Below are 55,873 nucleotides of genomic sequence, written 5' to 3'. Positions count from 1 at the left end.
CATGATCAGCATTCCCAGAAATCTACCGAGGCCGGTAAAGCCAAAGGTTCGCAGGACAAGCAGGGTCAGGGGATGAACCATGAAGGCATGGACCATGGGTCCATGGAAAGTATGGACCACGGCTCGATGAAGGGGATGGACCATGGCTCGATGGAAGGCATGGACCACGACAAAATGATGGAATCGCATGGCAGCGACAAAGCTAAGGCAGGGAAAGATGGTCAATAGCCTTGGGCGGCCTTCGCTGCTGGCCCTGACTGTTTCAATCGGCATGCTGGGCGTAACGCCCAGCTTCGCCGCTGAAGAAATGGATCACTCGGGCATGGATCATTCGAAAATGGGGCACGGTTCCATGCAAATGGATGCTGTTCCGTCCGAATCGATGCCGGCGATGGATCACAGCAAGATGGGGGTGAGCAAACAGCAGAAACAGCCTGCCCCTGTTGATCACAGCCAGATGGAGCATGCTCAAAGCCAGAGCAAATCCAGCCCGGTGGACCATAGCAAGATGGACCACAGCAAAATGGGCCATGGAAACATGAAGGGCATGGATCACGGTTCGATGAAGGGCATGGACCATTCCCAGATGAATCATGGTTCAGCGATTTCTCCGACCACAACGAGTCGCACGCCGATTCCAGTGCTCACTGATGCCGACCGCGAGGCAGCCTTTCCGCCTTTGGGTGGCCACCAGGTGCACGACAGCGGAATCAACAGCTTCTTCCTGTTGGACCAGCTCGAATACCAAGACGCCGATGAGGGCAGCACCCTGGCCTGGGACGCATCAGGCTGGGTAGGCGGCGACATCAATCGACTCTGGGTTCGCTCGGAAGGCGAGCGCACCAATGGGGTAACCGAAGACGCTGAGCTGCAACTGCTATACGGGCGCTCGGTCAGTCCTTGGTGGGACGTGGTCGCCGGAGTCCGTCAGGATTTCAAACCGGAATCACCGCAGACCTGGGCAGCCTTTGGTATTCAGGGCATGGCCTTGTATGACTTCGAGGCCGAAGCTACGGCGTTCATCGGCGAGAACGGCCAGACTGCTGCGCGTCTTGAAGGCGAATACGACATCCTGCTGACCAATCGCTTGATTTTGCAGCCCACGGCCGAGGCGAACTTCTATGGCAAGAACGATCCTGAGCGCGGTGTTGGATCGGGTCTGGCCAATACCGAAGTCGGGCTGCGTCTACGGTATGAAATCGTCCGCCAGTTTGCCCCGTACATAGGCGTTACCTGGAGCCGCTCCTACGGCAACACCGCTGACTTCATCCGAGACGAGGGTGGAGATGTTGATGAGGCACGCTTCGTTGCCGGTATCAGGATGTGGTTCTGAGAATTCCAACATGAAAAGAACAATTACAACGCTGCTTGTGGCCGGTGCTGTCGGAAGTGCTGCGGTATTGGGCACCGCGTATTTCGGCTTGGTGAATGTCGGCGCCGATGATCCTCACTTCCCGGCTGTCCATTCGTTTCTCGCCATGGCTCGCGACCGGTCGATTGAGGTTCGAGCGCGAGACATTGAAGTGCCTGACCTGAAGAACGCTGCGTTGATCAAGGCAGGCGCAGGCAACTACAACGCCATGTGCATTGGGTGCCACCTCGCCCCTGGCGTTGGAAAGACAGAACTTAGCCAAGCGCTATACCCGTCGCCACCTGACCTCACCAAGGTGGGTGTCGGAGGCGAACCGGCTGCCGCATTCTGGACGATCAAGCACGGCATCAAAGCCACCGGCATGCCCGCTTGGGGCAAGAGCATGGGTGATGAGTACATCTGGGGAATAGTCGCGTTCCTGGATCAACTTCCCGAAATGAATCCCGAGCAGTACAAGGCTTTGGTGGCCACGAGCGGTGGCCATCAGCACGGCGGCGGCGAAAGCGATATGCATAACCATGAGGGCCAGCACGGCGGGAGCGGGCATGCCGAGCATGGCGATCACGACGAAGCGGCAGACAACGATCATGCCCAGGCAGCTCACGACCATGGAGCTCCACCCGCAGGCGCCACCCAAGCGGCAGATCATCACGGTGACCACAATGCGGCCGAAGCCCATTCGGACGCCCACCCGAAATCGTCGACAAAGACGCATGTTCACAAAGACGGTAAGGAGCACACTCATGCCAACTAACCGGATACTCGTTCGTCTAGCCGCTATCGCTGGGCTGCTGGTGACCTCAGCGGCCTACGCTGCCGAGCCTTTGTCCATCGACGTTCACCGAGACGCGAACTGCGGTTGCTGCAAGAAATGGATCGCGCACTTGGAAGCCAATAGTTTCAAAGTGACCGACCATATTGAGACGGACATGAGCGCAGTGAAACAGAAGCTGGGCGTAGCGCCACGGTTAGCGTCCTGCCACACAGCCGTGATTGATGGAAAGTTTGTTGAAGGTCACGTGCCAGCTGAGCAGATTCGAGAACTCAAGGAGCGGAACGATCTGGTCGGGATCGCCGTGCCAGGAATGCCAGCTGGATCCCCAGGCATGGAGGTTGATGGCGTAAGCCATGCCTACCAAGTCATTGGGTTAACCAAAAGCGGCGCGGACCTAGTAGTCGCCAACTATCCAGCCAAATAACGCACCGACCAGAAGGACGGCAGTAGGCTGACTGCCGTCCCATGTATCCCCGCTAGAAAGCTTCATCAGCTCAACACGACGACACAGAGGGCCTGCAACGCGTAGCTAATCAGATTCGCGGCGCTCGCGGACTGGCTTGAGTACGATATCGCCGTTGATGAGCTCTATGGAGAGTCTGTCGCCCGTCGTGACCCCGAGCTCGCGCAGAATGTCGTCAGGTAATTCCACAATCACATCGCCGGAGCCGTCGCCGGGATCCAGGCACTTTACCGTGGTGCGCGCTGATTCAGTCATTGGGCTCTCCTGCCAGAGCTACCAGTCCCCATCATACTCCAGCAGCCATGCAAGCGGTGATTTGCTCAAGCAGCTTTGCAAATGCCATTTTGTTGGAGTGTTCAGTACGCCGGAAGCCCCTTGCGACTGAGCTAGATCCCATCGACGAACATCGAAAGGGGCCGCAACCCCAAACGGTGCGTAGCTCGTCCGCTTCAATCGGACGGCAAGTTCGTGCCGAAGCTGCGTTCAATCTTTCTGCGGTGCAGCCCGGTTAGGCAATCCCTAGCAGCAGCTATGCCTGAATTGCTCGCTCTTGGTGATGACGCTCAGTGGCAGCCGCACATGGATGAGGTTTGTCGGGACAGGGCGATATCATATGGCCAGTTTACGCTCTGGTCGCTACAGTATCAGCAGTACAATAAGGACGTGCCTGTATGAGAAGGAAAGCTCGCATACTAATCCTATGCAAAACATACCCGTCACCCAGCGCTGCCTATACAGAGACTTCGTGCGTTGCGGGGATGGACGAGGCAGGCAATCTGATCCGTCTTTACCCTGTACCGTTCCGCCTGGTCACTGATGATCAACGATTTTCAAAGTGGCAGTGGATCGAAGCCTCCATCGAAAAAAGCTCCAACGATCACCGACCTGAAAGCCATAAGATTGGCGTGGATACGATTCAGCCCCAAGACATTATTCCAACCTCGAAAGCGTGGATTCGAAGGAGGGAAATGCTTAGCAAGCTGCCCATCTACGACAGTTTTGAGGCTCTGGAGCAGGCTCGACAGAATTCCAATGTCACGCTCGGCTTGATCAAGCCTGAGCGAATTATTGGATTAGAGATCCGTAAAGCCGCGTCAGAAAGCTGGACTGATGAGGAGCTTGAAAAACTGGAGAGACTGCAGCGCCAGCCCGGTTTATTCGATCAGGACGATGTCAAAGCCAGCATCAAGCGCCTAGAGAAGGTGCCCTTCGATTTCTACTACAGCTATGAGTCAGTACTTGATGGTGAGGTAAAGATTTATAAGCACAAGATCGTAGACTGGGAGGCAAGCCAGCTGTACAGAAACATGCGCCGAGCTCATGGGCCTAACGGCTGGGAAGCGCCGTTTCGACAGAAGCTGGAGGTCGAGTTACCAGGAAAAGATCTTATGCTTCTAATGGGAACGATTCATCGATTTCCGCAACAGTGGCTTATCATCAGTCTCATCTATCCACCTAAGCAACCGCCCGAAGCAAATCAGCAAATTTCTCTATTTTGAGAGGCAGATGCCGCGTATCCAGGGATGAATCCAATTCACTCGCAGCCTCGGCGATAAGGCTGCGGTGACAAAAATTCGCGTCAGCTTCGTAGCAAACCATACAAATGCGCTGGCTTGAGGCATCAGCTGTCAGGTTCTCCAGAAGGTCCATCCGGGTACGGATGTAAGCCCTGAAGTCGCGCGCATAGACCCCCCAATCGCCATCGACCTTATAGCGGTTTCGAATCGGTTTTGGGCAACCCAAGGGAGGGGAATGCTCGTAGGCAATTCCTGCATCCGCCAAGCACTGGGCGAAAGCCTTCTTGGAGAAACCAGGCTTTCTGGACAGAGGGTACTCGCGAACGTCCAGAACCTTGTCGATCTGAGCTTGCTTAAGACGAGCGATGAAGGCGTCGATAGACAACCCTTCATAGCCTGCGGTGTAGATCGCCATGTGAAATCTCCCAGCGGCTTCCTGCGGCTGTTCTGCAAATAAATGAGAGACTATACCATTCTAGCCATGCTGTACCCCATGGGCATTGGATGGATGGCCATCTCCAAGAGGTAGCGACGAGCGGATGGTAGGGGCCAGAAATCATCTCGGTCCGCGTTAGGTGGAAGCGCCTTCGCCGAGAGGCTATTGAGGTTTAGGACTTCGAATAGAGCATCGCAGCAGCCAAACCAGTGCATTCCTCAAGAAGCGCCGCTATCACGGATCGGAGCTTACTCGCGTCATACACACCTGATTCAACATCCTCCTGAGTGGTTTCATAAAACGCCTTTGCGTAGCTATCTTTGAAATCGAGGGCGCCCTGATAAATACCTAACGACTCCTTGTAATTCGTCCAGGTCACCTGCGCTGGGGGTCGCCCCTTAAGATTGAGATCGAGATAGCACTCGATAGCGGCCGCGCAGCCGTTGATGTCAGCGTTGGCAACACCACACGGGCCTTTCGCCGGAAACTCGCGCAGCTCGTCCAAGTCAGGAAGAACCATAGCTTTCATGTTCACTGGGAATTGAAAGCGTTTGAGTAGATTTTTATAGGTATCCACTCCTTCGGCGTCGTTATCGAACAGGAAGACCACGCGATTGTGAACATCAATTTTGACCAGTCCCTCGGCGAACTTGGACAGATTACCTGTACCGGAAAATGGGTGACGCTCCTCGATGTCAATGAATCGAAAAAAATCCTCGATGTCCGGGCGGAGCAGCGCCAGACCCCGCTTCAGAATGTGGGTATCAGAAGTGCCTTCAGTCGCTATCAAATAGGTCTGGGTCCGACGTGCGTTCCCAATGAAATCCTCATTTTTAGCCCATCCTGCATCCACAAAATTGCCGTAATCCCAGACGACATCTTCACCTAGATTAGCGGGGTTTTCGGCAAGGATTCGCAGAGTTGCATATGGGCTCAGAAATCCTAACATTGAGCCGAAATGGCTGCGCTCGGAGTAGCCTCCGATGTCTCGATCAAACACTCCCGTCGGGAGTAGAGATGCCGCTGGATCAGCCGCAAAGCGGCCCCGGCCCTGTGCATGATCGGAATCGTAGCTGGCGACATAGTCGCTTTTTAGGTCTCGCAATGCGTACGCTTTGATGAAGTCGATAAATTGATCGAAAGTCAAACGGTCGGATCGACGCTCACCTGGCAGGTATTCCTCGAACTGGTCTCTGTCGAGCACGACCTGATTTTCGTATTCCGACCTCACCGCCGCCAATGTGTATCCGAGCAGCTCCAACCGTGACACCATCGAACCAAGTGTCCGGCAAAAACACAGCTCCATTTGCTCCAGACTTTCAGGGCTATGAGCGTAGTCGTAGTCGATGCCCTCGTGCCGACGGTACTGGCGGTCGGACTCTTGATAGAGCATCCCGTGATCCATGCCCATATAGCCAGTGTTGTATGTGAGATCGAGGCTACCCACAGACAGCGTAATTGGTGTGCTCATAAGATCTTTGTACCTGGAGTTAACTGTCTAACGCCAATGCATGACGCGAATCTGGACATGCTTGTACTGGCACGTGATAGCACATTTCAGCGGCGTCGGAGATGCATCCGAGCTCAGGTGCTCTATCCTGGTGTACCTGCCCCTCGCTAACTCAGGCGTGTAAACCTGTTTTTTTCACTGTAAACCACTCTGGTTAACAGTGAAAAAAATAGGTTTACACGCCAGCAATCATAGGGCCCGCGAACGGAATTCTTCGCCACACCATCACTTGGGTTTGGGGTCCTTGTCGTCCTCCATCAAGGCAAAGAAAGCTTTGGCCTGCTCTTCCTCGGAGAGCTCCTCAACCGGAGTCCGCCGCGGGCGCGCAGTCGGCTTCTGCAGAGCATTCGCTGAGGCATCAAGTTGCTTTTTTACAGATCGTTCCGACGCAGTGAGCGATGAGTCGAAAACCTTCTGGGTGACTCGGTCCTGCCGTTCAGCTCGCGCAAATTTCACTACGTTGGACGTGAACGCGGCTGGCAGGTCAAACGGACACCGCAGGTCTGGATGCTGTTTGGACACCCGACCACCCAGAGCCAATTTTTGAAGGTGTTCGACCTGTTTGGCACTGGACGTGTAAGCCGCTGAGCGGTAAGCATGGCCGATGTCTTGAAGGGAGGCCGCATGACGGCCTGCACTGCGGCACTCAATGTACGCCTGCTTCAACAACTCCACCGCCAGGCGCTTGATACCGAAGGTGCAACGGTAAATTTCCCTTGCCAATTCACCCTGATTACCGCGAATCGCGCCATTGCCCACGCGAACACATTCATCAATGAAAGCTTTCCAGTCGGAACTGCCAGGCTCATCGGGAAGCATGATTCTTGGGTCCGTCAGCAAGCGCTGCTGATCCTCATTGTTTCTCTCAAACAACTTGTGACCCAAGCTGTAATTGCACACGTAGACCATTGGCGGACCGATACCAGCCATGTTCAAGAGGATATCGGTAACCTTCGCTGCACCAAGCCCCTTTTGGATGTACTGCATTTCATCCAGGATGACTAACGATACCCCATCACGATTCGCCCTACGCCGGCATTCACTCAGCAGCTCAGCAACGGTCAGTCGCGACAGAGGCAACTCAACGAACTCTCGAAGAAGGGCCTTAGCATTGGTGGTACCTCGGGCGCTTGCATACCAATGCGACCGCAACGGTAGCTCACCCTGGAAGTGATCGCAGGACAGATCAACGGGGCCAGGCAGAACCTTGCGCAGCGCAGCAATGGTCTGGCTCTTCCCAACCCCTGCAAGCCCTGTAAAACACACCGGCACAGCATCGACTGCAGGTGCTTCATAGAGCCCTCGGGCGTACTCGCGCTCAGAAGAGAACAATGCTCGCGCATGCAGCGCTGCGCGCCCCACCATCTCCTGGATGAACTCAATCGTAAATGCGTTGGGAATGAACGATTCACGCAATGCTTGAGACAGCACCTCTGCCGCCAACCGAGGTTCAATTTCGTACAGACTTTCCAATGGCTCAGGTCGACGCGTGATGATCTGGCGGACCTGATCAGCCGTTTGGCAGCCGTCGAACCAACTCGCAATGGCCTCATTCATTTGGCTTTACCTCGGAATCGATCATAGTCATCTGTATCTCGCTGCGCAGATGCCGATTTAGGTGGTCGACCAATTCTTCTCACGCCACCTTTACACTCTTCACCGGTATCTTCTTTGAATCTATCATCGTGAAATTGATGAATTGCCGGCATCTCATTACGAAGCAAAGTTTGAGATTTTCGCCTTAAGGCATCTAGTGACTGAAGATCACGTAATGATATGTCCCGATCACCGTCAACGGTCCTTTGCGTCGTTACAAAGTCCAGTTCGAACAGTGTGCCTCCTACCTCAATCCATATATGCCGAACGCACATAGTCAGTACATATACATCAACTTCAATAACGCTGCTCCTAGCAACTCGATCAAATATCCCGGTATTGATCAAATCAACAGACCTATACTTGCGCCCGTACAGATAGACTGCGTCTTGACGTACAACGGCCGGGTGCACAGACAGGAAGCTCTTTATGGCAACCTCTTGCTGCATCCCGATTGCAGAATTACGGAAGCGGCTGTCCCAGTAATTCCAGATACCCAGCGGGGTGGGCTTTATTCCGCACCAATACATTTCGGTTTCCATGCGGCCACTTGCGTCAGACGACCGGTTGTCTTTCAGGACTTGGTGAATCTCCCTGCGGGCCATTTGGACAAAATTCAGTGTGCTATGAACATAGGTGGGTTGATCGAGGTCGGATTTTGCTCGCGGGTGCGATGACTCAACCGTAGCTTTAGACTGGCCAGAAAAAACTGGCGTATTTTCAAGTGTGCCTAGCCAGTGGATCTCAGGCTCCGTGTCCAGGGCTGCTGCAGGACCTCGATCAAACACCAGCCCACCTGCCAAGCCTTCGCAGGGCCACCAGTCCGGTTTGATGGTTACTCCGAAAAGCCCACAAAACCATACTTTGTCGACAGCCATGGAAAACAGACACATCCGATAAGCTTCTTTGGTTTCTTTACCTTCGGCAAATCCAATGCCAACCACCATTCCGGACAATCCACACACGGCACGAACGACGCAAAATCCGTCAACGGGGCTACCCTCTGTCAGGCCCGAAAGTTTTTCAACTATGTAGTAACCATCAAACTCGACCTGCTGATTTAGATTCGTCAAGCGTTCTGAGAAACTGCCCAAACTGCCGCTCTGGTCGCGGGTCTTTTGTTTACCTCTTACGCCAATAGATTTCTCTTTAGCGCTAACTTGTTGTTCGATGCAGTAACGCACTTGGTCAATAGTTGGAAATGGGTGCCCTTTACGATTGATGAAAAATGCTACTCCATTTCGTTCAACGGAAACGCAACCAAATTCCTCTGTAAGGATTTTTCGGTAAACTTGACTATATGTTTTGTCAGCGGAACGGAACCTAAGATACGCAGAAAGGATTCTTTCCCTCATGGCGCTATCGGCCCGGTAACCCCACTCTTTGCCATTGGGTGATGGCCGGCCCAGCCTGCGTAATTTCCCCGGCCCCTCCCTGTCCCACCTCCCGATGCGGTGCAGGGGAGGCATGAGAGCCCACTTGTTTTGTCCAAAAGTAATGTAAGTGTAGAACCACAACCTCAAGCGAGCTGCATTTTGCTGAGGCGACTGGCTTTTGGCATGAGCGTTAATTACAGCGTCCGGATCGTCACTGGCTAGAACCTCCTGGAGACGAACCATCAGGCCTGAGATAGCCAGAAAACGGCGGTTGACCTTTTGGTCGTAGGTTTCCTTAGCAGAAACCCGCTTCGTTTCACGATCTGAAATTGCGATCCCCTTAATCGGTTCCAGCCATGGCGGAAATTTGTCCGTCTCCCCTGACGCCAGCAGCGCACCCGCTTCGAGCGCTTCTTCGAACTCGAACCTTGTGAGGGTGATCAAGGTGGTGCGCACGTCTTTCGCTAGATCACTGAACTCCACCAAGCGCACCCGGTTGTGGACCGCATCACTGTTCAGGAAATGGTAATAGTGGCCTTTGACAAGGCTCCGATAACCTTCAGGCGCAAATAACCTAGCGCCCGTGATCACGGCTCAATCTCCAAGAAAAATTTGCCGTAGGCTGCCAGCAGATCACCACCGTCGGTATCGAGAGGATGGTCGATCAGAATCGGCTTGAAGAAATTTACTGGCAGCTTTCGGTCCCAGATGTCTTGGTAGACCTTCGCAATAAACTGGTCACGCTTACCCCATCGGGCTGCATACCGGTAAATGATGGGGTGGATCAAGGCCCCAGCATGCACAGCGCCCTCAATCTCAGCGCTAAACTCCCTGAGCAGCTCGGGGTCGTGGGTCAGCGGCAAGCCATGCATCGGAAATAGCAGATCGAGATTGCCCATGACGATCGGGTCCAGACGATCCAAAGACATTTGCACGGTCCTGATACCGCCGCTTGCGTAATGCAGTTGCTCTAGGGCTGTGCGTAGCTCAGCATGATCACGGTCCTTTTTTTGCTGATTAGGGGTCTTGGCTGCTGAGTAGCGCCTCTCGCTGAAGGCATGAGCTTGATCCTTCACCGTCCAATTGACCGCGTAGGGTTTCCCATCTGAACCCATCAAATACAGTAAAAGGTCCCCCTGATAGGGAAAGGGCATTCTCTGTCGGCTACCAGCTTTAGTGGTAATCACCACCTGGTGATGCTTGAAGCCAATTTGCTTGGCAATTTCCATCGTCCCAGTGACAGGATGAGAAAAATGTCCTTTGGTGAGTGGATGCCCGTGCAATGGATGCGGGGCGTGATATGGCCACAGCATCTTCTGCTCGTGAATATCGAGCAGCTGAGGATGGAAGAGCGCGAGCTGTGCGAACACCGCTTCTGGGGTGGACAGCGAGTGAATCGCACGGCCGAGCTTCCGGCTATTCATTCTGCTGATACGAGAGCCCTTAGGGGCTTCTCGTGGAACCGCTAAAATCGAAGGCGTGTAGATATCGCCCCACGCGAAGTGAGCTTGTCGGCTCCTGATGAGGGCAAATCTCTCCTGCAAAGTCATCAATACAGTCCAATGTCTACGGACCTAGGATCGTCATCCAGCCTGGGGATAATTTGCTGGATGCCCCTATAGCCCTTGCCTCCCGGGCGTACCCAAGAGTGCGGGTTGTGGATAACGCTCACCTTCTTGTGGATGAACGAAGCCCTGCAGGACTTGACGTCCCGCATGTTCGGAATAGACAATGGAAAGGTCAGGTCGCTAAATTCTGACTTATCCACAGAGGCCCAAGGTCGCACTTGGGCCTTTGTCTATCTGAATTCTAGCGCTAATTAACTAGTCAGATTTCATTCAATACTTCCTTATTATTCATACGTGTTAAGAATCTAGGACATAGTTAGCAGCTATCTGCAATGGATTCGCTGGGTGTACACGTATCTGTGTGCACATTTTAAAGCGCTTCGCTTAGCAGGGTATGTTACCGCCGTGGTTAACAGGGTGACAACTGAAAAGTCATCCCTCTCTGGGTCGCGACTGGATTCAAAATTGTCCAGCTTGGGTCATTATCTAGATCAACCGTGCGCCTCACACCCATCGGATATATATCTTCACCCCCTTATCTCAACTGATAATTTAAGGGTTTAGCCCCAATCAAATAAAATGTTGAAAACGACAAGCGTTTGGTGAGGGAAATGGCTGATTCTGCAAATGCATCTGTCCCTGTCGTTCGATGGCTACCGGATGAGACCTTTTTCAGTATTTGTTGTCGTCAGCATCGTTTTATGTGCCACGTTACTAAGGCTAGCACCACTGCATGGCTATTTGGTGAGGGATCAAGTAGTGTGCAGCATGACTTTCCTAGCAGACTAAACTCTTTGCCCCAAAAAGCCAAAGAAGTATGGGGAAGCCCATTCAACATCATTACAGAACATACGATATTGCCGTTGTTTTTTCCTTTTCAATCCAAGGAAAGAATTGACGACGTCTTTCATACAGTTTCAAACAATTCTTTGGGCACCTTAAAATATCGCCTGGGTCTGGTGACCGGTCGCTTTGGCGCAGAGCACCCATTGAAAGCATGCCTCGAATGTTTAAGGGAAGACCGTATCAATCATGGGGTCGCCTACTGGCACCTGTCCCATCAGTATCCAGGCGTCACGTTATGCCCTAAGCACGGAACTCTCATCAGGATTTGCTCGGCCAACCGGCAGTGGTCGGACTCTGCGCACTGGGTATTACCTGCCGAGCACCTAATAGCGAGCGTTGCAGAGCAGCCCGTATGCCCGACAGTGGTACAAACCCTCAAGCGTTTAGGACACTCAGTGATTGAGTTAGCCAAGCTAGGCATTTCTGAGCAATTTCGTCCAGAAAATGTCACGGCTGCTTATAACGAAGCTATTCGTCGCCTCTCAGTCAATACAGAAGCATGCTTTGATGCCCAAGCAGACCTAGCTTCGTTCGCTTCACAACTGCAACCGTATCTTCCACTGGCCTCGCTTCCGACCACTCCAAAGAGAGCTGAAACTTTTATACAGAGTCTGACCCGTACACCGCGCGTTTACTCCCATCCGCTCAAACATCTGATTTTGATCACCTGTATATTCGGCGAGTTTGCGCCGTTTTTATGTGCGTTAAAAAGATTTCAGTCTCCAGGGGATCAGGAAACCCCAGTACAGTCTCCAGACCACGGAAGACGAGCAGTAGGCGATAAAGCAGCACACCGATTTAAAGGTCAGGAAATCAGGGATAGAGTCTTCAAAAAACTGAAGCCTAAAAAGCTGAAACCCGAGCTTCGGGAACAAATCTTGGGTTGCTTGGGCAAAGGAGTGGAGAAACATTCCATAGCGGAACGATATGACGTTTCGGTTTCTACAATAAACAGGATCCTAAGTGCTGATCCTCTACTGATGGCTGCTTGGACAACTCAGCGCAGGGAGCTACTGCTACACAATCACCGTGCGGAGTGGGTTAGCGCCATCGGCATGAATCCAGACGCCAGTCCGAAAAGCCTGAGATCAATGCTCCCCAAGGTCTATCAATGGCTATACCGGAACGATAATGACTGGTTGATGGCTCAAACTAAGCGGATGCCAAGTGGTCGCGTAGGCAACAATCAAAAAATCGATTGGAGTGCTCGCGACAGGCAACTATGCGAATCAATTGAATTGAGCATTCAAAGACTGAAATACTCGGCCACGAATTTCCCTGTTCGAGCTAGTCATATTTTCGCGTTGGTGCCCACACTGCATCGGTGCCTAGAAAAAAGGAATCGCTACCCAGAAGCACGAAACCTACTAGAAATTGTTACCCAATCGACCAAGACTTAACATGCAAGTGCAGCAACGCTCAGTCAGCTATTCCCGACAAGTGGTCGCATACCTACCATTACCATAATTTCGCCATAGAGACTCAATAGGAATCAAATCTTTATCATACTCGTACAAATCAACAACAAATTCATCGAAAGTCTCATAGGCATAAACCACGATTTTCAAAATTTCTTCGGGGAAAAATTCCGTCTTTACAACAGGACTCTCAAATCTTTTTTCTTCCAAATTATTTGAAATCCGATCGAGATACTCAATCATGGCTGTCCGCTCAGATTTCATCCGCTTCGTCAGTTTCTTGAGGCTGCGCAACTTATCGGAGAGAATGGCCACTGCAGAATGGATTGAAATGGAGAATTCATAAGCGCATAGCGCTTCTACGAAGCGAGCATGTTTGAGAGCATCTTCATCCAAGTTCATTACGCTCTCTGCGTTACCGAGGTGTCGCCCAGAACACTTTCTCCACATCACATCGAGATTGTGGCCTTTTGATGAGAAAGGTTGATCGCAATATGGGCAAGTGGACAGCAGCACCACATTGTGTGTGGCACACACGCTCACATGATCAGGGAAATTTCGTCGCCAGTAGGAAAAGCCCAAATCCTGCACGTCCTGCCTGACGCATTCCGGGCAGTAGGCGTGCAAGTCGGAATTAGTAATCGCCATTCGGGGTTTGAGATACGCCGTTCGAGAATAACTGGCATCTCGGGTATCCCTGATAACAAACTGCAGGGGCAATTGAGTGTGTTCGTGCAGCAAGCGGTTGAAGCCATAGCATCCTTGCCAACCCATCGTTGAGGCGATCACCTTAACTGCTTGGTGAGTAATCTCCCCTTCAGAAAGCCATCGTAACCTGTCTACCCTCCAGTCCATAAAATTCACGAGCAAATTGCGGTCAACATATGAGCGCAAAGATTCATCAGGTTGGATACGCAACAGCATGGATGGGTTGGCCCCTCAGCGACTGATCCCGCGTCATCGTTCAAAGGTTGCGGTTGAGCAAACATTGCCAGAAATAAGGTGTAAAAAAGGCACCCAAAGGTGCCTTTTCGGAAGGTTCGAGGAGTAGTCGCAGCGATCCTTTAACTCCCAGCCTTGCGACCTTGGGTTCAGAATCCGACCGGCTATGCCCGTCGTCACTACTTCAGAGAAACCAGCATTCTCTGCTGCCGAAATTGCGGGGGGGCCTTGCTGGTACCCAGTCCCAACGGATGCGCAGTTGCAGTCCTCGACTACAAGCCTATACAGCGTGACACACCTGTCAATTAGATTCTGAGGCGTAATTCCAAGTCGGGACAACGGCGTGCATCACTGCACCCCGCCAACCCGGATTGGTCACGAACAGGGTTACCCGCGACAGCTTTATTTCCCTTGCGACAGGTTTAATTCCCTAAATCTATCTGTCCTCAGGCTGTGGTAACATCAGTTATACGTACGTGTTATGTATCAATTTGCTTGTGTCTGGGGGTGTGTATGGCAAGTGACGAAGCTCTAGGGTGTGATTACCAAGGCAGGCATTTCGGTGCGGCCTATCCCGATGCGCAGTGCGTCGACGGTTTTCTCTGGGATGAGGATAGCTGCGATGAGCCTGGAGGTGCTCTTCTCCATGGAGGCGACATTCCCTGCCCAAAATGTAATTCAGCTGCGCATGCCACGTACTACGGTACGGAAGAAGACTCAGCGTCGCCCTCGGCCCAGTCGACTGGCAACGGTCCTTACCAGCTACTCCCCAACAACCCCGAAGATTCGCCGGGCTGTGCACCTGCTCTGTCGTGAGCTTGATCAGCTACACAGGTTCGAACGTTCATACACTCACTGGAAAAAGCATGTCACCACTTCGAAAGATTGCTGTGCTCGGTTGTGTCGCTCTGTCGCTGGCAGGGTGCAATGACAAAAAGATCAATGTCACCATTCCGACTGGCTCGACCCTCTACGTCAAGCTGTATCACCTCGGTGATCCTGCGCTCGGCTCGGTTCTGCCAACCGAGTACCGGGCTGGAGGGTTTGGCAAAGTGGAATATGAAATGTCTCAGGTCCTGGCCGGAAATGAATGCGCCCTGGGCATTCCTCTGAAATGGAACAGCCGCCAGCTCAAGCATGAGACTTCTACCGCCACACTGTCCTGCGACGGAGCTGATCAGCGAGAGCTGAAGGGCTATGTGATCGGTGAAGACGGCAAACAAGGCCTGGCCGGTGTTACGTTGGGCAGCGTGGTCCCGTTTGTGGTCACCGAGACAGCAACGGTCAAATAGCCCCGGGGGAGAGCATCATGCAGCTGTCGAAATTGCGGCCACGGCTGTACCCAAACGGGCGGCTAGCCCTGGAGCTGCTCTACGAGGATGGTGAGCACTGGGGCGTGCTCACAACAAACCTCGTGGAGGCCGAGTTGGCGGTCGATGAGGTGTGTATCCACGCCTGGCAACTGCCCGATCAGGTCTTGGATCTGCACCTGGCATCCGGAAAGTTTGAAGACACTGGCAGGGTTGAACCTGCTGGTTTTGAAGACGCACCTGTGTGGCGGGTCATCTGCCCAGAGCTGCTGGCGCATGCCCAGCGAATGCGGGCTCATACGAGGTAAGCAACATGGATTACTCGCAACTGCTTGAGCGGAGCTTTCTTCAGATGGCTCACACGTCTGTAAGCCGCCTGGGATATCTCGCGGAGCACGTTTTCGGGTTCACTACGGATTCACCCAGTGCTGACGAGCTGTTCGCTGCCAAAGCTGTAGAGGTCTGCGCTGCGCTGGGCAATCGAACGATGCGGGAGTACGTTACTACCAAAGACGGGCACCTCTGGTTCTTGTTGATGTTCAACATGCCATTCTTCGCTGGGCGCCTCGATTGGGGCACCTCGATGACCGGATCCTGGTGGAGCGTTGAGCATGGAGAATTTTTGGAGCTGGATAGCTGCGGGCTCTGGACAGAAACCGGCCAGCTGTTAGAACCGATGCGCTTCACACTTGACCAGTGGAAGGAGTTCATCAACGCGGTCGTCGCTTTCGCTGCGCCCGAACTGGGGCCGGGCGCTGGGAAAGGCTTTGAGGAATTGCCGGCGTTATGAGGTCGGCTGAAGGCCGAAGGATTCTGCAATTCGGCCGATGATGGTCTTGAGGTCACCCCGAATCTTGAGCGCTTTGAAGTCGATCTCTTCGACCGCCAGGCGCTCAAGGAATAGCGCCATGTCTGCAGTAATGCTTGCGGGCAACTCAATCACCTCGCCAGTCAGCAGGCCCGCCAGGGCCAGGACATCGTTCCGATGCTTCCTGACGTTCTTCGAGTCAACTGCTTCACCGTTTGCCTTGCGCTGAGACAAGTCGAGCCAGGCCTTAGCTTTGAAGGGGATAAGACGATCAGCGCTGATGTATGTCAGCTCCTCGCTCTGATGGCGGCCGGAACGCAACAGGGTGTAATAGTCTTCATCGAGCAGGATAGCGCTCAAACTCGAAACCGACTCATCTGTGGGGATTGGGGTCAGCGTTGCGTTTTCCTCATGCTCAAGGCCATCCGGTGCACGAGAGAATAGTTCGATCATTACCGGGTAGGTTTCGTCGGCGGGATTCTGGAATCTGTAGAAGACCGGCCTGTCACCCCCTCTTTGTTTGATCTCATAGCCGCCGGCCTTTATGAACTCCCAGAACCTGTTAACAAAATGGGAGTCCAGAGCCTCAATCACGAGCACGATGTCTAGGTCTTTCGTGGCCCTGAAGCTCTCTCCCGCGTCTTCCATCGCCAGAGCAGAGGCAACGCCACCGATCAGGACGTAGCGATCGCGGAAGTCGCGAAAGTGCTTGGCGAACAAATCTAAACCTTTCACGCTAACCAATTTACCTGCTCCTTGAGTTCATCCAACGCAATCTGAATGCGTTCGTCGGGGTTGTCTTCCAAGCTCAAAAACAGCGACGCTGCGTCTGCAAAATACTGCGCTCCGTTGAGGGACGGATACGACCAGATCTCCACCCACTCCTCGATCGTGTCCACCGACTCGACGACCTCGAACGCATTACGCGCCAGCATGTCACTGAACAGTTTCTTGCTCATTCCCCAGACGGCCTGCTTAGGCTCCGCCAGCATCGTGTACTTGGCCAGGGCAGTTTCTCCAGCGAGGAAAACTCCAGGCGCCTTGGGGATTGCATTTCGGGTGATACCGATTCGCTTTTTGACGGGGGACCGCAGGTGCTTTTTGGCCTTTTGGAACACCTCTGCAGGCGACCCGTTGAAGGCGTAGGTCTTCCAAGGCAGCTCGCTTTTCGCAGGACTGATCACCCCCAACGATGTCAGCTGATCCACTGCCTTCGAGAGGGTCACGCGACTGTAGCCCAGGTCCCCTAGCAAAGCGTTCGTGGTGAAGTAGGTTTCGTCGGGTATCCCGGCATAGAGGCACGAGAGAAGCATGGCCTGAGCCGCGGGGAGGAGGGCGGCGACCTCGCTTTGCTCTCGCCGCTGTCGGAAGCTTTCACGCAGGTCCAGAGCCATCTCCGGTATGAACATCTGGAAGTTGGGTTGGATGAAATTGACCTGGTGCATGATCAGGCTGCGGCGGTCTTGAATCGACAAGGTCCAGCAGACGTACACCACGACCTGGTTGGTGACGTTGCGCACCAGCTCGATGTGCTTCTGCAGCTTCACGATGCCTGGGTACTCAACATCATCACGGGAGACCAGCAGCATCATGTTGAACGCCGAATTGTTGCCCATTGGAACGCTCAACTCGTAGGTCTTGTAGCTGTCCCGGATGGTGTAGGGGACCCGGAGTGGCACCGGAGTCATCTGCGCTGCCACACCTAAAACGGACTCAATGTAGGCCTTAGCTTCGTCTTGTAAATTCGGCATGTGCTGGCCTCGTGTTAACTACTTTTTTTCACTGTAAACCACAGTGGTTTACAAGTCAAAAAAGTGGTTTACAAGCCAATGTTTACAGGGGTGAAATGGAAATGTTCCATGCTTAGTGCGCTCGCAAAAGCGCCGGTCACAGTATGCGCTGTGCACTGCACAGTGTGAAGTGCATACGAGCAGTTCATTCGCCGCTAGGTGGTTTGCTGAAATTTCCTACAGCCATGGCGGAAGCGTCTGATCGACACGTTGGATCAGAGGGGGGAAGGTCAAGGTTTTCATCGAGAAAAATGGAGCAACGACATGGCTAGATCAAGCACCGGCGCACTGAAGCTGCCGCTCAGCTTGCACCTGGATCAGAACACCGCAGACGCGATCAACCGCTTCAGGGGCGCACGTGCAGAACATTTGAAGTACGCGCACGATGATACAGCTGCCAGCGCAGAATTGATTCTGACGCTCCAGCGAACTGAGGCCGACCTGGCCAGGGCGGTCGACGAGCTTTTGGTCAAGCACGGGCGTTAGCACCAAGCCTCGATTTCTCGGTAAAGATTAGTCTATAGGACAATCTTTCGTTGAATATGATTGTTCTATAGTTTAATCTTTGCTCATTGACATTTATCAATGAGGCCGCAGGAAATGGAACGCTATCAACAGCAGGGCTTGCTTTTCGGGGATGAGATTCGTGACAGCTCGGAAGCCGAGCTTGACCAGTTGATCGCCAATGGTGCGCTGTTTGTGGCGAACCATTCGGGCGGTAAGGATTCCCAGGTGCAACTGGTCCATCTGCTTAAGCGTGTGCCTGCACGCCAACTGGTGGTTGTCCATGCTTCGCTCGGCGCGATGGAGTGGCCAGGGGCGATGGAGCTGGCCCGTGATCAAGCTGCCGCAGCCGGCCTTCCCTTCATCGTTGCCACAGCCGCGAAGACGCTGTTGGAAATGGTAGAGCGCCGGTTCGAGACTCGCCCCGAGGTACCGAGCTGGCCATCTGCATCTACTCGCCAATGCACGAGCGACTTGAAACGAGGCCCCATCCAACGTGAGGTCAGAAGCTATGCAAAGGCCAATGGCTTCAAGACGATCGTCAACTGCCTAGGCCTGCGCGCTCAAGAGTCCCCAGGGCGAGCGAAGCGGGCGGTGTTCAGCCGGATGAAGATCAGCAACTCAGTCTTGACCTGGTACGAGTGGTTGCCGGTGCATGACATGCAGACAGATGAAGTTTTCGACGCCATCGCTGCAGCTGGTCAGAAGCCTCATTACGCCTATGCCCTCGGTAATGATCGATTGAGCTGCGTTTTTTGCGTGATGGCGTCTAAGCCCGACTTGCGTAACGGGCGAGTTCATCACCCGGAGCTTTTCGAGCAGTACGTCGCTCTTGAGCGGCGCACGGGCTACACGATGCACATGAATCGAATCCCACTTGTTGAATTGGCGGCATGACCGCCATCTGACTGCTTCCAGTGTAGAATCCACACATAGCTTGATAGGCCAAGGATCCACCGTGACTTCACCATTGTTCGTGACCATCGATTCCCAGAAAACGCTTGATATTGACGACGCGATATCGATTACCCAGAGCGGCGATCTGTACATCATATCAGTTGCCATCGCTGATCCTTCTGCGAAGGTTGGGGTCGGCTCTCATGACGACAAGGTGGCGTTTGAGCGGGCCGCCTCGATCTATGCCCGAGATCGTGCAGTGCAAACAATGCTGCCACGGCACATCGGCGCAGATCAAAGTAGTCTTGTCGCGGGGCAACCACGGCAAGCGATGGTTTTTACAATCACGCTCAATAGCTCGCTTGAGGTCGTCGGTTTTGAACCTAGCAGCCAGGTTATCACCGTCAACACGCGTCTTACATATGAGGCCATTCCGGAGATAGCCCGAGGTACCCAAAACCCTTTGCGTGAAATGGTAGAGCTCCTCAGTAGGGTTTCGACGCTTTTGCTGCAGCGCCGCCGATCGAAAGGAGCGCTTGCCCTTTTCGACATTCGCAAGCTCATGCTCTCGGATGAGGAGGGCAACCTTCGCCAGTACGAGTCGTTGGATCAGATGGTCGGGCACATCATCGTGCAAGAATTCATGATTCTGACGAATTCACAAATAGCGCTCTTCATGGCTGAGAATGGGCTGCCCGCGGTATACCGTAACCACGCGAGTCGGGTATCTGCTCCGCATGCACTGGACCTGGCCAACACAGTCGAGCAGTGGTTGAAAGAGGGGCTTGTGACCGCATCCTCTGTGGGGGCGCAGTTAGGGGCTCTCATAGAGCGTGCAGTTTACGATGGCGTGGCGCGTGGGCATTACGGTCTTGGCCTAACGCTGTACCTCCATGGCACCTCTCCGCTTCGTCGGTATGCCGACTTGGTGAACATTCGCCAGATTCGGGCGTATCTCGACAATTGCCCGCTGCCATATTCGCAAGCAGATCTGCTTACAATCTCGGCTTCGATCAACAAAACGCTGCGAGAGCGATCCGAATCCACTGTCGACTACCACAAGGAGGTGCTGGCGCGGAAAGCTCAGCGCTTGGTGGCGAGTGGGAACCTGGCCAACATGGAGGACAACGTACTCAGCGCTGCCGTGAAGCTCGCGAAAGACGCCGGTCATTTGCCTGAAGCTGTAGCGGCTGAATTGATACGAAGACTCAACAACAACACGATTGCGGACGCCATCGTCGATCGACTTGCGATTCAAATCCCCAAGGAAGCAATCACCGAAGATCTTGGGGCGGCTTTCTCGAACTGGATGTGCCAGCACCCTCACAACGTAGTCAGGATCATCATGAACGGAATCCAGACTCAAGTTTTTGAGGGACTCGATGAAACGGTGCACGGTGTAAACGGAGGCTTTAAGTGTGTGGTTGCTGTCTCGGCAAGTGGGCGGCGTCTTCAGGGAGTTGGTGTGCACCGCGAGAAGCGTGTAGCAAAGCAGAAAGCCATGGTCGAGATTTTGTGTCGTCATCTGAGTTTGCCAACAAACAGCCTTAGCCCTGAGGCTCCGACGCAGACATCAAGCTCTCCAGCGACCCGCGCTACTGACTACAAAGGTGCGCTAATTGAGCTTTGCCGGAAGCAGGGATGGGCTGCTCCTCATTTGCATGTCGCGATGAGTGGACCGTCAAATGCTGCAAGCTTCACAGCCACCGCGACTGTACACCCGAAGGGTAGCGACGTCGAAAGTGCTACCTCACCAGAGTGTGCAACCAAGAAGGCCGCTGAAGCAGCTGCTTCGGCCATCCTATTGAAGCGACTGGCCAAGTCACGTGAGGCGACTTCCGTGAGCAGCTCAAACCCGGTCGTGCAGCTAAATGAGATGGCACAAAAAAACAGGCTGGCGGAGCCCAGTTACGTCTTCACCCAGCTGAGCATTGCTCCTCCGCAGTTCGAATGCGAGGCGCGAATCGTCGTAGATGGAAATGTGCTTTCGGCCAAGACAGTGGCTGGAGGTAAGAAGGTCGCGAAAGAGCTAGCTGCTGCCGAGATCCTTGGGCAAGTGAAAATAGCGAGCTGATTGAAGCGCCCAGTTGACCGCCGTGAGGGAGCTAAGCAAATGAGCACTGAACAGAAAGAACTGGAGGGGTTCGAGCTGACCTACAGTGTGCAGATCGACAGCAGCCAACTACTTGAGCTACTAGTTGACGAGATGGACACTGGGGACAGCGTTTGGCAAACCACGAATGCGAGCGGTCAGGTCCTGGAACGTTCCGAGCGTTACGCAGATCAGGCTCGGTGCCTGCGTGACGGTCTGAACAAAGTACTGAAATAGGAGCAAGCACCAGGTGTTGACAATACCAGGCATCGAACAGAACTAGTCTGGTTGTTGCGATTGCACTCTCAGATGTTGCTGTAGCCTGGAGGCAGCATGGGCATACGAATGGACGAACGATGAATCTGTACAAAATTGTTGAGCAGCAGGTGGCACGAGCCGAGCCCCTGATTGCTGGTTACCTTGGTTTGTATGCTGGCAGTATTGACCTTGCCGACCTCAACCCAGGCTCGATCAAGCAGGCAACCCCAGAGTTCAAACGTTGTGTGCAGCTGATCCAGGATCTCGCGGCCATGGCGGTGGTGACTCCGTCGACTGTACGCAAAATGGAGGCCGCCGTGGATGCGCTGGCTGGCATGGTCAGGGCACCCCAGATGATGGCGCCCACACGCGCCCTCTGGGCTATCGAGGATAGGATTCGTCGCACCCCGCTGGCGCTGGTTCGTCACCTGGCCGCAATTGCAGGCTCCGTGGCAGCGGGAATCTGGGGAACCATCGAAAAAAGCGCTGAAGCAGATGTGGGCGTAGCGATCGCCGCGGCCCTGGTGATGTTGTCCTTCGGCTGCAGCCTGAGCCATCTGCGAGACCCTGACCACATCGTGCCGAAAGGGCTTTTGGCGTTCCTAGGCGTTGGAGCGCTTGCGCTCGTGACGAAGGGCGTGCTGTTCACATTCTTGGTTTTTGCAGTCATCTCAGCGGGCTTCTTCATCCGAGACATCGCGCTGTGGTGCCGCCGGCTGAAGCCGGGCACTGCAGCTTCGCTCAACCGTGACAATGATGTGCTGTTCGGCGATAACGGCAACATCTACACAGTCGAGGAGCTGTACGACCTTACCGGCGGTCCCGGGCCTGCGCAAAGCACCTACGGCCTTGCCAAAGACGATGATTGATCGATGACTTATGGTTTTCAGGTGGCTGCGCAGATGCGACTACGAGAGGGTGCGGCTGCTATTTGAGAGGTGGTGCTGCTGCTCGGCTCGACTCAGCTGGGGAGTCGAGTCCGAGCAGCATATGAGGAGACTACTTGCCTTCGCCATTTGCCCGGGCGAACTGTGCAATGTCCAGTGGCGATCCCTCAGCGAACCCGGCCGGCTGAGTACACCAATCTACGACCCAGTCCTGGACATGCCGACGGGTGAGGGGGCCGTATGCTCGCTTGACGTCGTTTAGGCTGATGAGCCCACAGATGGGGTTGATGATCCAAAATCCAATGTGCTTGGCGCAGAGGAAATATGCTGCGGCGTAAAAAATGGCTGAAGCGAGGTTCCCGTACAGCTCCCGGATCTGAAGCATTGGGTAGTAGAACGCAGCAACCGTGAACAGTGCGCAGATCATCACGAGCGCCCACTGATTCCACATTTTTAATGCGACAAAACCGGTAAGCCACCACTGCCGCCGCTTGTTCAAGTCACCCCATTTCATTTGTAGGCTCACAAAAAAGCTGACATCTGCGGTCCAGTGTTTTCAGCTAAAGCTGCATCTTTTCTGTGACTCATCAGTAGAAATTTCACAGAAAAAATGAGAATTGCCTAACGCATTCACAAATAAGCTGATGCATCCAAAACGGCGGATCGTCATCTGCAACCTCAGCGTCGATTCTACCTAGCTTGGTACTGGCAGCACTGGCAACAACGAGCGCAAAAAAAGGCACCCGCGGGTGCCCTTCGATATGTCCGAGGAGTAGTCGCAGCGATCCTTTAGCTCCCAGTCTAATGACCTTGGGTTCAGAATCCGACAGGCTAGGCCTGTCGTCACTACTTCAGAGAAACCAGCTTTCTCTGCTGCCAAAAATGCCGGGGGGCCTTTGCTGGTACCCAGTCACGACGAATGCGCGGTTGCAGTCCTCCGCTACGACGTTACCCGAGGAGGTAAGTTCGTTCAATCACATGCGATGAAAGGCTCAGATTCGACAATCCACTGCTCCTATTCAACGACTCACTGACGTTCTCGGAAGGAGACAAAATCATCCGAGTTTTCCCAGGCGGGTCTGAGGTGGCCTAGACGCCATTTCTAGCGGGCCTTAGATGAAGATGTCTCAGCTCACCTCCGATCGCGCTCGACCTAAAGCGCATCGTTTCTACGAGTCCTTGGGCTTAGTGCCCAGCCAGACAGGCTTTAAAAAGAAGCTCCGATCTGAAGCGCAGACTCCAAAAAGCAATGCGGTTTTCGCCACTGGGCAGCGCTATTTCAGCTCATTAGAAGTACGGGCCGTGCGCACAGCGCACGCCCCGTACACTTTATTCACCCGTCGATCCCGATACGCTTGAGGCTTTCCAAGGCCTTGCCGCACTCGGGCGATCCATGCCGCACTCCACTGGACAGGGCGCTTTTGAGGCTCAAGACGCCGGCGACAAAGCCAACTTGCTTACCGACATCAAGCCCATCGGCAAACCCGCCGTCGTACGCTATTTCAGCGAGCGTGCTGATAAGCGACATTGTTTCTTGTTTCTTGGTTGTTGTTCCCATTGTTAACTCCGCGAGCGTTGAGCTCATTTCGCTTGGTTTGATGGCGAAGCCTTCAGGTTTGGGGTAAGCGAAATCCCGCTCCCATAGCCAATCCCTAAAGGGGGGGCATGGCCCCGCCACCGAAGGAAAATCAGCTATTGAGAGCAGGTGTTTCTTCGTCGCCGCTCGTGCTCGACTCTCCGCACAAGCACTGAGTGGGTACCTCCGGATGGGCGCTGTGTTTCTCGATGAACAGCGTTCGGCAGGTGGCGCATCCGTGGATCCGCGGCAGTGACTTCAGTCCCCCCGGCAGCACGTCGTTCAGGGGTTCATCACTCCAGGGAGCACCGTCGAGGATGCTGGAGCGAAGGATATTCCCCAGTCGCCAGGTGTTCCCTTGTGCACGCCAAGACCACATAGGGGCAGAAAGCGAATACTGGGTAAAGGTCTCTACCGACTGCTTGTAGAGCGCCGGGTACTTGGGGCGTGCCCACCCGGAATCGATGATGCTAAACCCCATACCCATCTCTGCGCTTGGATGTCTCTGGTCACCGAAAAAGCGGTCGTGCGTCGCTTGACCGGTAGCTGGGTGGTCACTCGGTGGGAATACCCACAGATAGCACTCACTTCGAGTCACCATACTGACGAGCTCGCTTTCCCCACGCATAGGGAAGCCCGCAGCCAATGCGAAGCGATCCTTCCAGGACATCTTGGGAGGCGGCGCTATACCGGCAGCGATGGCCAGCGTGGCCGTCTTTGGGGCGAATCTATCGCCGGACTCGTTCAGATCCAGATTCTTGCAAAGCGCGTTGAAGGCCTTCTTTCGAATCTTCGAGGTGAAGGACGGATCGAGGAGCAAGCGAACCTGGTTCACTCCGATCTTCGCCGCTCGTAGCACCTCGATGACTTCTTCAGCGACACCGAGCGCTTGCAGATCGGTCAGCCCCAAGCACTTTTTCGCCCGCTCAATCGTCGCGTAGAGGTTGTACTGCCGAGTGTCATTGTCACGGCAGACCTCGATGGGCAGGTTGTCTTTGGACGCGACTTCAGGAGCAACGGAGCCGATGGCAGCGTGGAGGAGCTGGTGGATGACTCGGTGATCGTATAGGCGACCAGAGGCGGAGAACGATGCGTGCAGCTGAGCAGCAAGAGGTTGGAGCAGGTTTTTTGCAGACATGACTATCCCCTAATCATCGACGTTGGGGTTAGCTGCGCTTGTAGGGCCGTTAGACGCGAAGCTGGACGTCGAATCAGGTTCAATCATGAGTAGAAGTCAGGCTTGATTTGCTTGCACGGCCACCATGCAAAGCCTGACACGCCAATGACACCAGAATCGCAGAGTTTTGGCAAGACAATCCACTAGATGAGCGGATGCAATTAGAGGGAGAGGCAAGCTCGCCGATAAGCCACAACAACATATTCCACATGACGGTGGGGATGATGAACCTCCGCCATGTATCGCCCCGCTGCGAATTCTTCTGCCGCGTGCAGCCAGTGACCGGTAGCACCTACTCTGGACTTTAATGCCGGAGGGCTAGATTCACAGGGCTGCCAGGGCTCCTGAGCCGTACTAATTTGACAGTTTTAAGAAGCTGGGCTAACTACATTGCAGTACCCAACGACCCAAGCCATAAAGGGAATCTCGTATGAGCATCAAGCCAGGCCCAAAACGAACGAACGAAGATGGTACTCCGGACAAAAGGCAGCGTGTCACGCCTGAAAAGCAAAAGGATCACCCGGACCTGAAGCCCCATAGGCATAAAAAGGGGGAATAACACATAAAGCAGCTCGGAGGAGCTGCTTTTTATTGTAGAAACAGCGGGCCGGCGCATCGAAGGGAACGTTTCACTAGAAAGCTGAGTAATACCGACCGCTCTCCCTCGATAAATGCCCGTTAGCAAAAGCGTTCGCTATTCTTCAAGTTCGCGCTATGAGCGTTGTTCAGGCTGATTGAATCCGCTGTGAATATGGCTCAAAGAAGAGGCTCCCGTGAGGGGCCTTTTTTATGCCTTGGAAATGACATCGTGAATACTTTGAGCGCATTCGATTAGTTAGCGGCGATTTTACGAAATGGTTTTTAAGCCAATCCAGGCTGCATGATTAACTCTGGGCGTGAGAGAACACATTAAGTAGAGCAAGGCATTTAATTACCGAGTTAACCTGAAACCCGAACGAAAAGGTCATTTATTTAAACCCATCTCAAGGATTCAGAAAGAACGATTCGGTGGTTGAACTGTGTTCTTAAAAGGCCCGTTGACACGCTTAAAACCACCGACTTTCAAAACTGTAAATAATCTTTGCAAAGCGTCGCTTTGTCATTGGCCGCCAAAACAGGCCATACAACATGCAAAGAGAATCCTACCAATGACCACCTACACAAAGAAATCAGCTTCGAAAACCACCCAGCCTTATTGGACTGCGACAAAGTTCCGAAATCTGCTTATCCTTCTGATGGCGCTTCCACGCTTCAGCGTTCCTCTTATCAACATCGATCAAAGCACAGTCATTAACCAATCGTTCTACAATGTCCAAACGAAGCCATTTGCGGAAGCTCCCCCAATGAACAAGCTTGACCCAGAGACAATCCAAGAGCAGCTTGAATTGTGGGAAGCAGCAACCTCGGCGCAGCGGCGGTATGCCGAGGCTCAAGGCACGGCCTCAGCAGAGCGTTTGGAAGAGCTGCGTCAGCAAGCTGAATTTTTGACATCAGCTGCTAGCTCGTACCACCTCGATAGCATGTCGAGCGACAAAAAAATTCGACATTAACTCCACTGGCTGGCAGTGATTCGAAGGCAGCCCTTCCTAAGCCCTTAAAGTCGATGCGTCCAATTTACCTTTTCAATTGGGCGCATCCACACATTCCTTTTACGTGCGAAGAAAACGATCGCTGCGTCCCCAGTGCAGCTTACCAAAAAGGCACCATTGGGGTACCTTTGGGGTATCACGTAACGTGTGGCATCTTATAAATAGGCACCGATCACAGAAAAAATTATTCTATAATGGAGATGATAAAAAACAGGCTCTGCAGAAACGTAAATACGAATGAACGAACCGGCCCTTTGCCTGGCCGTTTTGGCTCAAGCAAACTATGTAAGGCCTATCGGCTGTCGAGAAGCTATCGATCACTGAATGGGAAAGAGTGAGTATCCGGCACCTCAACATCGAGGCCTGCCATTCAATCGCGGCGAGCTTCATCGCTCGAAAATAGACGATAGGCCCAGATCTCAACCGTTTTGACATATTGATAGTGCTCAATTTTTCTAATTTGACAAATCAGGGAAAAGAAATGCCAGCATTCAAAGGAAAAAACCTGCGCTCCGGCGACTTAGCCGAGCAACTGGGAACATTACTTCTGCAAAACCTTGCGCTGGTAGCACCTGTTCCACGTACAGAAGATGTAGGCGTGGATGTGGTCGCTACACTACTCGAAGACTTTGACAACCTCCGGTTCAAAGCAACGAACAGCTTCTATGTCCAAATTAAATCGAGTTCCGTTGACTCAATCGAGTACAAAAACGAAGAAATTGAATGGCTCTTTGCTCTGGAGCTGCCGTTTTTCATTGCAAGGGTGAATAAAAGCCAACTGCGGATCGAGTTATATTGCTGTCACGCCCTGCATGAGGCGTTCGTGGTCAATCAAGGTCGTAAGACTCTGCGAATCGAATTCGGAAATGGCTCGAAAGCCGACGAAATCATGGCCCCGGACGCCGTGGTGAATGTCGGGCCACCAGTGTTCTCTTGGTCCATGGATGACGTCGACAAGGTCACCGATCTACGTAGCAAATTCAGCGCAGTATGCAAGGCCCACATAGAGGTTGCGAAGCTATCCATGGAGTTGCGTCGCGTCGGACGTGTAGAGACTCTTATCTGGAAAGAGAAAGAAATGCCGGTGGTGATGGGGTTCAGGTCAATTGATCCACACACACGTGAAAAGATTCAAGACATCAGTAATATTGCCATCCCATATTTGGTTCCATTTCTGGATCTTTGCGTTCGGTATGAAGATGATTATTGGCTGGATGAGATACTTCGTCTGACGCAAGAGCGCAGGCTGCTGCTATATACGTCTAGAACGAAGCCGGAGTCACCAGATACCGAAGCTCCAATGCCTGAAGAGTTTCAGTTTATTTTGAAGCGCCGGGCGGAAGATGCCGTGATCATCGAACAGTACCTGAAGGAGCACGAGGTAAAGTTTGGTGAAAAGGAATGATGTACGCTCTTCGCTCTAGCTCGTTTAGCACTGAAGAAGGAATTTCTTGAGCACGACTGGCGAACCCGTGCATTGCACCGTTCGCACCAACACACATCGAAGCATGAGAAGCACGGAGAGACTACAGCAGGCTGAAGCTCGCTACCGCGCTGCAACTGAAAGCGGCGGTCGGTACGAAGCTAGGGAGAACGGCCCGGTTATGCGTGCGGTAACAGCCGAGATCAGACTCACCGACCAGAAGCGTGGCGGTGGCGAAACGGCTAGCGCCTCGGGTCAGGTCAACCATGGCCGTCTGGCCAGCGGTTATTTTTTCATTACAGGTCGGTACCACCACGGCCTGAGTCTGCACCTCCCGACTGTAGAATCGGCTAAGATTCCACACAAGAATAGCCCCCGCGCGCGCCGCAGATTTTCATGATCTGCACTGCGTACATGGGGGTTAGTTTTTGTGCTCTCAAGCAGCTATTCTCCTGTCAGAATTTATCCGCCGATGACTAGATCCGCTGCCTCGCCTGCGCGGATCAACCCTGAATTGCTCTGTCGATTAGTCCAAGCACTCTCAAATCTGTGCGATGCGCTAGGCCCCTTGTAAACCACTTTTTTTCACTGTTAACCAACGTGGTTTACAGTGAAAAAAAGTGGTTTACATCGACGTCATGCTCCATGGGCTTACCGCCTTAACAGATCTCCCAGGACCTCCCTGGCAAGCTCTACCCTCGCCATATTTCGGACCGCCCGATCGGCCGGCGTATTGTAAGGGATCCATCATCCCCACATTCCAACCGTCCACCTGATTCCCGATGCTGTGCTCCCGATTTCTTTCTGGAGCCAGCCCACCATGATGCGCCCCGACAGCAAAGTCGAAAAAGTCTACCTCTACCCCAAGCCCGTGGACTTTCGAAAGTCCATCGACGGCCTCACTGCCCTGGTCGAACTGGACATCAAGGTCGCCGTGTTCGACCCGGTACTTTTCGTCTTCCTCAATAAAGCCCGTAACCGCATCAAGGTGTTGTATTGGGAGCGCAACGGCTTCTGCCTTTGGCTCAAGCGCCTCGAAGCCGAGCGTTTCAAAACTTCACCCGACGCGACCGACGAAGCTATCGTACTGACCGTCCAGGAGCTGAATTGGCTACTCGACGGTTTCGATCTCTGGCGCAACCGTCCGCATCAGGTTTTGACTCCTCGTTTCGTCGCCTGAGCGGGTATAATCCGGGCCATGATTTCAGTGCCCGATAACCTTCCTGACGACCCTGTCGCGCTCAAACTACTGCTTGCGCAGTTGTTGGCCGAGCGCACGGTCGACAAAGGTCAGATCGTCGACCTTAAGGAACAGGTCAAGCTGCTGCGTGACCGATTATTCAATCGCAAGTCCGAGCAAACCGTCGAGTCCAACACGCCCCAACTGGCGTTGTTCAATGAACCCGAAAGTCAGTGGGTACCTACCGCTGATGATGCCGACGAAGAAGTTGTTGCGCCAAGCAAGCAGCGCGGCAAACGCAAGCCACTGTCGGCTGACCTGCCACGCATTGAAGTCATTCATGACTTGCCCGAGCACGAACTGACTTGCGCCTGTGGTTGCCGCAAACACGTGATTGGCGAGCAAACCAGCGAACAGCTCGACATCGTGCCGATGCAGATCCGTGTGCTCAAACACGTACGCAAAGTCTATGGCTGCCGTGGCTGCGAAACCGCGCCGGTCACCGCTGACAAGCCGGCCCAATTGATTGAAAAGAGCATGGCCAGCCCCAGCGTGCTGGCGATGTTGCTGACCACCAAGTACGTCGATGGCCTGCCGCTGCACCGCTTCGAGACGGTGCTGAACCGACATGGTATCGAGATCCCCCGGCAAACCCTGGCCCGCTGGGTCATCCAGTGCAGCGAACACTTTCAGCCACTGCTGAACCTGATGCGTGACCGCCTGCTGGAAAGCCCGGTGATCCATTGCGATGAAACTCGCGTGCAGGTGCTCAAAGAGCCGGATCGTGATCCGACCAGTCAATCCTGGATGTGGGTGCAGGCCAGTGGCCCGCCTGATCGACAAGTCGTGCTGTTCGATTACACCACCAGCCGCGCGCAGGAGGTGCCGCTGCGCCTGCTGGAGGGCTATCGCGGTTACGTGATGACCGATGATTACGCCGGTTACAACGCGTTGGCGCTACAGCCGGGCGTTGAACGACTGGCGTGCATGGCGCATGTCCGGCGTAAATTCGTCGAAGCGCAGAAGGTGCAGCCTAAGGGCAAGACCGGTCGCGCCGATGTTGCGCTGACGATGATCAACAAACTGTATGGCATCGAACGCGACCTCAAGGATGCCAGCGATGAACAGCGATTCCTCGGTCGTCAGGAACGAAGCCTGCCGATCCTTGAGCAGTTGAAAAGTTGGCTCGACAAGACGCACTCACAGGTGACACCGCAAAGCGTACTGGGCAAGGCGGTGCTTTACCTGGCAAACAACTGGAACCGCTTGGAGCGGTATGTCGAGGCGGGCCACCTGCCGATCGACAACAACCTGGCAGAGCGGGCCATAAAGCCGTTTGTGATCGGGCGCAAAGCTTGGCTGTTCAGTGACACGCCCAAGGGAGCCACGGCTAGCGCGCAGATCTACAGCTTGGTCGAAACCGCCAAGGTCAACGGCCAAGAGCCCTATACGTGGCTGCGCCACGTCCTGGAGCGACTGCCGCACGCCTCATCGGTAGCAGACTACGAAGCGCTGCTGCCATGGAACTGTTCGCCAGAGATGCCACGGTAGCCTTGGCTTCCACCTTGTGGAAGGTGGGGTTCATGGATCGGTTACGGCGTATTGATGAGGCGCTCGAATCCATCCGGGTCGAACTGGATTTCTTGCCGATAGATTTCGACTGGGCCACTCCGTCGCTTTTGCGACAGCACTAATCTCATGCTCTCGCTCAAGCCTGATGTCTCACTGCCCCGGATGATTCGGTGCTTGATAAAGCTCATCTCAAGGTCGAGATAGCCGCCCCTGGCCCCTGCAGATGCGCATGGGAACAATCGCCCGTCCTCGTTGATCGCCGCCTCTGGCACATGGGTCTTGATAGCGTTGGCCAGTTCAAGATTCTTGCTCACCCTCTGGGCAAAAAGGGGAGTCGCGTCCGACATGTAGGCAAAAATCCAGGGAACATTGCGTAATGTCGCGCCAGTGTAGAGATACCCCTGTTCAGCCTTATAACCTTGATGGGGAGCCGAGCAAAGTCAGCCTTGACTTGAGTCCTCATATATCAGCTCCGTTTCCATACGACGGCGACGACTGCCACCGAAAGGGTGATCACTGCACAAAGTGCCAAGTTAAGGGGATCCGCTGTGAGTGCGGCCGAAAAAATGGTGCTGAATGAATCCATGATGGTGGGCTCCGAAACCAGTTCAGAATCCATTTCACATCCTTCCCCCAACAGCATCTAGATGATCCATTATTGAAAAATCTCAAGCAAGGCCTTGTGATTCAAGGCCTTGAGCGATTTCTTATTAGTTAATTTCAGCATGCCTTACCTGCAAAAAACCGCCTTCAAAAGCGCTAAAATGAATCAAAATCGTCGAATTGAAAGGTGCTGTATGGTTGGTTTCATTGAGCAAGATCTGGGGGAGAGGCTTAGAGCTCCCAAAGCGGTTCCTTACGTCAGGCGAATAGCTGGCGGCTACTTTGTCTTGGAGATTTCAACACCTGACGGGGTGCATATCCTGCAGCGGCAACGAGGCGGTGATCGGGTCTTCAAGACTTTTGAAACGCTCCTTGGCCTACTCGCCACGCAAGGCGTCATAGAGTTCGCCATTGTGCTGGACGACGCAAAAGTCATTCCAGGAGGGCCACCGCCCCCCTGGCTGGCACGTTCCCAGCATGATCAGACGTCTCACGCATCTTGGCGGCATGATTTCGATATACCTTTTTGAGCTCTCTGCTTATTAGGCTGCGTAGAAAAGGTGTTTCAGTGCAGACAGCAGTGGAGCGTGAAAAATCATAACCTCGGGGCTCGGTCCGAAAAGCACAGCGAAAAAGGACGCACGGTTTTGGGTCGCGGCGACATCTTCGTTGTGCTTTGATGCCTAAGTGCTATGTCGCATGACTCCCGATGCAGGACCGAGACAATGGATGCAAAGGCAAGACTGGCTGTAAGCGCTGTGGGGATTTCACTCCTGATTGGATCAGTGCTGTGCGCCCACTCCACTATCAGCTTGATTCTTTTCGCTTGGGACATGACTGGTGAGCTTGGCTTCCGAGAAGTCTTTGGCTACCTGGTCGCCACTACTGTAGCGAGCGGCTTGTCATTTCTGACAATTCTCACGTTCATCGTAGTCGGCGCTTTGATAGCAGTAGCACCATGGGTTGAGCTCGATACCGGCGACGCATGCGCGGTCGCCAAGAATCAATATCCAGAGGCGTCAGCAAAGAAAATTTAGACCATCCTGCTCACCCAGGTACTGGGTCAATAGCTGTAACGCCCCCTTTCGGGGGCTTACAGTAACCGTCCGGCCAACTCACCTTCCTGACCCCGACGCCAAAGGCGATGGTGTCCACCTAATTTAAGTGGACACCATTTCTAGCCTTTTAAGCGGGTCTTTCCATGCAGTCACAACGCCGTTCCTATTCAAAATCCTTCAAGGCCCAAGTTGTCCAAGAGTGCGCCCAGCCCGGCGCATCGATTGCCAGCGTCGCGCAGAAGCACAGCCTTAACGCGAACCTCGTACATAAATGGATTAGGGTACTCACGAACAAAACTATGGCGCTGCAACCTGCTTTCATTCCAGTGCCCTTGCCGCTAGCCGGAGGACATTCGCAGGCAGCTTCATCAAGTATCTGCATTGAAATCCAGCACCCGCGTGGCACCGTCAAAGTGAACTGGCCGACCGAAAGCGCTGTCGCCTGTGCCACCTTTCTGCGAGACCTGTTGGAATGATTCGGATCGATGCCATCTGGCTTGCCACCGAGCCTATGGACATGCGCGCCGGTACCGAGACCGCGCTGGCCAGGGTGATCGCGGTGTTCGGTGTGGCGAAGCCGCACTGCGCATACCTCTTCGCTAATCGCCGTGCCAACCGAATGAAAGTCTTGGTGCATGACGGTGTGGGCATTTGGCTGGCAGCGCGACGATTGAACCAAGGCAAGTTTCATTGGCCCGGCATCCGTCACGGATCGGAAGTCGAACTCGATAACGAGCAACTTCAAGCCTTGGTACTGGGTTTGCCGTGGCAGCGGGTCGGCGCAGGCAGCGCGATCACAGTGCTTTAGCCCCTGCCATTAGCCCATCGGTTTATCGCTGTTGACGACCTGCTCTGACACAATCAGCGGCATGACTTCCTCGCCCAATCTCGACCAGATGACACCGGAACAGCTGCGCGGCTTGGCCGAACAGGCTATGCAGTTGCTGTCCCAGGTCGACTCCATGAGCCAGAAAATCCAACGCCTCGAAACGGTCAACGAGCAACTGGCTCATGAAATCGCCATCCTCAAGCGACACAAGTTCGCCAAGCGCAGCGAGCAACTGAGCCCCGACCAAGGCAGTCTGCTTGATGATCTGCTCGATACCGATATCGCAGCTATCGAAGCCGAGCTGAAGGCAGCCAATCCGCCGGCCGCACCGGCCGAGCCACGTCATAAGCCCAAGCGTGCACCACTGCCGCCGCAGTTTCCGCGAACCGTGATCCGTCACGAACCAGAGAATACTCAGTGCGTGTGCGGCTGCCAGCTTCAGCGAATCGGCGAAGACGTCAGCGAGAAGCTCGATTACACTCCGGGCGTGTTCACAGTTGAGCGGCATGTGCGTGGAAAATGGACGTGCCGTCAGTGTGAAACACTGATCCAGGCGCCTGTACCGGCCCAAGTGATCGACAAGGGCATCCCGACCGCAGGCCTTTTGGCCCACGTGATGGTGGCGAAGTTCGCCGACCATTTACCGCTGTACCGGCAGGAGAAGATTTTTGGTCGGGCCGGACTGCCCATCGCCCGTTCGACACTGGCGCAATGGATCGGACAGACCGGTGTGCAGCTCCAGCCTCTGGTCGATGCGCTGCGTGAGCATGTGTTGGCCCAGGGCGTGATCCACGCCGATGAGACCCCGGTTCAGATGCTCGCACCAGGCGAAAAGAAAACCCACCGCGCTTACGTGTGGGCCTATAGCACCACGCCTTTCTCGGCCCTAAAGGCCGTGGTCTACGACTTCAGCCCCAGCCGTGCCGGCGAACATGCGCGTAACTTCCTGGGCACGTGGAACGGTAAGCTGGTCTGCGATGACTTCGCCGGCTACAAGGCCAGCTTCGAGCTGGGCATCACCGAAATCGGCTGCATGGCCCATGCACGCCGCAAATTCTTCGACCTGCATGCAGCCAATAAAAGCCAGTTGGCGGAGCAGGCGCTTCACTCGATTGGCGGGTTGTATGAAGTCGAGCGACACGCCAAGGAAATGAGCGACGAAGCCCGCTGGCGATTACGTCAGGAAACAGCGGTGCCCATCGCTGAAAAACTGCATGAGTGGATGTTGGCCCAACGCGAACTTGTGCCCGAGGGTTCGGCCACGGCCAAGGCCCTGGATTACAGCCTTAAACGCTGGGTAGCGCTGACGCGCTACCTGGAAGATGGTGCTGTGCCCATCGACAATAACCAGATCGAGAATTTGATCCGGCCGTGGGCGCTTGGGCGCTCGAACTGGTTATTTGCCGGGTCGCTGCGCAGTGGAAAAAGGGCGGCGGCAATCATGAGCCTGATCCAGTCGGCGCGTATGAATGGGCACGATCCGTATGCCTATCTCAAGGATGTACTGATGCGGCTTCCGACACAGCGGGCGAGCGAAATCACGCAATTACTCCCGCAGCATTGGATGCTTGCCTGAGGCAGGCTAAGTGGACTTCGCCAAATAGTCAGCTCAAAGGCTGATTGGCATCAACAATTCGGAAGCGACTTTTCTCAGCATGTAGGTTTCGCGCAGAATTGACTGCCCCATCGAAGACTCGTGACGCTGCATGACGGCTTCATTGTGTGCGATGGCTTCATGCAGGTTGATCCAGACAGGCCGCATACCATTAGCGATTTCGTGGCTTTCCATTCTCACCGGCTCTAGCTGGGGCGCTACTTCGCATTGATAAAAATGCGAGGTCATGTGCATCAGATCGTACTGTGGCTTTTGGTAGGGCCGGTACTCCTCGATGTAACCGTAGTGCTGGAGCACCTGTATTTCACGAGCACCAGTCTCTTCCTCAAGCTCACGCTTCAGGCCTGCGACAATGTCCTCGTCACCATCAAGGCCGCCTCCAGGAAAGCTGAAATCGTTATAGCGCTCGGTGAACAGCAACAGGATCTGTTCACCCCGCATCACGATGCCGCGAGCTGCATGTCGACGGAATACTCTGCCCTGCTTGGATTTCAGCTCGGGGTGAACAATTTCAGTTATGAGTTGCATGTGGTCTCGTAGCGGCAAGATCAGTTAGTCATCGTCCAGGGTGGCCACGGTATTTCCTCAGTTCTGGAAATACTGTGGCCAGTGGAACTGGCTCAGCGAAGCAGCAATAAGGGTACAGTGGATGTACGCAGCATCGTCGTGGTCGTGCTGCCTATCAGAAACTGCCTGATGCGTGAGTGCCCGTACGCCCCCATGACCAAGAGGTCAATGCCGTGCTCTGCCTGATACGCATGCAGTGTGGACTCTACTTCGCCTGGGCGGATCTCGGAATGCACCAGCGAGCCGGAAGACGCAAGCGTGGTTCGTGCCTTCTCCAGCGCGTTCTGGTTGTCTTCAGAATCCGTTCCAACCATGACGATATGAATTGGCAGGCCTTCGCACAGCGGGCTTGAAGCAAGCATCTGTAAGGTCTTGTGGCCTGTTGCGCTGCCGTCAAATGCCACCATGACCGTTTCAGGTTTCCTGAAATGGCTGGTTGTAATCAGGGTGGGGCGGTGGATAGTTCGGACTATCGCTTCAATCTGGCTGCCAAGACTTTGGGCACTGCGCGTGCTGTCCTCACCGACTCTTCCAATCACCAGTAACCGAATATCGTCTTGGAGATCGCTCAGGCTCTCGACGAGATGGCCATGGCGCTGCTTCATATCAGGTGACATGGCGCCAGAGTGAACTGTTCGCTCGCGAGCTTTTTCAAGCATGTGCTGCCCATGCTCCAACGCCAGTTTTGCCCGCTGCGCATCCAGCATGGCCAACTCTTCCAGCAGATGTTCTCTGCTACCGAGACCGATATTGCCGCTGAGGTCAGCGGATGCAGGATATTTCTCCTTATCCAGCACATGAAGCAAGGTCAGGGGAGCGCTGAGTCGTTGCGAGGCCCATGCTGCGTAATCGCAGACCGCCAATGAGGATTGTGAGTTATCAATGCATGCCATTACGCGGGTCATTGTCGTTCTCCTTAGTGGCTCATGAGCTTGTCGATGGCACCGGGTTTGTCATGCACGCCGAAGCGGTCAACGATTGTCGCGCTGGCTTCATTGAGACCGAGCACTTCAACCTCAGCGCCTTCGCGTCGGAACTTGATCACGACCTTATCCAGCGCTGCGACGGCGGTGATATCCCAGAAATGCGCCTGTGTGAGATCGATGGTGACCTTGTTGAGCGCCTCCTTGAAGTCAAAAACCTCAGTGAACTTGTCCGCAGAGCTAAAGAACACCTGGCCCACGACGCGGTAAGTCCGATGCGATTTCGTCTCTTCAAGAGTGCTCTTGATATCCAGGTAGTGCCCGACCTTGTTTGCGAAGAACAGGGAGGCCAGCAGCACACCTACCAGTACGCCGTAAGCCAGATTGTGAGTGGCCACGACGACCACGACGGTCGCCACCATGACGAGGTTGGTCGACAGCGGATGCTCTTTCAGATTACGCAAGGAATCCCAGCTAAAGGTGCCGATGGACACCATGATCATCACAGCCACGAGTGCCGCCATAGGGATTTTGGAGAGCCATTCGCCAAGAAATACCACCATCAGCAGCAGGAAAACGCCGGCACACAATGTCGAGAGACGGGTGCGGCCACCAGATTTCACGTTGATGATCGACTGGCCGATCATGGCGCAACCTGCCATGCCGCCAAGCATGCCGGCAGCGATGTTGGCCACACCCTGGCCTTTGCACTCGCGGTTTTTGTTGCTGGTGGTGTCGGTAAGGTCGTCGACGATGGTCGCGGTCATCATTGATTCGAGTAGACCCACTACTGCCAACGCAGCCGAGTACGGGAAAATGATGCGCAGGGTTTCAAAATTCAGCGGAACTTCAGGCCAGAGGAAGATCGGGAGCGTATCAGGCAGTTGGCCCATGTCACCGACGGTGCGGATATCCAAACCGAGGTAAATGGCGATGGCAGTCAGCGTCAGAATGCACACCAATGGAGAGGGAATCACCTTGCCGATTTTCGGTACATACGGGAACAGGTAGATGATTCCCAGGCCCGCAGCGGTCATGGCATAGACATGCCAGGTGACATTGGTCAGCTCAGGCAATTGCGCCATAAAAATCAGAATCGCTAATGCGTTTACGAAGCCGGTGACTACCGAGCGTGAAACAAAGCGCATCAACGAGCCGAGCTTCAGGTAGCCGGCAAGGATTTGAAGTACGCCACATAGTAGCGTCGCGGCCAGCAGGTACTGGAGTCCATGCTCTTTTACCAGCGTAACCATCAGCAGTGCCATGGCGCCTGTCGCCGCCGAGATCATTCCGGGGCGCCCGCCGACAAAGGCGATGACAGCACAGATACAGAAGGAGGCGTAGAGACCGACTTTGGGATCTACCCCGGCGATGATGGAAAAGGCGATGGCTTCCGGGATCAGCGCGAGTGCGACCACCAGCCCCGCGAGCACGTCGGCACGGACGTTGGAAAACCACGTTTGTCTAAGTTTTTGCAGCATATAAATATCCAAGGCAAAGCATCGCGCACGCCAAGGGAGTGGCGAGCGAATCGATACAAATTCAAATTTTGAGGATTTTTTGCTGTGTGCTTAAGGTGTAAAACCAGGCGTACAGCAGTGAGCACCCGCGAGCGAGGCTAGCGGAAGCAGGTTGTTGCGAGGGGGCGTAGCGCTAAGGCGGCGTAGGCTGCCAGTAGATCGTTTGGAGTACAGTCATGCTGATGTTCCTGTAGCTCAAGGGGTATGCGGAGCCGAAGTATACAATGAAGCCATCGTCGATTGCGACCCGCTGGCAGGCTCTGCATGACCTACGTCAGATACAGGCTTATTCAATGGGTATACCTGCGGGCAAGGCTTTGTTTTCCACCCGTTCTTGTCCGAGCTGGTCTGTGTGCTGAGGGGTGAGTTGGCCAGACGGTTACGGCTTACAGTTCAGTCTCGCATACGAATATTTATGTGGCAGAAGCCAGCGCCTTCCGCCCTCGATTTCAATCGAAAATTGGTCCGAGCCGCTTGCGATTTAACTCGCTCATAAACAATCCATAGATGTGGTCGTATTCCTTGGCCTTCGTTTCGATCGCAGTAACCTTGTGGAACCGGAAGGATTTAGCAACGACGACGAGCCTAGCCGATGGTCCAAATGGGTTGTGAGCAAGCGTTTCCCTCCCGACAGGACCGTCTGCTGGGTCAGGATTCTCCGGAGGCACATAGGAAAGTAGGCTGGATTCGGGGAAAAGAACCACGTTTGTCCCTACCTCGCCCGTTTGGACAGAGGGGAACACCAGTCCATCCACGTACTTACCAAAACGCAACCGGAGGTATTCGAAAACAACCTGCGTGGACAGATAGCTCAACTCGTCGTTTCGTGCTTTAGGGCGAGACATCTTCTTGACCAAAGAGCCAAGGAAAGCCTTCCGATGCAGCGAGTCGCGGTATCCCTCATCCAACATCGTAAGCTCTGGAGGCTCCACTCGATCCAGTACGGTGAGGTCCAACAGCTTCAGTTCGCTAATAGGGGTCAGGGCAGCGCTGACCACGTGGTCGCCAGTGATAGAGCGGATTTCGCTGAGGCAGGTTTCCCGCTCAAACGCGCAGTACAGTGCAGAAATTCCGTTCGGGGTCATACGCTGACTGCTAGCAAGGCTCTTAGGCGTGGGGCCAAATTCTCCGGCTGGATCACCAATAATTTTCTCTGCCTGCTCCTGGTCCCGGGCAAGACGTGCCCGGTAAAGGAACTGCCCCTCAGCAATGGTGCGAATCACTGCAGGTTTGAGCTCGCCGCTGTCGGTCACCAGCAGTGAAAAGACGGAGTCGAGAAACTCGCCAGCCCCCGTATTGAAATAGCGGTGTTTGTAGTGAACATCGTTCACGAACGCCTTCCAGCGCTCCTCGTAAAAATTCTGCTCCAATGTTCCGTCATCGCTATAGAAATGCGTTTCGTTGGCTTGATCATCAATGTTGAATTCACTCGGAACACCACCACACAGATCTTCAAAGTAGGGCTCTTCACCAAGATCAAACCACTCCGACAGAACGACACCGATATCTGAAACGTTGATGAAGTCCGATCCACAGTGGTACAGCAGGCCGAGCTCGTAGTCGGATAGGTCATCCTTGGTAGCGACGTTCTCTGCGACGCGTTCATACACGTAGTCGAACAACCGCTGTGACTCGATGACTTGCCCATGACGGCTGCAGTACCTGCAGTTGGCTTCAGCCCCGGACGAGTCAAACAGCTTTTTCAGTGGAGCCGGTTTTACACAATCAACACAAATCATAGGTGCTACCTGAGCCTTCTTTTCTAAGCCGTCTGCAGCTACAGCGGCGCTTTTTATCCGGTGGCAGATGCCGTGAATCTTGACCTTTGAACCGCTGGTAGAAGCACCTTTCCGCTCTGACGCTCCCTTCAAGGTCGAAAATGAAGGCGACGAACGGTCACTCCCTGTGCTGACTGTAGCCAGATGGCGATTTGCGTGGGCATCAGCCGAATCCACGCTCTCATCAGCAGACAGCATTAGCTCGAACCGCATTTCGCAGCCCACCAGTCGTTTGCCAGTGTGTAAACCTACCTGTAAACTGTCAATCAAAGTGTCAAGCTGAGTAATCGAGATGGGAACGAAATACGCAAACGCCCCGGTCTACTTCACCATCGGCCAGGTGCGTCACAACACCCTGCTGTCGCTGAAGTCCTACCTACCGGCGATCCAGGAGCGCATGCGAAAGGCTGGTTATCCTGATTTCAACAGCGCCCAGCAGATGCAGTTCTCTTTTGGCGCAGTTACTGGTGGTGATGACACGCAACCTTTCAAGCCGGGCGTTCAGCAGATCGAAAGCTATACGTTCTCCAATCTCGAAGGCACCCAGGGCTTTCTGCTGGAACCGAGTGCGCTATCGTTCCGCTGCACCGAATACGAGACCTTTCCGGAATTCTATGCCGAGCTGGAACGAGGCCTGAAGATCTTGGAGGAAGCGGTGGATGGCCTGGCTTATTTTGAGCGCTTAGGCCTGAGATACCTTGATGCGGTTGTACCTGCAGAAGGGGAAACCTTGCAGCAGTATCTTGCTCGTGAGGTGTGGGGTACTCCTGCCTCACTTGACCTGGGACAGGTATACCAGTTCGAAGGACAGCCGCTGACGTATAACCACTCGTTTGCCGAGTCGTCGGCCACCATTCCTAACATTGGGCAGGTAGTGTCGCGGGTGATTGTCCAGAACAGCGAGCTGCGCTTCCCACCAGATCTATTGCCCGCCCCGCTCAAGATCGGTCATCGCTTCAGCGAGCTCAATGGACAGCATGCAACCGTCGACGTCGACGCCAGTTTTTCTGAGCGCCGAAAATACGATTCGGCTGAAATTAGAGATAGGTTCCAACACCTTCACGACCTCGTTAAGTTGTTCTTTAACGCGACCGTGACGGACCACGCACGGACAGCATGGAGTTAACCTATGAACACGATGTATGCACCATCCCCAAGCCCGGGGCTGGCAGAGCGATCCTTCAATGTGGCGAGTCGGCATCTCGAAGCTGAACGCGAGAAAGCCAAGAGTTCAACAGGAAGCACTGCGTTAGCTTGGGGCTATGGACTGACCGTGGCCTTCGCGTTGTGCATTGGCACCTTGGCACCGCAACCTCAGCCTCGTGAGAGCCGTGAAAGCAGGGAATTCAGAACATCAATTCAAGGCAACGCCAAGCTTGAATCCGCAGTTGCTCCGAGGACAGCTGCAGAAGCGTTGTCTTATGTGCGCACCACTTTGAAACCAGCGGTGACTGAATTGGCATCGATCTTCGGAGTTTCGAGGCAGGCTATCTACAACTGGCAAGCCGGTGAGCACATCTCAGAGGGCAACGAAGCTCTGCTCTACGAACTGGCCGCGGCCGCCGATCGTATCGTGGCCCATCCGCTCGCAGGACAAGTGAGCGCCAAGCGGAAGCTCCCTGGCGGTAGATCTCTATTTGAAGCCGTTGCCGGCGGCATGTCAGGTGTAGAGGCTGCTGGAAAACTCATCGCCATGGCTGAAAAGGAAGGCGCACAGCGCGCAGCCATGGATTCGAGACTGAAGAACCGAAATCGGGCCGCCGTAGACCTCGCGTCGGTCGGCTCGCCGCATTTGAAAGACAGAGCATGAGGTAGCAGTTGATGGTGAGCTGGAGTCGATCTACCCCGTGGCGACAAGGATACATTGTCGATAGCCAAACACTCGCCCAGCTCGGCATCATCATCGACGGCGATGGCCAGGAAAAAGTCATCGCCGTTGTTGCTACACACGACTGTGACCTTGCACAGGAAGCTGCAGGCGAGCCGGAAGTGGAACTGATCTTAGGCAGAATCCTGGCTGAGAAGCTTGATGGCAATTACACACACTGTAAAACCGCCAGGCGGCTACACCTAGAGCTGACTGGAACAGATCAGCACCTCCTCTGTGAGTTCGATGCGAGCAAACGGGTTCGAGTCTCCAAGGAGCACCAGGAGCCGTCCAAAGCCTTTGTCTCCTATGAGCCGGCTCGTACCTTTCTGATGAACGGACAGGAACGAAGCATCTTCCAGCGCTGGCTGGCTGCAAGGTATCGCCGCTCTTCATTTCCAGATGAATTTGATCGCCGCCTGAGAGACACCAAGGTAGCTGAGCGCCTCGCCAAACTTTTCAAAGACTCCGGCAACCACATCCCGGCCGTATTCTTCGACGTTGATCAAGGTATGGAGAGGACCAGAGACGGATCAGATGATCTCTACGAGCTCTCGATCCTGGTTCTCTACAAGACTGACGAAGACCCTGAGATTGCTGAAGAGGCAGCTCAAGCTGCAGTAAAAGCTATCGAGGAGCTTTTCCAGAACCGGTGCAGAACCGGGGAAGACAAGAGTTGGAAGTGGATTGAGCTCATTGAAATCGATGTGATTTCAGATGAAGCGCTGACATACAGTCAATCGCTCAATCTGACACGCTGGCAGGCTGACTATGTGAGCCTGAGAAGCGACCCGGAACAGCCAATTCTTGACGATTGAGCCACATCTCCTGATTTTTTCGGCCAAGAGACTGAAAATCAAAGGAAAAAATAGGGGGAGGGGTTGACACCAGAATGATATGACGAGATACTTATAATTGCCGATAGTTATTTCTGTCGACAAAAAAGCCCACCAATGTTTGCAGCATTGGCAGGCTCTTTGAACCGTGCACTGGATGTTTTTGCAGAACTCCAAAGCACAATTAGAAAACAAACCCGGAGGTCAGGTTTCCACACTCGGAAAGAGATTCTACGTACATCTTTATCTCTTTACAACACCTGCTTGACTAGCGGCATTTGCAGATGCCGCAGGTATCTCCGGGTTCTCTCATTAGGAGATCCCGTATGACCATGATTTGCAGACCCTTCATTACCCTCCGCAACGGCAAACGCCTCTTTGCACACGAGGTTGGTAAAACCGCGTTCTGCTTTGAGGTAGATGAAGTTCGGAAGGCTAAGCCGCCTGAAGGGGCCGGTGAGCAAGGTACGCTCGACCTTGGGGATGATGACGTACCTTCCAAGCCTCACTGATGTAACAAGAAGCCCGGTAAGCGTCAGCTTACCGGGCTTTTTTTTGCGCATCGAATTCAGCGGCTGATCGTTCGAGCGTCAATGCATTTTTATGGAGAGCTTCACAGAGAGCTCCAGGTCTGTGCTTATCTCAGCGGCAGGCGCCACCGCAGAGGGCACGGCATGATCAGCAGCATTCGGTAGCGCTTGGTTTATCCACAGAAGCACGACACCGCTGAGAATACGTGCGAGGGTGCTCTTTGAAATTGTGACGAAGGCTTTGTGCATTTGGAGGTCCATTTCAGAAGTGGACACCCATTAAATAGCTCTCGAGGCCGTGCCACCACCACCCTGCGAAAATATGCTCAAGTCCCAGACTGGGACTTGAGGATTATCCACATAGATCCATCGACATCCTTTCCAGAGCCCGAGCTATTAGGCCTGGACGGACGCCTGTGTAGCATCTGCGTCACTACCGTGAGCGGTCCTCCACACAAGGTAGTCGGCCAATTTCTTGCTTCGCGACCATACGTATTGTCGGCAGGAAGCATTCACCATTGTCGGGCCGGCAACGGGCCTGAAACGGATGTCCCATAGATGCCTGAGTGAGTCTCTCGGGGACATCCCCAAGTAAGCAGCAATCTCGGGGCCAAGGATGTACCTCTGCCTGAACGTTTCAATCGCCTTCGGAGTAACTCGGTGCTGAGTGCAACGGCCAATTTTCGCAGGATTACTTTTAAGCAGCCCCAAGCGGACACACGCGTAGGCGACCTCCTCCTTGACCCCCAGTATCGCTGCTGCTTGGGAAACCGATAATCCGGAGAATTCAAAATCGCTTTCTCGGAAACGCTCCTGCATCCACAGTGCGAGATCAGTTGACCTCACTAACAACTGACCCAAGGCCGCTGACTCATCTTTATTGCTACGATAAGCCTGTAGGGCGCCGGATTTGATTGCCTGGAGCAATTCGACGAGACCTCCGCCTGCGGGCAGATAATGTTTGGCAGTGAAATTGATCGTTAGCAACCCCGATTCAGTTACCAGGTCGACATCACCCGGCATCAACTCATCAAGCGAATCTCTAGACACCAACCATGGGCTGCGACCCACCTGGTGCTCGCCAAAGAATTCGAGAAGGCCGCCCGAAAGGAGTTGGCGGACGCGCGTCATGCTGAGACCGAGGATCTTAGAAGCCCCACTCAACGTGACCGCCGCATGTCTGTGATAAGACACCTCTTGAAGCTGCCCAAGGTGGACCACCCTCAGTAACCGCGAACCTCTCTTTTCCTCTCGGTGATCAACGAGCCCGCGCTGGCAAAGAGTCACCAGTGCGGCTCTCGATAGCCCCATCGCTTTAGCCCCGGTTTGAAGGGGTACCCATAGATGGTTTTCGACCGTCTGGTGGCTGAGGTATCGATTTCGATTCGACAACGGTGCCGCCCATTCTTCCAGCAGATAAGACTCAAATTCGTCGCGGACGAAGCTGAAGCAAGGGGAACTCAAACTATGATGGATATCTCGATAGATGGGACCAAAAGCGCTTGTCACTTTCCACTCTCCGGAACTGGAGTGAGCATGCTTGAGGTCGCCGAGCAACTGCCTGAATGCGCTGGGCCAGTCCATGAGAATCCTGGCTGCTGCATCTGCCAACGTCCTTGAGACGCCTACCGAGGAAATTTCTGGAACCTTCAGTTGCATCAAGGTTTGAGCTCGCGTGCGCCGAACAGCTAAACGCGCCGCAAGCTCATGCAGATCGTTGAAGGGTAGTCCTGAAAGTCCGCCAGCATTCGGCAAGGGCGGTGAGTAGAACGCATTCTCCAGCGCCGAGGACAGCCACTGGCACGGTTCGCTAGCTAACCGTGTGTATTCCTCAGCGCCGGGGCTAGCAAGCGAAAACCCGCATGCTTTGCATCTGTTATCGAGCATCGAGTTATGACAGGTTTTCAAACTGCAATGTGGGCAGCAGTTTAAGAGTTCCGTTCGGTGGGAAGTACACGAGGTGACCAAAGTGATTTCCCAAGTTTCCTTCCAGTAGCCTCCCTCAGCCAGGCACTGCGCGCAGAACCTGACACTGCGCACTGACCAAATCTTAAAAGGCCTGGTTATGGGTGAGCGAAGCTCCACTGCCGCCTCATGCCAACTCCGCGGTGTACCACAATGGCGGATCCACTCCTTAACGTCACAGTCATCCGCCTGCTTGAAAGCCCTGAGCGCGTCGTTACTGGTGAGCCCGTTAGCCAGGGCGAGCCGTTGCAAGTAGCCTGAGAGGCTTTCGTCGTGATGAGGTCGAGGGTTAATTAGAAGACCAAACATTCCTACACATCCATGAAATCGAAGACATAAAGATCAGAGGAGTAGGGCCGGGCTACACCCAGCCCTCATCATGAGCACTAGTCCTCTTCAACTTTCGCGAACGGCTCGTTCATCCCAATCAGTGGCTGGAAATTGAAACTCCCACTGAAGGGGTTACGTTCCTCTGTGGCTCTGCTCCATACCTCATCCTCGAACGCCTCTGCGAGTACGGGTAGCTCAATTCCTGCTAAGCCACGACTTACGGCCAGCCAGACGGCTCGATCCACGATCTTGATGAGGTAATCAATCAAGCCATAGGAGGCTAGGTGAAAGCGTTTGATCATTGTTGGCTCAGTGAAACTCACCGCAGGAACAGGCAGTTCGCCCTGAATCGCCCCAAGAAGCATCACGAACTGGACTGAGGATTTGCCGGTCAAGGTGAAGCGGTCATAATCCACCGTGGCCGAAAACCTGCGGCGCAGTTGCTCGTTCGCTTTAAGTAAACGCTCAGTACGCTTCAGACCAAGCAAAACGAACGTGATGCTCGTATCGTTCATCAAGCTCTTGATCCAGTCTGCTGTCTCATAAGCACCATGTCGGTGATAGTCGACCAGGTGCTGTACCTCATCGAGCGCTACCACCTCCACACCGAGATTCTTCAAGAGCAGGACCACACGGGCAAATTTCACCTCGCCAGAATGTCCCCGCGCTGTTGCGAATGGATCCTTAAGCGCTGTAAGCATCGCTGCCGCGAGACTCTTCTTGGTGGGCGACGAAGGTATCTCTACAAACAAAACAGTCCGCTTTTCTGAATCAATGCTGCCGGCATCCTCTAATGACCGAATGTATTCCATGATCAGAGTGCTTTTGCCTACGCCACTAGGGCCCTGGATCAGTAAACCGTTACTCGTCCCGGCGCGCCGACTATCGGCGTGCACCTCGCTGAGACGGGTCAACGCTCGTACCGCCTGGGAGCTGTGGATAAACCTGTGTCGTAGCGAGAAGGTGAGCTTTGGCGACTCAGAGACATTCATGGTTTGTTACTCCCTGCAGGCGAACGGACCGAAACTTTGAAAGCAGCAGCGGGTGGTATGTGATCAATGGAATCGTCGGTCCATTCCATTTCGCCGAGTACTTTAGGGGGAGGCGCGATCTCGCTCTTGCGGCCTTCTTTATCAATTTTGGCTCGTGCAGCTTCGCGTCTCTGCCTGAGCTTCTGCGAAAGGCGAGCCTCTTCGACATCTTCCATGATTTCCTGATAACACCGGTGAGTTGCTTCGAAGCTGGGTTGCTCACCGTTTTTTTCCCGCAGCGCATTTTCTGCAGCCCTCCACAGCTCCCGGCTCTTGCCAACCATGCGCTCGTCTTTCGCTGGTACTTGAAAGAACAAGTTTCTGAAGCGATCGTGCACCCAAACGTGTCCGGCCTCGTCGCGATAACGAACGTTAACCTTCTCACCCTCTGCCAGACGCATGCGCAGTTCCGCGAGCTCCGTGGAGTGATAGAACAACTTTCCAACCTCGACTCCGTAATGGTGAACCTTCACCGAGCTGCGCTTGGCCAAGATGCATTCCAACGAATCTAGGTCGACGGGGAGAGAGATGACGTGATTCGCCTCGCTGGTCGCCCAGACCTTGGCAGGAGTCCGCATCGCTAGTCCCCGGTGCGGCGTTTGGTGATAACCATCCACGATCCATTTCACCAGCACCGCTTCCAGTTGGGGCAGAGTGAAGCAAGCATTCTTCTCGGAGTCGTAGTCACCACGTTGTTGAATATTCGAGAAGGTGGTTCCAGGTAGGTTATGAATCAGCCCCAGGTTCTGGGTACTGAAAAAACGTTCTACCGCACCTTTCTTCTGAGGAGCCCTGGAAGCGGGATACATAATCTCAATACCCAGTTCGTTGAACCCCATGATGAGATCACCAGCGTGAAATTCAGCTGCGTTGTCCGGAACGATCCGTGTCGGTAAGCCTCGGGCCCACCATTCATTCCGCACCTTAGGAAAGCGCGTGAGCAGCTCGGCTTTGGGACGAATAGCGCGCTCAATGACCCGAAGAACGGTCTCTGTGTTCGGCGCCGAGAGGTGAAGCAGATAGCCCATCACCATCCGGGAGAATCGATCCATGACAATCGTCAGGTAGGGGCGTCCGATACAGAGTCCCGTGGTTTCATCCACCAGCTGTACGTCTAGTTGAGTGTGATCAATCTCCCACCGCTCCAAGATCTCATGAACGCGCAGCATACCTATGGCCGTGCGGTGTTTTTGCTTAGCGGCGTGTTTCCCTAGCCTAGCTTCATCAACTAAGTACGGATCCAGAGCTGCGATATACCTACGGACAGTCATCGCAGATGGAATTCTGAGCTGATTGGAGGGCAATCGGGATAAGTTTTCCTCCTCTACTTTGGTTTTGAACAGAGCCGCGACCTTACTAACGCCAGGCAGCACGTCCTTGAGGTAGCTGTCGTTGATCACACCATCGAGTATCTCCTTGAGCTCTCCCTGGATCGCAGGAGTCCGCCCTTTTTTGGCATGCTGAGGGATAAGCTTTGTGACATTGTCTCCTATGTATTTGGAAGCCCAACGTCGGATCGTTGATATGGAAGGTGCACAGGCATCCCCAATTTTCTTGGCGATTCTCTTAATATCTACAATCATGTCTTCTTCACTCGGCAGCTTGTTTTTACCGCGCTCAGTTAACGCGTTCAGATACTCGCGTCGACGCAAGGCCTCACCCCTGTGCTTTTCCGGGAAGCATGAAATGTCTGGAGGGATGTTCCGGACATACGGAACCCTCCCGAGGTAAGGCTGATCAGCAGCGACCTCAATCTCACGCCTCTCATAGCCCTGATAAAACTCTTTCTCGGACAGCTTCGTGGGTTCGCCGAGCTCATCGAAAAAGAGCAACCTCCGGTCGATGAGCCTCTTCTCAAGGACCATCAGGACGCCACGCACAATGACGACCAATTTCACCTTAAGGGAAAAGGTCTGCATGACGGTGCCCTCCCTGAAGGAAAATCGGGGAGTCAGTGTCGAGGGGCTTATTGAGTTCGATACCCACAATGCCCAACCCAAGCAGACGCCAGCCCGGCCTCTCACCCACAGCTAACAAAAGATCGGAAACAGTCTTGGGGACCTGGTCATTGAGGACCGTCAGCACCTCCTCAAGCTTCTTACCCGAAAGCACTGGACCACGCCGATGAGACATCAATCGACGAAGGTTGCTAGCAAGGGGCTCTTCTTCAATCAGCTTGTCAGTGACTACCGAAAAGTTACGGCCGGTAGATATGAAATGGCGTTCAGCTGTTTCCAGCCGATCTCTGACTCTAGCTATGTTTAGGCGTTCTTCCGGCTTCACCTCAAACCACCAGTCCCGCCCATCTGAGAGGAAAACTCGTAGGTCGGGGTAGTATTTGAAATACCCCTGAGCTGAGGGAACACGCTCCTCACTGGGCTGAACGACGTAACTGATGACGGCAGGCGACAGCTCAAGAAGCCGAAAGAAAGCTCCCTCCAGCTGGGATTCCCAGGGCACAGGCTTTTGATTTTTCAGCGATGGAAAATACCCGCGGAAATGGTTAGACCGACGTGTGACTACCTTTCTCACCGTCATGAAGCACCTCCAAAAATCTCGAAACGAGCGCCGCCGCTGCACCAAAAAACTGAGGCGCAGGGCAGGCTAAGGGAGGCCTTTCGACAGGCAACACTGTGCCGTCGAGTGGCCTCGCTAAGGTCGAAAAGATGGGAGAGGATTGACAGGGGCTTCGAAAAAGCAGACATTGCGGTTTCTCACGTCGCAAGTCCGCTTCGCTAAGCGCGGTCAGAACCTCTCAGTTTTGGTCGCGTTTTTCTACATTTGGGCCTCCATTTTCTGCTGGAGTGGTCTGGATTTGATGACTAATCAGAATTTCCAGAGATCGCCTTGATCTCTTTCTTTCTAAGCAAGACGCTTGTCACCGCACCAGCAGTTTCAATTTGATCTTAGGTTTTTGCTTCAACTGTCTGATTGGCATAAACATCCAATCTGGAAGCTAGAAAATGCGGTCCTAGATCTTATTCCAACACTCCATTGAAATCTACAGTTAATCCAACTAGCCAATTTGGTGTTTCTTACAGTCGCCTGTTATCTGTATTAAATTAATACAAGCAGATTTAATTAATCTGCTTGTATTCCGGTGCATTATTAAAACCTTTCTGGATTCGCTACTTCCTTCCAGATTCATCCGCCGAGCCCTTCGGCCTGATTCTCCTTTCCACATCCGTACGCAGACGGCCAGCCTCAGACCAGCCGTTGGGGGCAGGGTGCCCGCAGGAATTGGAAGCAAAAAAAGCCCGCTAATGCGGGCTTGATGTTGACCGGCGGAGACCAAGATTTGGGCCCGGCCGGTCATCTATTTGTGAAAGCGTGCAGCTTTTCTGTGAACCTACAACCGGATCAGAAGTCCAGGTTCGACACCGACAGCGCGTTACTTTCGATGAAGTCACGACGCGGCTCGACCGCATCACCCATCAGCGTGTTGAAGATCTGGTCTGCTGCGATGGCATCCTCGATAGTGACCTTGAGCATACGGCGAACGGTCGGGTCCATGGTGGTTTCCCACAGCTGGTCCGGGTTCATCTCACCCAGCCCTTTGTATCGCTGAATCGTATGGCGCTTGGTGGTCTCATTCATCAGCCAATCCAGGCCCTCTTTGAACTCGACGATCGCCTTGCGCCGTTCACCGCGCTGCACATACGCACCTTCACCCAACAGGCTCGACAGCTTGGCACCAATGTTGACTACGGTACGGTAGTCATTGCTGCCGAAGAAGTCACGGTTGAACGTGATGTAGCTGGCCAGGCCATGAGAGGTGATTTCCACTTCAGGCAGCCATACGTTGCGCTCTTTGTCTTCACGCAGGCTGGCGTTGTAAGCCAAGCCAGACTTCTGATTGGAGTTCAGACGCGCCTGGAACTGGGCCAGCCAGGCTTGCATCACAGCGTGGTCACCCAACTGCTCCAGAGTCACCTCAGGCAGGTAGACGAAGTGCTCAGTCAGCTCTTCCGGGTACAAGCGCGACAGGCGCTTGAGGGTCTTCATGACACTACGGAACTCATTCACCAGCGCTTCCAACTGCACACCGGAAACTGCTGGCGCCGATTCGTCCAGGTGCAGGCTGGCATCCTCCAGAGCCGACTGGGTCATGTACTCTTCCATGGCCTCATCGTCCTTGATGTACTGCTCCTGCTTGCCTCTCTTCACCTTGTACAGCGGTGGCTGGGCAATATAGATGTAACCACGCTCGACCAGCTCCGGCAGCTGACGGAAGAAGAAGGTCAGCAGCAGTGTACGGATGTGCGAACCGTCAACGTCAGCATCGGTCATGATGATGATGTTGTGATAACGCAGTTTATCGATGTTGTACTCTTCGCGGCCGATACCACAGCCCAGCGCGGTGATCAGCGTGCCCACTTCCTGGGAAGAAATCATCTTGTCGAAGCGCGCTTTCTCGACGTTGAGGATTTTACCCTTCAGCGGCAAGATCGCCTGGGTACGACGGTTGCGGCCTTGCTTGGCCGAGCCACCCGCAGAGTCACCCTCCACCAGGTACAGTTCGGAGAGAGCAGGATCCTTCTCTTGGCAGTCCGCCAGTTTGCCCGGCAGGCCAGCGATATCCAGCGCACCTTTACGGCGGGTCATCTCACGGGCTTTACGGGCGGCTTCACGGGCGCGAGCAGCGTCGATCATCTTGCCAACGACGGCCTTGGCCTCGTTCGGGTTTTCCAACAGGAAATCGGCGAAGAACTTGTTCATCTCCTGTTCCACGGCAGTTTTCACCTCCGAGGAGACCAGCTTGTCTTTGGTCTGCGAGCTGAACTTCGGGTCCGGTACCTTAACCGAGATGATCGCAGTAAGGCCTTCACGGGCGTCGTCGCCAGTGGTTGCCACCTTGTTCTTCTTGGCCAGGCCTTCCTGCTCGATGTAGTTGTTAAGGCTACGGGTCAGCGAGGAACGGAAACCCACCAGGTGGGTACCGCCATCACGTTGCGGAATGTTGTTGGTGAAGCACAGCAGGTTTTCGTTGAAGCTGTCGTTCCATTGCAGGGCGACTTCAACACCCACGCCATCCTCACGCTGAACGTTGAAGTGGAACACCTGGGAGTTGACCGGCGTCTTGTTGGTGTTCAAGTACTCGACGAACGCACGCAGGCCGCCTTCGTACTTGAAGAACTCTTCCTTACCGCTGCGCTCATCCTTCAGCAGAATGCCAACGCCCGAGTTGAGGAACGACAGTTCGCGGATGCGCTTGGCCAGGATGTCCCAGCTGAAGTGAATGTTCTTGAAGGTTTCAGCCGATGGCTTGAAGTGGATGTGGGTACCCGTGGTTTCACTGTCACCGACAACCGCCATAGGCGCTTGTGGAACACCGTGAACATAAGTCTGTTCCCAGATCTTGCCGCTACGGCGAACGGTCAGAACCAGCTTCTCGGACAGGGCGTTCACAACCGACACACCTACACCGTGCAGACCGCCGGATACTTTGTAGGAGTTGTCGTCGAACTTACCGCCGGCGTGCAGCACAGTCATGATGACCTCGGCTGCGGAAACGCCTTCTTCCTTGTGCACATCGACCGGAATGCCGCGACCGTTGTCGCGCACACTGATAGATTCGTCCGGGTGGATGATGACAGTGATGTCATCGCAGTGACCGGCGAGGGCTTCGTCGATCGAGTTGTCGACCACCTCGAAGACCATGTGGTGCAGGCCACTACCATCATCGGTGTCGCCAATGTACATGCCGGGACGCTTGCGTACGGCATCCAAACCTTTCAGCACCTTGATGCTGGAGGAGTCGTACGTTTGATTTTCGCTCATGCCTTCACTCCCGATGGTCGTGGGTCTGGGTGATACGGCCTTGTTCCACGTGGAACAAAGCAACTGGCGTTTCCGTCTGCCAGCCTTCCCTCAGTAATTCGTGATCTACACAGGTGATGAACACCTGGCAGCGTAATTCTTCAAGCAAGCGGCACAGTGCGCGGCGATGCTGGTCATCCAGTTCGGACGGCAAGTCATCCACGAGATAAATACAGTGACCGCGGCGAGCCTGACTAACGAGGTGGCCTTGGGCAATGCGCAATGCGCATACCACCAACTTTTGCTGACCACGCGACAGGATGTCGGCTGCGTTGTTGCCAGCCAACCGCAAACGCAGATCAGCACGCTGCGGACCGGCTTGGGTATGGCCCATCTGCTGATCGCGAAGGAGAGAGGAGGCGAGTACTTCTTGCAGTTCCCGGTCCTTGTCCCAGCCTCGGTAGTAGCTCAGGGTCAACCCGTCCAGCTCGACCAGTTCGCTCAGGGTTCGCTCGAAGACGGGCTTCAAGGCCTTGATGTAGTTGCGACGGTATTCATCTATTTCCGCGCTAGCCAGGCACAGTTCCCGGTCCCAGGCGGCTTGCGAAGCTGGGTCAAGTGTACCATGACGCAACCATGAGTTCCGCTGCCGCAGCGCCTTCTGAAGGCGTTGCCAGGCTGGCAGAAAACGAGGTTCCACGTGGAACACACCCCAGTCCAGAAACTGGCGGCGTATTTTGGGGGCACCTTCAAGCAGCCGGAAACTGTCTGGGTTGATCAGCTGAAGCGGCAGTAACTCAGCCAATTGCGCAGCACTGCGCGCATTCTGCCCATCGATGCGGATAGTAAACTCCCCTTGGCGCTCACGGGACACCCCCAGGTTGCTCGTACCACCCTCCGTCAGCTGAACCTCGCCGAACACAGTACAGGCAGCCTGTTCGTACTGAATAACCGGATTAAGGCGGGTGCTGCGAAAAGAACGGGCCAGCCCGAGCAAATGCACGGCTTCTAGCACGCTGGTCTTGCCGCTGCCGTTGGCGCCGTAAAGGATGTTGATGCGGGGGGAGGGTAAGAGTGTCACCGGGTGCAAGTTGCGCACCGCGGTGACCATGATACGTCGAAGGGACATTTCGCCTGCTACAGGTTACAGGCGCATCGGCATGACAACGTAGGAAGAATCGTCATTGCCAGCTTCCTGCAGCAGCGCACTGCTGTTGGAATCGGACAAGATCAGACGAACTTGCTCAGTAGTCATCACGCCCAGCACGTCCAGCAAGTAGCTGACGTTGAAACCAATCTCCAGCGAGCTACCTTCGTAGTCCACGCTGATTTCTTCTTCAGCTTCTTCCTGCTCGGGGTTGTTAGCCTGGATCTTCAGTTGGCCAGCTGCCAGTTGCAGGCGAATACCGCGGTACTTTTCGTTGGAAAGAATCGCGGTACGGCTGAAGGCCTCACGCAGCGCCTGGCGGTCTCCGACAACCAGCTTGTCACCGCCTTTGGGCAGTACGCGCTCGTAGTCCGGGAACTTGCCGTCCACCAGCTTGGAGGTAAAGGTGAACTCGCCAGTAGTGGCGCGGATGTGATGCTGGCCCAGCACGATGCTGACCATACCTTCAGGGTCGGTCAGCAGGCGCGCCAATTCCAGGATACCTTTACGCGGCACGATGACCTGGTGTCGATCCTCTTGCTCGATCGGCGCGCTCATCGAGCAAAGCGCCAAGCGGTGACCGTCGGTGGATACGGCGCGCAACGTGTTGCGGGAAACCTCAAGCAGCATACCGTTGAGGTAATAGCGCACATCCTGCTGGGCCATGGCGAAGCTGGTTCGCTCGATCAGGCGGCGCAGCTTGCTCTGCTCCAGGTTGCAGGTCAGCGAACCCGGGCCTTCTTCCACAGTCGGGAAGTCGTTGGCAGGCAGGGTCGACAGGGTGAAGCGGCTGCGGCCGGCCTTTACCAACAATTTCTGCTCATCGACCTTGATATCGATCAGGGCGTCGTTAGGCAAGCTTTTACAGATGTCCATCAGCTTGCGCGCCGGAACAGTGATTTCGCCAGGCTCGGCCGGCTCATCCAGTTGCACGCGGCCTACCAGTTCGACTTCCAGGTCGGTACCGGTCAACGACAGTTGCTGGCCTTGTACGACCAGCAATACGTTGGACAGGACCGGCAAGGTCTGACGGCGCTCGACGACACCGGCGACCAGTTGCAGGGGTTTCAACAGGGCTTCGCGTTGAATGGTGAAATGCATGGTCTAGTCCCTTGCCTTCAATTAGCTGCGCAGACGGCCATCAGGTCGTCAGCGTCCGCAGCAGGTTCTTGTAGTCCTCGCGGATGTCCGCGTCGGATTCCTTCAGTTCATTGATTTTGCGGCAGGCATGCAGCACGGTCGTATGGTCGCGACCACCGAACATGTCGCCGATTTCCGGCAGACTGTGGTTGGTCAACTCCTTGGACAGGGCCATGGCTACCTGACGCGGGCGCGCGACAGAACGCGAACGACGCTTGGACAGCAGATCGGAGATCTTGATCTTGTAGTACTCAGCAACAGTACGCTGAATGTTATCCACACTGACCAGTTTGTCTTGCAGCGCCAACAGGTCCTTGAGCGATTCACGAATCAGCTCGATGGTGATGTCACGCCCCATGAAATGCGAGTGAGCGATAACCCGCTTCAGTGCACCTTCCAGCTCACGAACGTTGGATCGAATGCGCTGAGCGATGAAAAAGGCTGCGTCATGCGGGAGCTCGACTTTGGCCTGGTCGGCCTTCTTCATCAGAATTGCTACGCGGGTCTCCAGTTCTGGCGGCTCGACAGCCACCGTCAGCCCCCAACCAAAGCGCGACTTCAGACGCTCTTCCAGGCCTTCGATTTCCTTGGGATAGCGGTCAGAGGTAAGGATTACCTGCTGGCCACCCTCAAGCAAGGCGTTGAAGGTGTGGAAAAACTCTTCCTGCGAGCGCTCTTTGCGAGCGAAGAACTGGATATCGTCGATCAGCAACGCATCCACCGAGCGGTAGAAGCGCTTGAATTCGTTGATGGCGTTGAGCTGCAACGCTTTGACCATGTCCGCGACGAAACGCTCCGAATGCAGGTACACCACCTTGGCGTTCGGATTCTTCTTCAGCAGATGGTTACCCACAGCATGCATAAGGTGGGTTTTACCCAAACCCACACCGCCATAAAGGAACAGCGGGTTGTAGCCATGCTTGGGGTTGTCCGCAACCTGCCAGGCAGCCGCGCGGGCGAGCTGGTTCGACTTGCCTTCGACGAAAGTGTCAAAGGTAAAGGTCCGGTTCAGGTAGCTGGTGTGCTTGAGCGCACCTTCAACCTGCACGGTGCGCTGTTCAGCCCGGCCACCACTGGGCGGCGCCGAAGCGGGCTCTGCCATGGCATCAAAGCTGTCACGCGAAGACGTCTCGACCAGCACAGGCTCGGCCGCAGCCACGGCAACAGGCTCAACCGCTGCTGCCGGGGCCGCCTTGTGTGCCTGGGTCTGCGCCAGCGAAGCCGCAACGGCAGCGCTGACTGGCGCGTTCGGCGCAGCCCTCGGGGCCGAGCTGCGTCGGCTACCTATTAATAAGGAAAGGGCAGGTGCAATGCCGCTACCGTTCTCACCCAACAGCTCGAGCAAGCGACCCAGGTACTTTTCATTGACCCAATCGAGGACGAAACGGTTAGGCGCATAGACGCGCAACTCGTCGCCTTCGGCTTCGACCTGTAGCGGACGGATCCAGGTGTTGAATTGCTGGGCAGGCAGTTCATCGCGCAGAAGCTCCAC

General features: G+C 54.3%; 53 protein-coding genes and 2 pseudogenes (1 of these 55 cut by a window edge). 27 read left to right on the top strand and 28 right to left on the bottom strand.

From position 1 onward, the window contains the following. The 4 genes in view from ACE4QZ_RS00275 to ACE4QZ_RS00260 are tightly spaced (at most 10 nt apart) and all read left to right on the top strand, a layout consistent with a single transcriptional unit that may run on beyond the window. Nucleotides 1–228, top strand: partial view of a hypothetical protein gene (locus ACE4QZ_RS00275; protein ID WP_019470286.1) — the 3' portion only. It extends 96 nt beyond the left edge of the window; only the last 228 of its 324 coding nucleotides appear in the window; the start codon falls outside the window, past its left edge; it ends in the stop codon at nt 226–228. After that, nucleotides 218–1,333: a copper resistance protein B gene (locus ACE4QZ_RS00270; RefSeq protein ID WP_060519774.1), complete on the top strand. Its 1,116-nt coding sequence runs from the start codon at nt 218–220 to the stop codon at nt 1,331–1,333. Before ACE4QZ_RS00275 ends, ACE4QZ_RS00270 begins: the two co-directional genes overlap by 11 nt. A 10-nt stretch (nt 1,334–1,343) precedes the next feature. Beyond that, nucleotides 1,344–2,126: a c-type cytochrome gene (locus ACE4QZ_RS00265; protein ID WP_060519775.1), complete on the top strand. Its 783-nt coding sequence runs from the start codon at nt 1,344–1,346 to the stop codon at nt 2,124–2,126. Further along, nucleotides 2,116–2,571 carry a DUF411 domain-containing protein gene (locus ACE4QZ_RS00260; RefSeq protein ID WP_060519778.1) on the top strand — a complete coding sequence of 152 codons (456 nt, stop codon included), beginning with the start codon at nt 2,116–2,118 and terminating at the stop codon, nt 2,569–2,571. Before ACE4QZ_RS00265 ends, ACE4QZ_RS00260 begins: the two co-directional genes overlap by 11 nt. Before the next feature lie 105 nt (nt 2,572–2,676). On the opposite strand, the gene ACE4QZ_RS00255 is transcribed toward ACE4QZ_RS00260, so the two are convergent. Further along, nucleotides 2,677–2,865, bottom strand: coding sequence for an AbrB/MazE/SpoVT family DNA-binding domain-containing protein (locus tag ACE4QZ_RS00255; RefSeq protein ID WP_060519780.1), 189 nt, complete (start codon nt 2,863–2,865; stop codon nt 2,677–2,679). Between the two features lie 503 nt (nt 2,866–3,368). Between ACE4QZ_RS00255 and ACE4QZ_RS00250 the strand changes: the two genes are divergently transcribed. Continuing rightward, entirely contained in the window at nt 3,369–4,109 is a 741-nt protein-coding gene (locus ACE4QZ_RS00250; RefSeq protein ID WP_197864294.1) for a hypothetical protein, read from the top strand. On the opposite strand, the gene ACE4QZ_RS00245 is transcribed toward ACE4QZ_RS00250, so the two are convergent. From ACE4QZ_RS00245 to ACE4QZ_RS00225, 5 genes are all read right to left on the bottom strand, one after another. Beyond that, on the bottom strand, nt 4,066–4,542 hold the full coding sequence (locus tag ACE4QZ_RS00245; protein ID WP_060519784.1) for a DUF488 family protein: 477 nt from the start codon (nt 4,540–4,542) through the stop codon (nt 4,066–4,068). The genes ACE4QZ_RS00250 and ACE4QZ_RS00245 overlap by 44 nt on opposite strands. Before the next feature lie 193 nt (nt 4,543–4,735). Continuing rightward, nucleotides 4,736–6,034, bottom strand: a complete 1,299-nt coding sequence (locus tag ACE4QZ_RS00240) for a HEPN/Toprim-associated domain-containing protein (protein WP_060519785.1) — start codon at nt 6,032–6,034, stop codon at nt 4,736–4,738. 264 nt (nt 6,035–6,298) lie between these two features. Further along, nucleotides 6,299–7,630 (bottom strand): hypothetical protein, encoded by a 1,332-nt coding sequence (locus ACE4QZ_RS00235; RefSeq protein ID WP_060519786.1) that lies wholly within the window; start codon nt 7,628–7,630, stop codon nt 6,299–6,301. Then, nucleotides 7,627–9,636, bottom strand: a complete 2,010-nt coding sequence (locus ACE4QZ_RS00230) for a transposase (protein ID WP_165961575.1) — start codon at nt 9,634–9,636, stop codon at nt 7,627–7,629. Before ACE4QZ_RS00230 ends, ACE4QZ_RS00235 begins: the two co-directional genes overlap by 4 nt. Further along, nucleotides 9,633–10,595 carry a hypothetical protein gene (locus tag ACE4QZ_RS00225; protein WP_060519787.1) on the bottom strand — a complete coding sequence of 321 codons (963 nt, stop codon included), beginning with the start codon at nt 10,593–10,595 and terminating at the stop codon, nt 9,633–9,635. Before ACE4QZ_RS00225 ends, ACE4QZ_RS00230 begins: the two co-directional genes overlap by 4 nt. Before the next feature lie 629 nt (nt 10,596–11,224). Here ACE4QZ_RS00225 and ACE4QZ_RS00220 point away from each other — a divergent pair. Then, nucleotides 11,225–12,859 carry a TnsD family Tn7-like transposition protein gene (locus ACE4QZ_RS00220; RefSeq protein ID WP_082422064.1) on the top strand — a complete coding sequence of 545 codons (1,635 nt, stop codon included), beginning with the start codon at nt 11,225–11,227 and terminating at the stop codon, nt 12,857–12,859. A gap of 27 nt (nt 12,860–12,886) precedes the next feature. Here ACE4QZ_RS00220 and ACE4QZ_RS00215 read toward each other — a convergent pair whose 3' ends face one another. Then, complete coding sequence (locus ACE4QZ_RS00215) at nt 12,887–13,801, bottom strand: TniQ family protein (protein ID WP_110765414.1); 915 nt, start codon at nt 13,799–13,801, stop codon at nt 12,887–12,889. Nucleotides 13,802–14,631: 830 nt separating this feature from the next. Between ACE4QZ_RS00215 and ACE4QZ_RS00210 the strand changes: the two genes are divergently transcribed. The 3 genes from ACE4QZ_RS00210 to ACE4QZ_RS00200 are packed head-to-tail and all read left to right on the top strand — an operon-like array spanning nt 14,632 to nt 15,919. After that, entirely contained in the window at nt 14,632–15,111 is a 480-nt protein-coding gene (locus tag ACE4QZ_RS00210; RefSeq protein WP_373939487.1) for a hypothetical protein, read from the top strand. A gap of 17 nt (nt 15,112–15,128) precedes the next feature. Continuing rightward, the gene (locus tag ACE4QZ_RS00205; RefSeq protein WP_023383599.1) at nt 15,129–15,437 is read left to right on the top strand and encodes a hypothetical protein; all 309 of its coding nucleotides are present in this window, start codon (nt 15,129–15,131) and stop codon (nt 15,435–15,437) included. Nucleotides 15,438–15,442: 5 nt separating this feature from the next. Then, a complete protein-coding gene (locus tag ACE4QZ_RS00200; RefSeq protein WP_023383600.1) occupies nt 15,443–15,919 on the top strand; it encodes a hypothetical protein in 477 nt (158 codons plus the stop codon). Here the strand turns inward: ACE4QZ_RS00200 and ACE4QZ_RS00195 are convergent. Together ACE4QZ_RS00195 and ACE4QZ_RS00190 are read right to left on the bottom strand one after the other, a co-directional pair. Continuing rightward, nucleotides 15,914–16,672, bottom strand: a complete 759-nt coding sequence (locus ACE4QZ_RS00195) for a hypothetical protein (protein ID WP_410480281.1) — start codon at nt 16,670–16,672, stop codon at nt 15,914–15,916. The two genes, ACE4QZ_RS00200 and ACE4QZ_RS00195, sit on opposite strands and share 6 nt — an antisense overlap. Then, the gene (locus tag ACE4QZ_RS00190; protein ID WP_181718348.1) at nt 16,669–17,688 is read right to left on the bottom strand and encodes a hypothetical protein; all 1,020 of its coding nucleotides are present in this window, start codon (nt 17,686–17,688) and stop codon (nt 16,669–16,671) included. Before ACE4QZ_RS00190 ends, ACE4QZ_RS00195 begins: the two co-directional genes overlap by 4 nt. Before the next feature lie 303 nt (nt 17,689–17,991). On the opposite strand from ACE4QZ_RS00190, the gene ACE4QZ_RS00185 reads away from it, so the two are divergent. The 5 genes from ACE4QZ_RS00185 (at nt 17,992) to ACE4QZ_RS00165 (ending at nt 22,347) form a co-directional block, all read left to right on the top strand. After that, entirely contained in the window at nt 17,992–18,213 is a 222-nt protein-coding gene (locus ACE4QZ_RS00185; RefSeq protein ID WP_181718349.1) for a hypothetical protein, read from the top strand. 114 nt (nt 18,214–18,327) lie between these two features. After that, nucleotides 18,328–19,128, top strand: a complete 801-nt coding sequence (locus ACE4QZ_RS00180) for a phosphoadenosine phosphosulfate reductase family protein (RefSeq protein WP_181718350.1) — start codon at nt 18,328–18,330, stop codon at nt 19,126–19,128. Between the two features lie 61 nt (nt 19,129–19,189). After that, nucleotides 19,190–21,202 carry an RNB domain-containing ribonuclease gene (locus ACE4QZ_RS00175; protein WP_181718351.1) on the top strand — a complete coding sequence of 671 codons (2,013 nt, stop codon included), beginning with the start codon at nt 19,190–19,192 and terminating at the stop codon, nt 21,200–21,202. Between the two features lie 39 nt (nt 21,203–21,241). Then, nucleotides 21,242–21,457, top strand: a complete 216-nt coding sequence (locus ACE4QZ_RS00170; RefSeq protein ID WP_110765354.1) for a hypothetical protein — start codon at nt 21,242–21,244, stop codon at nt 21,455–21,457. Nucleotides 21,458–21,576: 119 nt separating this feature from the next. Then, the gene (locus ACE4QZ_RS00165; protein WP_181718353.1) at nt 21,577–22,347 is read left to right on the top strand and encodes a hypothetical protein; all 771 of its coding nucleotides are present in this window, start codon (nt 21,577–21,579) and stop codon (nt 22,345–22,347) included. Between the two features lie 130 nt (nt 22,348–22,477). Here the strand turns inward: ACE4QZ_RS00165 and ACE4QZ_RS00160 are convergent, their stop codons facing one another. From ACE4QZ_RS00160 to ACE4QZ_RS00150, 3 genes are all read right to left on the bottom strand, one after another. Beyond that, nucleotides 22,478–22,879 (bottom strand): hypothetical protein, encoded by a 402-nt coding sequence (locus ACE4QZ_RS00160; protein ID WP_225786316.1) that lies wholly within the window; start codon nt 22,877–22,879, stop codon nt 22,478–22,480. A gap of 819 nt (nt 22,880–23,698) precedes the next feature. After that, on the bottom strand, nt 23,699–23,923 hold the full coding sequence (locus ACE4QZ_RS00155; RefSeq protein ID WP_186595176.1) for a hypothetical protein: 225 nt from the start codon (nt 23,921–23,923) through the stop codon (nt 23,699–23,701). Between the two features lie 130 nt (nt 23,924–24,053). Beyond that, nucleotides 24,054–25,079 (bottom strand): hypothetical protein, encoded by a 1,026-nt coding sequence (locus tag ACE4QZ_RS00150; protein WP_410480280.1) that lies wholly within the window; start codon nt 25,077–25,079, stop codon nt 24,054–24,056. 1,187 nt (nt 25,080–26,266) lie between these two features. Between ACE4QZ_RS00150 and ACE4QZ_RS00145 the strand changes: the two genes are divergently transcribed. The 4 genes from ACE4QZ_RS00145 (at nt 26,267) to ACE4QZ_RS00130 (ending at nt 30,861) form a co-directional block, all read left to right on the top strand. Further along, nucleotides 26,267–26,668, top strand: coding sequence for a hypothetical protein (locus ACE4QZ_RS00145; RefSeq protein ID WP_410480279.1), 402 nt, complete (start codon nt 26,267–26,269; stop codon nt 26,666–26,668). A gap of 520 nt (nt 26,669–27,188) precedes the next feature. Next, complete coding sequence (locus ACE4QZ_RS00140) at nt 27,189–28,112, top strand: hypothetical protein (protein WP_186595170.1); 924 nt, start codon at nt 27,189–27,191, stop codon at nt 28,110–28,112. Between the two features lie 838 nt (nt 28,113–28,950). Further along, on the top strand, nt 28,951–29,310 hold the full coding sequence (tnpB, locus tag ACE4QZ_RS00135; protein ID WP_009687920.1) for an IS66 family insertion sequence element accessory protein TnpB: 360 nt from the start codon (nt 28,951–28,953) through the stop codon (nt 29,308–29,310). 18 nt (nt 29,311–29,328) lie between these two features. After that, nucleotides 29,329–30,861 (top strand): IS66-like element ISPpu15 family transposase, encoded by a 1,533-nt coding sequence (locus ACE4QZ_RS00130; RefSeq protein ID WP_410480278.1) that lies wholly within the window; start codon nt 29,329–29,331, stop codon nt 30,859–30,861. A gap of 41 nt (nt 30,862–30,902) precedes the next feature. Here the strand turns inward: ACE4QZ_RS00130 and ACE4QZ_RS00125 are convergent, their stop codons facing one another. Both ACE4QZ_RS00125 and ACE4QZ_RS00120 read right to left on the bottom strand, forming a co-directional pair. Beyond that, on the bottom strand, nt 30,903–31,229 hold the full coding sequence (locus ACE4QZ_RS00125; protein ID WP_410480277.1) for a hypothetical protein: 327 nt from the start codon (nt 31,227–31,229) through the stop codon (nt 30,903–30,905). A gap of 119 nt (nt 31,230–31,348) precedes the next feature. Next, nucleotides 31,349–31,501, bottom strand: coding sequence for a hypothetical protein (locus ACE4QZ_RS00120; RefSeq protein ID WP_410480276.1), 153 nt, complete (start codon nt 31,499–31,501; stop codon nt 31,349–31,351). 76 nt (nt 31,502–31,577) lie between these two features. Here ACE4QZ_RS00120 and ACE4QZ_RS00115 point away from each other — a divergent pair, with 76 nt between their 5' ends. The 5 genes from ACE4QZ_RS00115 (at nt 31,578) to tnpC (ending at nt 34,948) form a co-directional block, all read left to right on the top strand. Further along, entirely contained in the window at nt 31,578–32,015 is a 438-nt protein-coding gene (locus ACE4QZ_RS00115; protein WP_410480275.1) for a hypothetical protein, read from the top strand. Nucleotides 32,016–32,210: 195 nt separating this feature from the next. Further along, nucleotides 32,211–32,522, top strand: a complete 312-nt coding sequence (locus ACE4QZ_RS00110; RefSeq protein WP_186595164.1) for a hypothetical protein — start codon at nt 32,211–32,213, stop codon at nt 32,520–32,522. A gap of 164 nt (nt 32,523–32,686) precedes the next feature. Next, nucleotides 32,687–33,019 (top strand): IS66-like element accessory protein TnpA, encoded by a 333-nt coding sequence (gene tnpA, locus ACE4QZ_RS00105; protein ID WP_009684096.1) that lies wholly within the window; start codon nt 32,687–32,689, stop codon nt 33,017–33,019. Continuing rightward, nucleotides 33,016–33,351, top strand: coding sequence for an IS66 family insertion sequence element accessory protein TnpB (tnpB, locus tag ACE4QZ_RS00100; protein ID WP_009684097.1), 336 nt, complete (start codon nt 33,016–33,018; stop codon nt 33,349–33,351). Before tnpA ends, tnpB (ACE4QZ_RS00100) begins: the two co-directional genes overlap by 4 nt. Nucleotides 33,352–33,412: 61 nt before the next feature. Next, the gene (gene tnpC, locus ACE4QZ_RS00095) at nt 33,413–34,948 is read left to right on the top strand and encodes an IS66 family transposase (RefSeq protein WP_009684098.1); all 1,536 of its coding nucleotides are present in this window, start codon (nt 33,413–33,415) and stop codon (nt 34,946–34,948) included. A gap of 33 nt (nt 34,949–34,981) precedes the next feature. On the opposite strand, the gene ACE4QZ_RS00090 is transcribed toward tnpC, so the two are convergent. The 4 genes from ACE4QZ_RS00090 to ACE4QZ_RS00075 all read right to left on the bottom strand — a co-directional run bounded on the left by ACE4QZ_RS00090 (nt 34,982) and on the right by ACE4QZ_RS00075 (nt 39,988). Further along, nucleotides 34,982–35,515, bottom strand: coding sequence for an NUDIX hydrolase (locus ACE4QZ_RS00090; protein WP_009684099.1), 534 nt, complete (start codon nt 35,513–35,515; stop codon nt 34,982–34,984). Nucleotides 35,516–35,607: 92 nt separating this feature from the next. Continuing rightward, nucleotides 35,608–36,459, bottom strand: a complete 852-nt coding sequence (locus ACE4QZ_RS00085; RefSeq protein WP_012316922.1) for a universal stress protein — start codon at nt 36,457–36,459, stop codon at nt 35,608–35,610. 11 nt (nt 36,460–36,470) lie between these two features. Then, nucleotides 36,471–37,958, bottom strand: coding sequence for a SulP family inorganic anion transporter (locus ACE4QZ_RS00080; RefSeq protein ID WP_009684101.1), 1,488 nt, complete (start codon nt 37,956–37,958; stop codon nt 36,471–36,473). Nucleotides 37,959–38,446: 488 nt separating this feature from the next. Then, nucleotides 38,447–39,988: an RES family NAD+ phosphorylase gene (locus tag ACE4QZ_RS00075; RefSeq protein WP_410480274.1), complete on the bottom strand. Its 1,542-nt coding sequence runs from the start codon at nt 39,986–39,988 to the stop codon at nt 38,447–38,449. Nucleotides 39,989–40,067: 79 nt separating this feature from the next. Between ACE4QZ_RS00075 and ACE4QZ_RS00070 the strand changes: the two genes are divergently transcribed. The 4 genes from ACE4QZ_RS00070 to ACE4QZ_RS00055 all read left to right on the top strand — a co-directional run bounded on the left by ACE4QZ_RS00070 (nt 40,068) and on the right by ACE4QZ_RS00055 (nt 42,990). After that, on the top strand, nt 40,068–40,901 hold the full coding sequence (locus ACE4QZ_RS00070; RefSeq protein WP_060514600.1) for a TIGR04255 family protein: 834 nt from the start codon (nt 40,068–40,070) through the stop codon (nt 40,899–40,901). Nucleotides 40,902–40,904: 3 nt separating this feature from the next. Continuing rightward, the gene (locus ACE4QZ_RS00065) at nt 40,905–41,585 is read left to right on the top strand and encodes a Cro/Cl family transcriptional regulator (RefSeq protein WP_186595160.1); all 681 of its coding nucleotides are present in this window, start codon (nt 40,905–40,907) and stop codon (nt 41,583–41,585) included. A gap of 11 nt (nt 41,586–41,596) precedes the next feature. Next, nucleotides 41,597–42,460, top strand: coding sequence for a hypothetical protein (locus ACE4QZ_RS00060; RefSeq protein WP_410480273.1), 864 nt, complete (start codon nt 41,597–41,599; stop codon nt 42,458–42,460). Nucleotides 42,461–42,804: 344 nt separating this feature from the next. Continuing rightward, entirely contained in the window at nt 42,805–42,990 is a 186-nt protein-coding gene (locus tag ACE4QZ_RS00055; RefSeq protein WP_186595156.1) for a hypothetical protein, read from the top strand. 78 nt (nt 42,991–43,068) lie between these two features. Here the strand turns inward: ACE4QZ_RS00055 and ACE4QZ_RS00050 are convergent, their stop codons facing one another. The 10 genes and pseudogenes from ACE4QZ_RS00050 to dnaA form a co-directional block, all read right to left on the bottom strand. Further along, on the bottom strand, nt 43,069–43,257 hold the full coding sequence (locus ACE4QZ_RS00050; protein WP_186595154.1) for a hypothetical protein: 189 nt from the start codon (nt 43,255–43,257) through the stop codon (nt 43,069–43,071). A 147-nt stretch (nt 43,258–43,404) separates the two neighbouring features. Further along, nucleotides 43,405–44,895 carry a helix-turn-helix domain-containing protein gene (locus ACE4QZ_RS00045; RefSeq protein ID WP_410480472.1) on the bottom strand — a complete coding sequence of 497 codons (1,491 nt, stop codon included), beginning with the start codon at nt 44,893–44,895 and terminating at the stop codon, nt 43,405–43,407. Nucleotides 44,896–45,000: 105 nt separating this feature from the next. Then, nucleotides 45,001–45,282, bottom strand: a pseudogene (locus tag ACE4QZ_RS00040) (TniQ family protein); the annotation flags it as partial. Between the two features lie 77 nt (nt 45,283–45,359). Further along, on the bottom strand, nt 45,360–46,295 hold the full coding sequence (locus ACE4QZ_RS00035) for a TniB family NTP-binding protein (protein WP_410480272.1): 936 nt from the start codon (nt 46,293–46,295) through the stop codon (nt 45,360–45,362). Then, nucleotides 46,292–48,253, bottom strand: a complete 1,962-nt coding sequence (locus ACE4QZ_RS00030; protein ID WP_410480271.1) for a Mu transposase C-terminal domain-containing protein — start codon at nt 48,251–48,253, stop codon at nt 46,292–46,294. The genes ACE4QZ_RS00035 and ACE4QZ_RS00030 overlap by 4 nt, the downstream gene beginning before the upstream one ends. Further along, complete coding sequence (locus tag ACE4QZ_RS00025; RefSeq protein WP_186595131.1) at nt 48,234–48,872, bottom strand: TnsA endonuclease N-terminal domain-containing protein; 639 nt, start codon at nt 48,870–48,872, stop codon at nt 48,234–48,236. The genes ACE4QZ_RS00030 and ACE4QZ_RS00025 overlap by 20 nt, the downstream gene beginning before the upstream one ends. 822 nt (nt 48,873–49,694) lie before the next feature. Continuing rightward, complete coding sequence (gene gyrB, locus ACE4QZ_RS00020) at nt 49,695–52,115, bottom strand: DNA topoisomerase (ATP-hydrolyzing) subunit B (protein WP_021785317.1); 2,421 nt, start codon at nt 52,113–52,115, stop codon at nt 49,695–49,697. A 4-nt stretch (nt 52,116–52,119) separates the two neighbouring features. Further along, nucleotides 52,120–53,223, bottom strand: a complete 1,104-nt coding sequence (gene recF / locus ACE4QZ_RS00015; RefSeq protein WP_003253154.1) for a DNA replication/repair protein RecF — start codon at nt 53,221–53,223, stop codon at nt 52,120–52,122. Between the two features lie 15 nt (nt 53,224–53,238). After that, on the bottom strand, nt 53,239–54,342 hold the full coding sequence (dnaN, locus tag ACE4QZ_RS00010) for a DNA polymerase III subunit beta (RefSeq protein WP_021785316.1): 1,104 nt from the start codon (nt 54,340–54,342) through the stop codon (nt 53,239–53,241). Nucleotides 54,343–54,385: 43 nt separating this feature from the next. After that, nucleotides 54,386–55,838: pseudogene (dnaA, locus tag ACE4QZ_RS00005) on the bottom strand (chromosomal replication initiator protein DnaA); the annotation flags it as partial. Nucleotides 55,839–55,873 lie beyond the last annotated feature (35 nt).

Origin of the sequence: Pseudomonas sp. DCA-1, assembly GCF_046523955.1 — a bacterium.
GTDB classification, from domain to species: domain Bacteria; phylum Pseudomonadota; class Gammaproteobacteria; order Pseudomonadales; family Pseudomonadaceae; genus Aquipseudomonas; species Aquipseudomonas putida_Y.
This window is presented reverse-complemented; position numbering and strand designations above follow the sequence as displayed.

Excerpts from the sequence above, each read along its gene's own strand:
- tnpB (WP_009684097.1), top strand. The coding sequence starts at position 33,016 with ATGATTCGGATCGATGCCATCTGGCTTGCCACCGAGCCTATGGACATG.
- ACE4QZ_RS00030 (WP_410480271.1), bottom strand. The coding sequence starts at position 48,253 with ATGCAGACCTTTTCCCTTAAGGTGAAATTGGTCGTCATTGTGCGTGGC.
- ACE4QZ_RS00025 (WP_186595131.1), bottom strand. The coding sequence starts at position 48,872 with ATGACGGTGAGAAAGGTAGTCACACGTCGGTCTAACCATTTCCGCGGG.
- tnpA (WP_009684096.1), top strand. The coding sequence starts at position 32,687 with ATGCAGTCACAACGCCGTTCCTATTCAAAATCCTTCAAGGCCCAAGTT.
- ACE4QZ_RS00270 (WP_060519774.1), top strand. The coding sequence starts at position 218 with ATGGTCAATAGCCTTGGGCGGCCTTCGCTGCTGGCCCTGACTGTTTCA.
- ACE4QZ_RS00225 (WP_060519787.1), bottom strand. The coding sequence starts at position 10,595 with ATGACTTTGCAGGAGAGATTTGCCCTCATCAGGAGCCGACAAGCTCAC.
- ACE4QZ_RS00160 (WP_225786316.1), bottom strand. The coding sequence starts at position 22,879 with ATGAAATGGGGTGACTTGAACAAGCGGCGGCAGTGGTGGCTTACCGGT.
- ACE4QZ_RS00125 (WP_410480277.1), bottom strand. The coding sequence starts at position 31,229 with ATGTCGGACGCGACTCCCCTTTTTGCCCAGAGGGTGAGCAAGAATCTT.
- ACE4QZ_RS00255 (WP_060519780.1), bottom strand. The coding sequence starts at position 2,865 with ATGACTGAATCAGCGCGCACCACGGTAAAGTGCCTGGATCCCGGCGAC.
- ACE4QZ_RS00130 (WP_410480278.1), top strand. The coding sequence starts at position 29,329 with ATGATTTCAGTGCCCGATAACCTTCCTGACGACCCTGTCGCGCTCAAA.
- ACE4QZ_RS00240 (WP_060519785.1), bottom strand. The coding sequence starts at position 6,034 with ATGAGCACACCAATTACGCTGTCTGTGGGTAGCCTCGATCTCACATAC.
- ACE4QZ_RS00250 (WP_197864294.1), top strand. The coding sequence starts at position 3,369 with ATGGACGAGGCAGGCAATCTGATCCGTCTTTACCCTGTACCGTTCCGC.
- ACE4QZ_RS00155 (WP_186595176.1), bottom strand. The coding sequence starts at position 23,923 with ATGGGAACAACAACCAAGAAACAAGAAACAATGTCGCTTATCAGCACG.
- dnaN (WP_021785316.1), bottom strand. The coding sequence starts at position 54,342 with ATGCATTTCACCATTCAACGCGAAGCCCTGTTGAAACCCCTGCAACTG.
- ACE4QZ_RS00200 (WP_023383600.1), top strand. The coding sequence starts at position 15,443 with ATGGATTACTCGCAACTGCTTGAGCGGAGCTTTCTTCAGATGGCTCAC.
- ACE4QZ_RS00120 (WP_410480276.1), bottom strand. The coding sequence starts at position 31,501 with ATGGATTCTGAACTGGTTTCGGAGCCCACCATCATGGATTCATTCAGC.
- ACE4QZ_RS00085 (WP_012316922.1), bottom strand. The coding sequence starts at position 36,459 with ATGACCCGCGTAATGGCATGCATTGATAACTCACAATCCTCATTGGCG.
- ACE4QZ_RS00215 (WP_110765414.1), bottom strand. The coding sequence starts at position 13,801 with ATGCTGTTGCGTATCCAACCTGATGAATCTTTGCGCTCATATGTTGAC.
- ACE4QZ_RS00090 (WP_009684099.1), bottom strand. The coding sequence starts at position 35,515 with ATGCAACTCATAACTGAAATTGTTCACCCCGAGCTGAAATCCAAGCAG.
- ACE4QZ_RS00180 (WP_181718350.1), top strand. The coding sequence starts at position 18,328 with ATGGAACGCTATCAACAGCAGGGCTTGCTTTTCGGGGATGAGATTCGT.
- ACE4QZ_RS00165 (WP_181718353.1), top strand. The coding sequence starts at position 21,577 with ATGAATCTGTACAAAATTGTTGAGCAGCAGGTGGCACGAGCCGAGCCC.
- ACE4QZ_RS00110 (WP_186595164.1), top strand. The coding sequence starts at position 32,211 with ATGGATGCAAAGGCAAGACTGGCTGTAAGCGCTGTGGGGATTTCACTC.
- ACE4QZ_RS00170 (WP_110765354.1), top strand. The coding sequence starts at position 21,242 with ATGAGCACTGAACAGAAAGAACTGGAGGGGTTCGAGCTGACCTACAGT.
- ACE4QZ_RS00145 (WP_410480279.1), top strand. The coding sequence starts at position 26,267 with ATGACCACCTACACAAAGAAATCAGCTTCGAAAACCACCCAGCCTTAT.
- ACE4QZ_RS00205 (WP_023383599.1), top strand. The coding sequence starts at position 15,129 with ATGCAGCTGTCGAAATTGCGGCCACGGCTGTACCCAAACGGGCGGCTA.
- ACE4QZ_RS00065 (WP_186595160.1), top strand. The coding sequence starts at position 40,905 with ATGAACACGATGTATGCACCATCCCCAAGCCCGGGGCTGGCAGAGCGA.
- ACE4QZ_RS00190 (WP_181718348.1), bottom strand. The coding sequence starts at position 17,688 with ATGCCGAATTTACAAGACGAAGCTAAGGCCTACATTGAGTCCGTTTTA.
- ACE4QZ_RS00235 (WP_060519786.1), bottom strand. The coding sequence starts at position 7,630 with ATGAATGAGGCCATTGCGAGTTGGTTCGACGGCTGCCAAACGGCTGAT.
- ACE4QZ_RS00080 (WP_009684101.1), bottom strand. The coding sequence starts at position 37,958 with ATGCTGCAAAAACTTAGACAAACGTGGTTTTCCAACGTCCGTGCCGAC.
- ACE4QZ_RS00070 (WP_060514600.1), top strand. The coding sequence starts at position 40,068 with ATGGGAACGAAATACGCAAACGCCCCGGTCTACTTCACCATCGGCCAG.
- ACE4QZ_RS00220 (WP_082422064.1), top strand. The coding sequence starts at position 11,225 with ATGGCTGATTCTGCAAATGCATCTGTCCCTGTCGTTCGATGGCTACCG.
- tnpB (WP_009687920.1), top strand. The coding sequence starts at position 28,951 with ATGATGCGCCCCGACAGCAAAGTCGAAAAAGTCTACCTCTACCCCAAG.
- ACE4QZ_RS00045 (WP_410480472.1), bottom strand. The coding sequence starts at position 44,895 with ATGCTCGATAACAGATGCAAAGCATGCGGGTTTTCGCTTGCTAGCCCC.
- ACE4QZ_RS00185 (WP_181718349.1), top strand. The coding sequence starts at position 17,992 with ATGGCTAGATCAAGCACCGGCGCACTGAAGCTGCCGCTCAGCTTGCAC.
- ACE4QZ_RS00265 (WP_060519775.1), top strand. The coding sequence starts at position 1,344 with ATGAAAAGAACAATTACAACGCTGCTTGTGGCCGGTGCTGTCGGAAGT.
- tnpC (WP_009684098.1), top strand. The coding sequence starts at position 33,413 with ATGACTTCCTCGCCCAATCTCGACCAGATGACACCGGAACAGCTGCGC.
- ACE4QZ_RS00055 (WP_186595156.1), top strand. The coding sequence starts at position 42,805 with ATGACCATGATTTGCAGACCCTTCATTACCCTCCGCAACGGCAAACGC.
- ACE4QZ_RS00260 (WP_060519778.1), top strand. The coding sequence starts at position 2,116 with ATGCCAACTAACCGGATACTCGTTCGTCTAGCCGCTATCGCTGGGCTG.
- ACE4QZ_RS00150 (WP_410480280.1), bottom strand. The coding sequence starts at position 25,079 with ATGTCTGCAAAAAACCTGCTCCAACCTCTTGCTGCTCAGCTGCACGCA.
- recF (WP_003253154.1), bottom strand. The coding sequence starts at position 53,223 with ATGTCCCTTCGACGTATCATGGTCACCGCGGTGCGCAACTTGCACCCG.
- ACE4QZ_RS00245 (WP_060519784.1), bottom strand. The coding sequence starts at position 4,542 with ATGGCGATCTACACCGCAGGCTATGAAGGGTTGTCTATCGACGCCTTC.
- ACE4QZ_RS00140 (WP_186595170.1), top strand. The coding sequence starts at position 27,189 with ATGCCAGCATTCAAAGGAAAAAACCTGCGCTCCGGCGACTTAGCCGAG.
- ACE4QZ_RS00050 (WP_186595154.1), bottom strand. The coding sequence starts at position 43,257 with ATGCACAAAGCCTTCGTCACAATTTCAAAGAGCACCCTCGCACGTATT.
- ACE4QZ_RS00035 (WP_410480272.1), bottom strand. The coding sequence starts at position 46,295 with ATGAATGTCTCTGAGTCGCCAAAGCTCACCTTCTCGCTACGACACAGG.
- gyrB (WP_021785317.1), bottom strand. The coding sequence starts at position 52,115 with ATGAGCGAAAATCAAACGTACGACTCCTCCAGCATCAAGGTGCTGAAA.
- ACE4QZ_RS00075 (WP_410480274.1), bottom strand. The coding sequence starts at position 39,988 with ATGCGGTTCGAGCTAATGCTGTCTGCTGATGAGAGCGTGGATTCGGCT.
- ACE4QZ_RS00060 (WP_410480273.1), top strand. The coding sequence starts at position 41,597 with ATGGTGAGCTGGAGTCGATCTACCCCGTGGCGACAAGGATACATTGTC.